Origin of the sequence: Bordetella genomosp. 7 (genome assembly GCF_002261265.1) — a bacterium.
Taxonomy (GTDB): Bacteria; Pseudomonadota; Gammaproteobacteria; order Burkholderiales; family Burkholderiaceae_B; genus Bordetella_A.
Map to the genome: position 1 here is coordinate 503,205 of NZ_NEVK01000003.1, position 55,350 is coordinate 558,554.

General features: G+C 66.1%; 56 protein-coding genes (2 of these 56 running past the window's edge). 43 read left to right on the forward strand and 13 right to left on the reverse strand.

Annotation, left to right across the window (positions count from 1 at the left end; all coding sequences use genetic code 11):
• The 4 genes from CAL19_RS04770 to msrQ form a co-directional block, all read left to right on the forward strand.
• Window positions 1-513: the 3' portion of an RluA family pseudouridine synthase gene (locus CAL19_RS04770; RefSeq protein ID WP_094796148.1), read on the forward strand. 456 nt of this gene lie to the left of the window's left edge; only the last 513 of its 969 coding nucleotides appear in the window; its start codon lies beyond the left edge, outside the window; its stop codon occupies window positions 511-513.
• Window positions 514-515: 2 nt separating this feature from the next.
• On the forward strand, window positions 516-1,172 hold the full coding sequence (locus CAL19_RS04775) for an HAD family hydrolase (protein ID WP_026640355.1): 657 nt from the start codon (window positions 516-518) through the stop codon (window positions 1,170-1,172).
• Window positions 1,173-1,260: 88 nt separating this feature from the next.
• On the forward strand, window positions 1,261-2,226 hold the full coding sequence (gene msrP, locus CAL19_RS04780; RefSeq protein ID WP_094796149.1) for a protein-methionine-sulfoxide reductase catalytic subunit MsrP: 966 nt from the start codon (window positions 1,261-1,263) through the stop codon (window positions 2,224-2,226).
• A gap of 11 nt (window positions 2,227-2,237) precedes the next feature.
• Window positions 2,238-2,876, forward strand: coding sequence for a protein-methionine-sulfoxide reductase heme-binding subunit MsrQ (gene msrQ, locus CAL19_RS04785; protein WP_051423826.1), 639 nt, complete (start codon window positions 2,238-2,240; stop codon window positions 2,874-2,876).
• Between the two features lie 22 nt (window positions 2,877-2,898).
• Here the strand turns inward: msrQ and CAL19_RS04790 are convergent, their stop codons facing one another.
• Genes CAL19_RS04790 through CAL19_RS04800 form a run of 3 tightly spaced genes read right to left on the reverse strand, consistent with a single transcriptional unit; the run spans window position 2,899 to window position 5,029 of the window.
• Window positions 2,899-3,723, reverse strand: a complete 825-nt coding sequence (locus CAL19_RS04790; RefSeq protein WP_249276253.1) for an N-acetylmuramoyl-L-alanine amidase — start codon at window positions 3,721-3,723, stop codon at window positions 2,899-2,901.
• A complete protein-coding gene (locus CAL19_RS04795) occupies window positions 3,720-4,436 on the reverse strand; it encodes an SAM-dependent methyltransferase (protein WP_094796151.1) in 717 nt (238 codons plus the stop codon). Before CAL19_RS04795 ends, CAL19_RS04790 begins: the two co-directional genes overlap by 4 nt.
• The gene (locus CAL19_RS04800; protein WP_094796152.1) at window positions 4,433-5,029 is read right to left on the reverse strand and encodes a Maf family nucleotide pyrophosphatase; all 597 of its coding nucleotides are present in this window, start codon (window positions 5,027-5,029) and stop codon (window positions 4,433-4,435) included. Before CAL19_RS04800 ends, CAL19_RS04795 begins: the two co-directional genes overlap by 4 nt.
• A 270-nt stretch (window positions 5,030-5,299) precedes the next feature.
• On the opposite strand from CAL19_RS04800, the gene CAL19_RS04805 reads away from it, so the two are divergent.
• The 18 genes from CAL19_RS04805 (at window position 5,300) to recO (ending at window position 21,137) form a co-directional block, all read left to right on the forward strand.
• Entirely contained in the window at window positions 5,300-5,899 is a 600-nt protein-coding gene (locus CAL19_RS04805) for a YceD family protein (protein WP_094796153.1), read from the forward strand.
• Window positions 5,900-5,950: 51 nt separating this feature from the next.
• Window positions 5,951-6,133, forward strand: coding sequence for a 50S ribosomal protein L32 (gene rpmF / locus CAL19_RS04810; protein WP_026640362.1), 183 nt, complete (start codon window positions 5,951-5,953; stop codon window positions 6,131-6,133).
• 48 nt (window positions 6,134-6,181) lie between these two features.
• Window positions 6,182-7,246 carry a phosphate acyltransferase PlsX gene (gene plsX, locus CAL19_RS04815; protein WP_094796154.1) on the forward strand — a complete coding sequence of 355 codons (1,065 nt, stop codon included), beginning with the start codon at window positions 6,182-6,184 and terminating at the stop codon, window positions 7,244-7,246.
• On the forward strand, window positions 7,246-8,232 hold the full coding sequence (locus tag CAL19_RS04820) for a beta-ketoacyl-ACP synthase III (protein ID WP_026640364.1): 987 nt from the start codon (window positions 7,246-7,248) through the stop codon (window positions 8,230-8,232). Before plsX ends, CAL19_RS04820 begins: the two co-directional genes overlap by 1 nt.
• Before the next feature lie 72 nt (window positions 8,233-8,304).
• Window positions 8,305-9,240 (forward strand): ACP S-malonyltransferase, encoded by a 936-nt coding sequence (fabD, locus tag CAL19_RS04825; protein WP_094796400.1) that lies wholly within the window; start codon window positions 8,305-8,307, stop codon window positions 9,238-9,240.
• Between the two features lie 39 nt (window positions 9,241-9,279).
• Window positions 9,280-10,038, forward strand: a complete 759-nt coding sequence (gene fabG, locus CAL19_RS04830; protein WP_026640366.1) for a 3-oxoacyl-ACP reductase FabG — start codon at window positions 9,280-9,282, stop codon at window positions 10,036-10,038.
• Between the two features lie 126 nt (window positions 10,039-10,164).
• The gene (gene acpP / locus CAL19_RS04835) at window positions 10,165-10,404 is read left to right on the forward strand and encodes an acyl carrier protein (RefSeq protein ID WP_003813816.1); all 240 of its coding nucleotides are present in this window, start codon (window positions 10,165-10,167) and stop codon (window positions 10,402-10,404) included.
• 178 nt (window positions 10,405-10,582) lie between these two features.
• Window positions 10,583-11,812, forward strand: coding sequence for a beta-ketoacyl-ACP synthase II (fabF, locus tag CAL19_RS04840; RefSeq protein ID WP_026640367.1), 1,230 nt, complete (start codon window positions 10,583-10,585; stop codon window positions 11,810-11,812).
• A gap of 1 nt (window position 11,813) precedes the next feature.
• Window positions 11,814-12,305 carry a hypothetical protein gene (locus CAL19_RS04845; protein ID WP_141214357.1) on the forward strand — a complete coding sequence of 164 codons (492 nt, stop codon included), beginning with the start codon at window positions 11,814-11,816 and terminating at the stop codon, window positions 12,303-12,305.
• A complete protein-coding gene (rpoE, locus tag CAL19_RS04850) occupies window positions 12,302-12,901 on the forward strand; it encodes an RNA polymerase sigma factor RpoE (protein ID WP_026640368.1) in 600 nt (199 codons plus the stop codon). Before CAL19_RS04845 ends, rpoE begins: the two co-directional genes overlap by 4 nt.
• A 12-nt stretch (window positions 12,902-12,913) precedes the next feature.
• Window positions 12,914-13,414: a sigma-E factor negative regulatory protein gene (locus CAL19_RS04855; RefSeq protein WP_026640369.1), complete on the forward strand. Its 501-nt coding sequence runs from the start codon at window positions 12,914-12,916 to the stop codon at window positions 13,412-13,414.
• 50 nt (window positions 13,415-13,464) lie between these two features.
• Window positions 13,465-14,469 carry a MucB/RseB C-terminal domain-containing protein gene (locus tag CAL19_RS04860; protein ID WP_051423828.1) on the forward strand — a complete coding sequence of 335 codons (1,005 nt, stop codon included), beginning with the start codon at window positions 13,465-13,467 and terminating at the stop codon, window positions 14,467-14,469.
• A 42-nt stretch (window positions 14,470-14,511) separates the two neighbouring features.
• Window positions 14,512-15,978: a DegQ family serine endoprotease gene (locus tag CAL19_RS04865; RefSeq protein WP_026640371.1), complete on the forward strand. Its 1,467-nt coding sequence runs from the start codon at window positions 14,512-14,514 to the stop codon at window positions 15,976-15,978.
• A gap of 234 nt (window positions 15,979-16,212) precedes the next feature.
• Window positions 16,213-18,006: a translation elongation factor 4 gene (lepA, locus tag CAL19_RS04870; protein ID WP_026640372.1), complete on the forward strand. Its 1,794-nt coding sequence runs from the start codon at window positions 16,213-16,215 to the stop codon at window positions 18,004-18,006.
• 18 nt (window positions 18,007-18,024) lie between these two features.
• The gene (lepB, locus tag CAL19_RS04875) at window positions 18,025-18,909 is read left to right on the forward strand and encodes a signal peptidase I (protein ID WP_026640373.1); all 885 of its coding nucleotides are present in this window, start codon (window positions 18,025-18,027) and stop codon (window positions 18,907-18,909) included.
• Between the two features lie 2 nt (window positions 18,910-18,911).
• A complete protein-coding gene (gene rnc / locus CAL19_RS04880; RefSeq protein ID WP_026640374.1) occupies window positions 18,912-19,670 on the forward strand; it encodes a ribonuclease III in 759 nt (252 codons plus the stop codon).
• On the forward strand, window positions 19,667-20,557 hold the full coding sequence (gene era, locus CAL19_RS04885; RefSeq protein ID WP_026640375.1) for a GTPase Era: 891 nt from the start codon (window positions 19,667-19,669) through the stop codon (window positions 20,555-20,557). The genes rnc and era overlap by 4 nt, the downstream gene beginning before the upstream one ends.
• Window positions 20,550-21,137 carry a DNA repair protein RecO gene (gene recO, locus CAL19_RS04890; protein WP_026640376.1) on the forward strand — a complete coding sequence of 196 codons (588 nt, stop codon included), beginning with the start codon at window positions 20,550-20,552 and terminating at the stop codon, window positions 21,135-21,137. The genes era and recO overlap by 8 nt, the downstream gene beginning before the upstream one ends.
• Before the next feature lie 39 nt (window positions 21,138-21,176).
• On the opposite strand, the gene CAL19_RS04895 is transcribed toward recO, so the two are convergent.
• The 5 genes from CAL19_RS04895 to CAL19_RS04915 form a co-directional block, all read right to left on the reverse strand.
• Window positions 21,177-21,866: a PliI family lysozyme inhibitor of I-type lysozyme gene (locus tag CAL19_RS04895; RefSeq protein WP_094796156.1), complete on the reverse strand. Its 690-nt coding sequence runs from the start codon at window positions 21,864-21,866 to the stop codon at window positions 21,177-21,179.
• A gap of 224 nt (window positions 21,867-22,090) precedes the next feature.
• Entirely contained in the window at window positions 22,091-22,801 is a 711-nt protein-coding gene (locus CAL19_RS04900; protein WP_026640377.1) for a Bax inhibitor-1/YccA family protein, read from the reverse strand.
• 116 nt (window positions 22,802-22,917) lie between these two features.
• The gene (locus tag CAL19_RS19670; RefSeq protein ID WP_094796157.1) at window positions 22,918-23,307 is read right to left on the reverse strand and encodes a hypothetical protein; all 390 of its coding nucleotides are present in this window, start codon (window positions 23,305-23,307) and stop codon (window positions 22,918-22,920) included.
• 20 nt (window positions 23,308-23,327) lie between these two features.
• Window positions 23,328-23,762 (reverse strand): DNA polymerase III subunit chi, encoded by a 435-nt coding sequence (locus tag CAL19_RS04910; RefSeq protein ID WP_026640379.1) that lies wholly within the window; start codon window positions 23,760-23,762, stop codon window positions 23,328-23,330.
• A gap of 102 nt (window positions 23,763-23,864) precedes the next feature.
• Window positions 23,865-25,361 carry a leucyl aminopeptidase gene (locus CAL19_RS04915; protein WP_094796158.1) on the reverse strand — a complete coding sequence of 499 codons (1,497 nt, stop codon included), beginning with the start codon at window positions 25,359-25,361 and terminating at the stop codon, window positions 23,865-23,867.
• Between the two features lie 54 nt (window positions 25,362-25,415).
• Here CAL19_RS04915 and lptF point away from each other — a divergent pair, with 54 nt between their 5' ends.
• A complete protein-coding gene (lptF, locus tag CAL19_RS04920; protein ID WP_094796159.1) occupies window positions 25,416-26,516 on the forward strand; it encodes an LPS export ABC transporter permease LptF in 1,101 nt (366 codons plus the stop codon).
• A 7-nt stretch (window positions 26,517-26,523) separates the two neighbouring features.
• Here lptF and CAL19_RS04925 read toward each other — a convergent pair whose 3' ends face one another.
• Window positions 26,524-27,444: a LysR family transcriptional regulator gene (locus tag CAL19_RS04925; protein ID WP_026640382.1), complete on the reverse strand. Its 921-nt coding sequence runs from the start codon at window positions 27,442-27,444 to the stop codon at window positions 26,524-26,526.
• Window positions 27,445-27,585: 141 nt separating this feature from the next.
• Here CAL19_RS04925 and CAL19_RS04930 point away from each other — a divergent pair, with 141 nt between their 5' ends.
• The 4 genes from CAL19_RS04930 to CAL19_RS04945 all read left to right on the forward strand — a co-directional run bounded on the left by CAL19_RS04930 (window position 27,586) and on the right by CAL19_RS04945 (window position 32,141).
• Window positions 27,586-28,803: an ABC transporter substrate-binding protein gene (locus tag CAL19_RS04930; RefSeq protein WP_094796160.1), complete on the forward strand. Its 1,218-nt coding sequence runs from the start codon at window positions 27,586-27,588 to the stop codon at window positions 28,801-28,803.
• A gap of 76 nt (window positions 28,804-28,879) precedes the next feature.
• Complete coding sequence (locus CAL19_RS04935) at window positions 28,880-30,373, forward strand: CoA-acylating methylmalonate-semialdehyde dehydrogenase (RefSeq protein WP_026640384.1); 1,494 nt, start codon at window positions 28,880-28,882, stop codon at window positions 30,371-30,373.
• A 324-nt stretch (window positions 30,374-30,697) separates the two neighbouring features.
• Window positions 30,698-31,642: a CysB family HTH-type transcriptional regulator gene (locus tag CAL19_RS04940; RefSeq protein WP_026640385.1), complete on the forward strand. Its 945-nt coding sequence runs from the start codon at window positions 30,698-30,700 to the stop codon at window positions 31,640-31,642.
• A 187-nt stretch (window positions 31,643-31,829) separates the two neighbouring features.
• On the forward strand, window positions 31,830-32,141 hold the full coding sequence (locus CAL19_RS04945; RefSeq protein WP_026640386.1) for a DUF2325 domain-containing protein: 312 nt from the start codon (window positions 31,830-31,832) through the stop codon (window positions 32,139-32,141).
• A 60-nt stretch (window positions 32,142-32,201) separates the two neighbouring features.
• Here CAL19_RS04945 and CAL19_RS04950 read toward each other — a convergent pair whose 3' ends face one another.
• Window positions 32,202-32,831 (reverse strand): C40 family peptidase, encoded by a 630-nt coding sequence (locus CAL19_RS04950; RefSeq protein WP_094796161.1) that lies wholly within the window; start codon window positions 32,829-32,831, stop codon window positions 32,202-32,204.
• A gap of 37 nt (window positions 32,832-32,868) precedes the next feature.
• Between CAL19_RS04950 and CAL19_RS04955 the strand changes: the two genes are divergently transcribed.
• From CAL19_RS04955 to ltaE, 6 genes are all read left to right on the forward strand, one after another.
• Window positions 32,869-34,926, forward strand: coding sequence for a propionate--CoA ligase (locus CAL19_RS04955; RefSeq protein WP_283162334.1), 2,058 nt, complete (start codon window positions 32,869-32,871; stop codon window positions 34,924-34,926).
• A complete protein-coding gene (locus CAL19_RS04960; protein WP_026640389.1) occupies window positions 34,923-35,330 on the forward strand; it encodes a heme-binding protein in 408 nt (135 codons plus the stop codon). The genes CAL19_RS04955 and CAL19_RS04960 overlap by 4 nt, the downstream gene beginning before the upstream one ends.
• The gene (locus CAL19_RS04965; protein WP_094796163.1) at window positions 35,327-36,670 is read left to right on the forward strand and encodes an MFS transporter; all 1,344 of its coding nucleotides are present in this window, start codon (window positions 35,327-35,329) and stop codon (window positions 36,668-36,670) included. Before CAL19_RS04960 ends, CAL19_RS04965 begins: the two co-directional genes overlap by 4 nt.
• A 162-nt stretch (window positions 36,671-36,832) precedes the next feature.
• Window positions 36,833-38,812: an acetate--CoA ligase gene (gene acs / locus CAL19_RS04970; RefSeq protein ID WP_026640391.1), complete on the forward strand. Its 1,980-nt coding sequence runs from the start codon at window positions 36,833-36,835 to the stop codon at window positions 38,810-38,812.
• Between the two features lie 104 nt (window positions 38,813-38,916).
• Window positions 38,917-39,795, forward strand: coding sequence for a DMT family transporter (locus tag CAL19_RS04975; protein WP_283162335.1), 879 nt, complete (start codon window positions 38,917-38,919; stop codon window positions 39,793-39,795).
• Window positions 39,796-39,838: 43 nt separating this feature from the next.
• Window positions 39,839-40,846: a low-specificity L-threonine aldolase gene (ltaE, locus tag CAL19_RS04980; RefSeq protein ID WP_094796164.1), complete on the forward strand. Its 1,008-nt coding sequence runs from the start codon at window positions 39,839-39,841 to the stop codon at window positions 40,844-40,846.
• Window positions 40,847-41,209: 363 nt separating this feature from the next.
• Here the strand turns inward: ltaE and CAL19_RS04985 are convergent, their stop codons facing one another.
• The 3 genes from CAL19_RS04985 to CAL19_RS04995 all read right to left on the reverse strand — a co-directional run bounded on the left by CAL19_RS04985 (window position 41,210) and on the right by CAL19_RS04995 (window position 44,890).
• Window positions 41,210-42,343, reverse strand: a complete 1,134-nt coding sequence (locus CAL19_RS04985) for a cytochrome P450 (protein WP_141214358.1) — start codon at window positions 42,341-42,343, stop codon at window positions 41,210-41,212.
• A 63-nt stretch (window positions 42,344-42,406) separates the two neighbouring features.
• Entirely contained in the window at window positions 42,407-43,237 is an 831-nt protein-coding gene (locus CAL19_RS04990; protein WP_094796166.1) for an NAD-dependent epimerase/dehydratase family protein, read from the reverse strand.
• 6 nt (window positions 43,238-43,243) lie between these two features.
• Window positions 43,244-44,890: an electron transfer flavoprotein-ubiquinone oxidoreductase gene (locus CAL19_RS04995; RefSeq protein WP_038852467.1), complete on the reverse strand. Its 1,647-nt coding sequence runs from the start codon at window positions 44,888-44,890 to the stop codon at window positions 43,244-43,246.
• A gap of 113 nt (window positions 44,891-45,003) precedes the next feature.
• Here CAL19_RS04995 and CAL19_RS05000 point away from each other — a divergent pair, with 113 nt between their 5' ends.
• The 10 genes from CAL19_RS05000 to CAL19_RS05045 form a co-directional block, all read left to right on the forward strand.
• Window positions 45,004-45,462 carry an acyl-CoA thioesterase gene (locus tag CAL19_RS05000; RefSeq protein WP_026640397.1) on the forward strand — a complete coding sequence of 153 codons (459 nt, stop codon included), beginning with the start codon at window positions 45,004-45,006 and terminating at the stop codon, window positions 45,460-45,462.
• An 85-nt stretch (window positions 45,463-45,547) separates the two neighbouring features.
• Window positions 45,548-46,246 (forward strand): CoA transferase subunit A, encoded by a 699-nt coding sequence (locus tag CAL19_RS05005; protein ID WP_026640398.1) that lies wholly within the window; start codon window positions 45,548-45,550, stop codon window positions 46,244-46,246.
• 12 nt (window positions 46,247-46,258) lie between these two features.
• A complete protein-coding gene (locus tag CAL19_RS05010) occupies window positions 46,259-46,912 on the forward strand; it encodes a CoA transferase subunit B (protein WP_026640399.1) in 654 nt (217 codons plus the stop codon).
• Between the two features lie 162 nt (window positions 46,913-47,074).
• A complete protein-coding gene (locus CAL19_RS05015; RefSeq protein ID WP_026640400.1) occupies window positions 47,075-47,956 on the forward strand; it encodes a MurR/RpiR family transcriptional regulator in 882 nt (293 codons plus the stop codon).
• Window positions 47,953-48,933, forward strand: coding sequence for an isoaspartyl peptidase/L-asparaginase family protein (locus tag CAL19_RS05020; protein ID WP_094796167.1), 981 nt, complete (start codon window positions 47,953-47,955; stop codon window positions 48,931-48,933). Before CAL19_RS05015 ends, CAL19_RS05020 begins: the two co-directional genes overlap by 4 nt.
• A 51-nt stretch (window positions 48,934-48,984) precedes the next feature.
• Window positions 48,985-50,859: a dipeptide ABC transporter ATP-binding protein gene (locus CAL19_RS05025; protein WP_094796168.1), complete on the forward strand. Its 1,875-nt coding sequence runs from the start codon at window positions 48,985-48,987 to the stop codon at window positions 50,857-50,859.
• A 36-nt stretch (window positions 50,860-50,895) separates the two neighbouring features.
• Window positions 50,896-52,458 (forward strand): glutathione ABC transporter substrate-binding protein GsiB, encoded by a 1,563-nt coding sequence (gene gsiB, locus CAL19_RS05030; RefSeq protein ID WP_094796169.1) that lies wholly within the window; start codon window positions 50,896-50,898, stop codon window positions 52,456-52,458.
• A gap of 73 nt (window positions 52,459-52,531) precedes the next feature.
• Complete coding sequence (gene gsiC, locus CAL19_RS05035) at window positions 52,532-53,452, forward strand: glutathione ABC transporter permease GsiC (RefSeq protein ID WP_094796170.1); 921 nt, start codon at window positions 52,532-52,534, stop codon at window positions 53,450-53,452.
• A gap of 7 nt (window positions 53,453-53,459) precedes the next feature.
• On the forward strand, window positions 53,460-54,356 hold the full coding sequence (gsiD, locus tag CAL19_RS05040; protein WP_026640405.1) for a glutathione ABC transporter permease GsiD: 897 nt from the start codon (window positions 53,460-53,462) through the stop codon (window positions 54,354-54,356).
• Between the two features lie 9 nt (window positions 54,357-54,365).
• Window positions 54,366-55,350 carry the 5' portion of a P1 family peptidase gene (locus tag CAL19_RS05045; RefSeq protein WP_026640406.1) on the forward strand. The gene runs 95 nt beyond the window's last position, so only the first 985 of its 1,080 coding nucleotides appear in the window; the start codon lies at window positions 54,366-54,368; the stop codon falls past the right edge of the window.

Genomic DNA, 55,350 nt, shown 5'->3' on the forward strand with positions numbered 1-55,350 from the left:
ACTTCCGGGCTGTTGATGGTGGCCAAGAAGCGCAGCGCGCTCCTGGCGCTGCACGCCATGCTGCGCGAAGGCAAGGGCGACAAGCATTACCTGGCCCTGGTAGAAGGCGACTGGGTCAACGACCGGCAGCACATCCGCCTGGCGCTCACCAAATGGACGACACAGTCGGGCGAGCGGCGCGTGCGCCCCGACCCCGGCGGCCAGCCGGCCCATACTATCGTTACACTACAGCGGCGCCTGGGGGAATTCAGCCTGGTCGACGCCGAGTTGCGCACCGGACGCACCCACCAGATCCGGGTGCATCTGGCGGCCAGTGGTTTTCCCATCGTGGGCGACGACAAATACGGGACGGACGAGACGCGCGCCCGGTTCGCACGTCTGGGGTTCAACCGCATGTTCCTGCATGCGCATCAACTGACCCTGCCGCACCCCACTACCGGACAAACCCTGCGGCTGACGGCGGAATTGCCCGCCGCCTGCCGCACCCTGTTGCACAAGCTGGAGAGTCAGTAGACATGTCTTATTCGCTGGTCGTGTTCGACTGGGACGGAACCGTGATGGATTCCACCAACGGCATCGTGGCCGCCATCCAGGGGGCCTGCCGCGACCTGGACTTGCCCGTGCCGTCGACTTCGGCCGCCAGCTGGGTCATCGGACTGTCGCTTGAAAGCGCGCTGCGCCGGGCCGTGCCCGAACTGACGCAAGCCATGGTGCCCCGTTTTCTGGAACGCTACCGCACGCATTACCTGTTGCGCGATCCCGAATTGCGCCTGTTCGAGGGCATCGAGGCGCTGCTGCACGATCTGGCAGGCCGGCAGGTGCAACTGGCCGTGGCCACCGGCAAGAGCCGGGTCGGGCTGGACCGCGTGCTGGCCGCCACCGGCCTGCGCGGCGCTTTCCAGGCCACCCGCACCGCCGACGAAACCTTCAGCAAGCCGCATCCGGCCATGTTGCACGAACTGATGGACGAATTGCAGGTCGAACCAGAACGCGTGCTCATGGTGGGCGATACCTCGCACGACCTGCAAATGGCCTGTAATGCGGGTGTGCACGGCCTGGGCGTTTCCTATGGCGCTCATAGTCCGCAAGAGCTGCAGGGTTGCCAGCCCCAGGCCATCGTCGACAGCGTGGCCGACCTGCGCGAATGGCTGCTGCCGCGCGTGGGTTGCTGAGCCCCGGGCGCGGCGCGGAATAATCCGCGCCCGGCGGTCGTCTTACCCCTGCTGTCCGTGTCGTCCACGCAGCTTTCAGGAGACCGTCATGTTGATCCGCAAGCCCGGCAACGCGCCGCCCTCGTCCGAGATCACCTCCGAAGCCGTCTGGCAGTCGCGCCGCGACTGGATGATGCGCGCCGGGCTCATCGCGGCGGCCGCCGGCCTGCCCGGATGGTCCATGCGCCAGGCCCACGCGCAGGATGCGGCGCCGCTGGCCGGACGCGCCAGTCCGCAGTACTCGGTCATGGACAAGCAGACGTCCTTCCAGGACATCACGTCGTACAACAATTACTACGAGTTCGGGCTCGACAAAGACGACCCGGCCCGCTACGCCGGCAAGCTGCAGACTCGTCCCTGGACGGTGGCCGTCGAAGGCGAGGTGCTGCGTCCGCAGGCCTTCGACATCGACACGCTGCTCAAGCTGGCTCCCATGGAAGACCGCGTGTATCGCCTGCGCTGCGTCGAGGGCTGGTCGATGGTCATTCCCTGGGTGGGGTATTCGCTGGCAAACCTGCTCAAGCAGGTCGAACCCACCGGCAATGCAAAGTATGTCGAGTTCACTACCGTCGTGCAGCGTGAGAACATGCCCGGCGTACGGTCGTCCGTGCTTCAGTGGCCCTATGTCGAGGCCCTGCGCCTGGACGAGGCCATGCATCCGCTGACGATGCTGGTGTTCGGGCTGTACGGCAAAGTCCTGCCCAAGCAGAACGGCGCGCCGCTGCGCCTGGCGGTGCCCTGGAAATACGGTTTCAAGTCGGCCAAGTCGCTGGTGCGCATCCGGCTGGTCGAGCGGCAGCCCGTCAGTTCATGGATGCTGGCGGCTCCCAGCGAATATGGCTTTTACGCCAACGTGAACCCCGACGTGCCGCATCCGCGCTGGAGCCAGGCCACCGAGCGGCGCATCGGCGAAGACGGGTTTTTCGCGCCCAAGCGCCGCACGCTCATGTTCAATGGCTATGCCGAACAGGTTGCTTCCCTGTATCAGGGCATGGATCTCAAGGCCAACTACTAAGGAGCCGCCGCATGCAAGGTACGCCGCCCGCGCGGCGCCGGCAATGGTCCGCTGCCGCCGTGGCGCGCGTCAAGCCGGCGCTTTTCGCCGCCGGACTGCTGCCCCTCGCACGCTGGGTGTGGCTGGGGTTCAATAACGGCCTGACCGCCAACCCGGTGGAATTCCTGACGCGCTCCTCGGGCACCTGGGCGCTTGTCTGCCTGCTGGTCACGTTGTCCATCACGCCGCTGCGGCGCCTGTTGGGCCAGCCGGCCCTGGTGAGGCTGCGGCGGCCCTGCGGGCTGTTCGCGTTCTTTTACGGCAGCCTGCATTTCCTGGCATGGGTATGGTGGGATCGCGGCCTGGACCCGGCCTTTATGCTGCAGGATATCGGCGAACGCCCCTTCATCACCGCGGGGTTCATCGCGTTTGCATGCATGGCGGCGCTGGCGGCCACCTCGACGCAGGCCGCCATGCGCGCCATGGGCCGGCGCTGGCAGACGCTGCATCGCGCGATATACCTGATCGGCATACTGGCCATCGTGCACCTGTGGTGGCACAAGGCTGGCAAGAACGACTTCCAGCAGCCGATCGCCTACGGCGCGGTGCTGCTGGTTCTGCTGGGGTGGCGGCTGGTGGCGGCCTGGCGCGCCCGCGCCACGCGCGCCTGAAGGCCGGCGCGGGCGGCGGACGTCAGTGCCCCGGGCCAGGCTGCAGGGCCATCATGATGGCCGCAGTTTCCGCATCCGGGGCGCCGTCGTAGCGGCCGGGCCGGTAATGCATCTGGAAAGCGGACAGCACGTTGCGGGTGGCGCGATCCAGGCGCCCGTGCTGCGGGCATGCGTAACCCAGTCGGGCCAGTTGCCGCTGGAACCAGGCGACGTCCGGCAAGCCTTTGCGCTGCAGGTCTACCCAGTATGTGGCGGCCTGTGCTTCGTCGTACCAGCGGCCGATGCCAGCGTCGGCCAGCCGTTTCCACGGAAACAGCGGGCCCGGATCGGTTTTGCGTTGCGGCGCGATGTCGCTATGGGCCACGATGTTCTCGGGCGATACGCCGTGGCGCGCGATCAGGTCGCGCAGAAGCAGGATCAGGGCATCGATCTGCGCGTCGGGAAAAGGAGCCCATAGGGGCGCCGGCGGCCCGGCATCCTGCCGTCCCGCATTGACCAGCTCGATGCCGATCGATACCGGGTTGAGCGACACCTGTTCGTACCAGCTGCTGGCGCCGGCATGCCACGCGCTGCGCGACTCATCCACCAGGCGGTAGATGTGCGGGCGGGCGTCGGCCGTGACCAGATAGTGCGAGCTGACGCCGCCCTTGGACAGCAATTCGAGCGAGCGCTCGCTGTTGGCCGACGTGTAGTGCAGCACAATGTAGCGTACGCGGCTGTCGTGGCTGACCGCACGGATCGAATCGTCGATATCCAGGCGCGGCCCGCCGTGCTGTCCGGCGCACCCGCCCAGCATGGCCGTTGCGGCCAGGGCCGCAAGGTGGCTGAGCAGGCGCGTGAGAGTCATGATCGCTGGGCCAGGTACAGAAACAGGGTGGGACGCTTGTCGAGCTCGGGCGCGGGCCGCGTTTTCCACTCGGCCACGGGATAGGTGCGCACCCATTCATCGTCGGTCGTCAGTGCGCGCGCGACGCACAGGCGCGTGTCGCCGCGCAGCGTGGCCAGCAGCGTGGCGAACATGGCCGCGTTGCGGTAGGGCGTCTCGATCAGCAGCTGGGTCTGGTGATGGCGCGCCGAGTGCTGTTCCCAGGCGCGCAGTTGCCGGGCGCGTTCGGCCGGGTCTACGGGGGCGTAGCCATGGAAGGCAAACCGCTGGCCGTCCAGCCCGCTGGCCATCAGCCCCAGCAGGATGGACGAGGGCCCTACCCACGGGCGCACGGCAATGCCCAGGCGGTGCGCCGCCGCAACTACCGTCGCGCCGGGGTCGGCCACGGCCGGGCACCCCGCCTCGGAAACCAGCCCGATGTCGCGTCCGTCGCGCACCGGGGCGAGCCAGCGCTGGATGTCCGCGGCGCCGGTTTTGGCGTCCAGCGTATGGATGGTGATTTCCTGCAGCGGGCGCACCGTGCCGACCTGTTTCAGGAAGGCGCGCGCGGTCTTGGCGTTTTCGGCGATATAGGTATCCAGCCGGCCGGCCAACGCGCGCACGTCGGCGGGCAGCCAACGTTCGGCGGGGGCCGGCCCCAGCGACACTGGAATCAGGTGCAGGGCGCCGCTCATGTCGCGCTTGCCGACAAGGGGTCCAGCCCGAAACTGGCCAGCATGCCGGTAAGGGCGATCAGGGGCAGGCCGATGATGGCGGTGGGGTCGTCGCTGCGGATGTATTCCATCAGCGCGATACCCAGGCTTTCGGCTTTGGCGCTGCCGGCGGTATCGTAAGGCGCTTCGGCGCGCAGGTACGCCTCGATGGCGGCGTCCGGCAGGGCGCGAAAGCGGCACTGGGTCACGATGTCGGCTTTTTCGATGCGCTGGCCATCGGTTACCGCCAACGCGCTGTGAAATTCCACGGTACGTCCGGCAAGTTCGCGCAATTGCTCTCGTGCGCGCGAAAAATCGCCGGGTTTGCCGATGGGCCACCCGTCCGCCGTGGCCACTTGGTCCGACCCGATCACAATGCAGCCGGGACGCTGACGCGCCACCGTCATTGCCTTGGCGACAGACAGCCGCAGCGCCAGTTCGGCGGGCGCTTCGCCCGGAACGGGCGTTTCATCGACGTCGGGAGAAACGGTGTCGAAGGGCAGGCGCAGGCGGCCGAGCAACTCGCGGCGGTAGGGCGAACTCGAAGCCAGTATCAGGACAGGTCGGGATGGCATGCAGAAATTGACGTTAAGGCGTAAGTCGCAGTATTATCTAACGTTTTGCGGGATTTTTGCAGCGGCGGCAGATTGCGGCAACAGATACAGCGGCAGCAGACACAGCAGTAGCTCGCCCGCGCGAGTGGGCGGTCGTGCGGCCGTCGTGGCCCTTGCGCCGATTGTCGCTGGCGGGTTGTCCGACAACGGCTTGGCGCGGCGGTTAAAATCCGCGGGGCAAGCAAACACGCAGGCGGCAAGCCCGGCACCAGGAACACCAGAGGCACACGCATGAGCAATGAGCGGGCAGGAGCGCCCCGGTCGCGCGGTTCCGCGACGGCGGACGCCGTGATCGATGCATTTGCGTTTGCCCGCCAGGGCGGCAGCGCCGATGGCGCCGTGCCGCTGGTGCGGTTCGCCAGGGTTGTCGAAGGCCTGCCCGAGCAGCCCGCCGGCGAGGCCGGCCTGGTGCAATGGTCGGCGCGCGGCGAGATCGGCACGGGCCTGGTTCGTGGCCAGCCCTTGCTGCACTTGCATGTGCGGGCCAACCCGGTGCTGGTGTGCCAGCGTTGCAATGCCCCGTTTGTTTACGAAATTGATTCCCGGACAGTGCTGCAGTTCGTCAAGTCCGAAAGCGAACTTGACGAAGACCTGTCCTCCGAATTGCAAGACCCGGAGCTTGCGGACTCGCTGCCCGAAAAGGTGGTGGGGTCGCATCGCTTCGATCTGTTGGCCCAGGTCGAAGACGAGCTCATCCTGAGCATTCCGTACGTGCCCAAGCATGATGTGTGCCCGGGCACGCAGGCCGACGATGGCGACGCTTCGCAAGAGCCCGCCGCCGTGCGTCCGTCACCGTTCGCGGTGCTCGAACAACTGAAGCGCAAAGATTAGGTCAACATCGGACCGCATGGCGTACAATGCGGCCCGTTTCTAGGAGTCATCATGGCTGTTCAACAAAACAAGAAGTCCCCGTCCAAGCGTGGCATGCATCGCTCGCACGACTTTCTGGTCAACCCGCCCACCGCGATCGAGCCCACCACCGGCGAAACCCATCTGCGCCACCACATCAGCCCCAACGGCTTCTACCGTGGCCGCAAGGTGCTCAAGACCAAGGCCGACGAGTAAGCTGCGGCACCACTCGTTTCGCATGCACGGCAGCGCTGACCCGCTATTGTGATACGCATCGCCATCGACTGCATGGGCGGCGATTTCGGGCTGCCCGTCACGATCCCGGCCGCTATCGAGTTCGCCCGGCAATATCCCGATTGCCGGCTGCTACTGGTCGGCCTGCCCGACGCCATCGAGGCTGCGCTGGCCGGGCACAAAGACGTTCCCCGCGATAGTCTTGAAGTCGTGCCGGCTACCGAGGTCGTCTCCATGGACGATCCGGTCGAGATCGCCCTGCGCCGCAAGAAAGACTCATCCATGCGCCTGGCCGCGCAGGCCGTCAAGGACGGCCGCGCCGACGCCTGCATTTCCGCCGGCAACACCGGCGCCTGGATGGCCATCTCGCGCTATGTGCTCAAGACGCTGGACGGCATCGACCGCCCGGCCATTGCCACGTCCATCCCGAACCAGACCGGGCGAGCCACCACCGTGCTCGATCTGGGCGCCAATGTCGACTGCACGGCCGAACACTTGTTGCAGTTCGCCATCATGGGCGCTGCACTGACGCAGGCGGTCGATCATCGCGACAATCCCTCCGTGGGGCTGCTCAACATCGGCGAAGAAGTCATCAAGGGCAACGAGGTGGTCAAGGAAGCCGCGGAACTGCTGCGACGCAGTCCGCTGAATTTCCAGGGCAATGTCGAAGGCAACGACATCTTCAAGGGCACCGTGGACGTCGTCGTCTGCGATGGCTTCGTCGGCAATGTGGTGCTGAAGTCCATCGAGGGCCTGGCGAAGATGCTGTCGAGCATGATTCGCGAAGAATTCAAGCGCAGCGTCGTGACGCTGCTGGCCGGCGCCATCGCCAAGCCGGTGCTCAACCGGCTGCGCAACCGCGTCGACAACCGCCGGTACAACGGCGCGGCCCTGCTGGGCCTGCGCGGCGTGGTCATCAAGAGCCACGGCTCGGCCGATGCCTACGCTTTCGGCTTTGCGCTGCAGCGCGCGCGTGAAGCCGTAGTAAGTAAACTGCTAGATCGCACTGCCCAGGCCGTCGCGCTGATTACCCAGCGCGTCCAGACCGGCGAGGCCGCCACCGGCGAGCCCGAGACGGCGGGGGATACCGTTTGATGGGTACCGCAATGACATATGCCGTGATCGCCGGCTCGGGCAGTTTCCTGCCTGAACGCGTCGTGTCCAATGACGAGCTGGCCGCAGAACTGGCCACCCGCAACATTTCCACTTCCGACGAGTGGATCGTCGAGCGCACCGGCATCCGGCAGCGCCATCTGGCCGAGCGCGGCGTCACCACCAGCGTCCTGGCCACCGAGGCGGCGCGCCGCGCCCTCCAGGATGCCGGCGTGCAGGCGGGCGATGTCGACCTGATCATCGTGGCCACGTCCACGCCCGATTACGTATTTCCCAGCACCGCGTGCCTGGTGCAGGCCAACCTGGGCGCCAGGGGCGGCGCGGCATTCGATGTGCAGGCCGTCTGCAGCGGCTTCGTCTATGCGCTCAGCACCGCCGACGCCTTCGTGCGCGCGGGCCGTTCGCGCTGTGCGCTGGTCATTGGCGCCGAGGTCTTCTCCAGCATCCTCGACTGGAACGATCGCAGCACCTGTGTGCTGTTCGGCGACGGCGCGGGCGCCGTCGTGCTGAAAGCCTCCGACAAGCCCGGCATCCTGGCCGCGCAACTGCATGCCGATGGCTCGCAGACCAAGATCCTGTGCGCCGCGGGCAATGTGGCCTATGGCGATGTCACCGGCGACCCGTTCCTGCGCATGGACGGCCAGGCCGTCTTCAAGCAGGCAGTCACCGTGCTCGACCGCTCGGCGCGCGATGTCTGCGCCGAAGCCGGGCTCGATGTGGCCCAGCTCGATTGGCTGGTGCCCCACCAGGCCAACGTCCGTATTCTCAATTTCCTGGCGCGCAAATTGCAGGTGCCGGTCGAGAAGGTCGTCATCACGGTCGATTCCCACGCCAATACTTCGGCTGCCAGCGTACCGCTGGCGCTCGATGCCGCTCGCCGCGATGGCCGCATCAAGCCCGGCCAGCTGGTGCTCATGCAGGGCGTGGGCGGCGGCTTCACGTGGGGCTCGGTTCTCGCGCGCATGTAATGGCGACCCCGGGGGGGCGGGGGCTCCCGCCTCGGTATGTTCACCGAATCTGAAATCAGTCGATACCTCAACATGAAAATCGCGTTTGTCTTTCCTGGCCAGGGTTCGCAGTCGGTCGGCATGCTTGATGCCTGGGCCGGCAATGCGGCCGTGGCCGATGTGCTGGCGCGTGCCGGCCAGGCGCTGGGCCAGGACCTCTCCGCACTGATCGCCCAAGGCCCGGCCGACCAGCTCAATCTCACCACCAATACACAACCGGCCATGCTGGCGGCCGGCGTGGCCGTGTTCGCTGCCTGGCGGGCTGCCGGCGGCGCCATGCCCGACCTGGTTGCCGGGCACAGCCTCGGCGAATATGCCGCGCTGACGGCAGCCGGCGCGCTGACGCTCGAAGACGCGGTTCGCCTGGTGCGCGTGCGCGCCGACGCCATGCAGGCCGCCGTGCCGGTGGGCGCGGGCGGCATGGCCGCCGTGCTGGGCCTGGACGACGACGCCGTACGCGCCGCCTGCGCCCAGGCAGCGCAGGGCGAGGTAGTCGAAGCCGTGAATTTCAATGCGCCGGCGCAGGTGGTCATTGCGGGACACAAGGGCGCCGTCGAGCGCGCCTGCGAAGCCGCCAAGGCGGCCGGGGCCAAGCGTGCCCTGATGCTGCCCGTGTCCGCGCCGTTCCATTCCAGCCTGCTGCGTCCGGCGGCCGACGTGCTTGCCGCCGCGCTGGCGCAGGCACGCGTCGCGGCCCCGCAGGTCCCCGTCATCAACAACGTCGACGTGGCGGCGCCGACCGAGCCATCGGCCATCCGCGACGCGCTGGTGCGCCAGGCGTGGCATCCCGTTCGGTGGGTCGAGACACTGCGGGCCATGAAGGCGCAAGGCGTCACGCATGTGGTCGAGTGCGGCCCGGGCAAGGTGCTGGCCGGCCTGACCAAGCGCATCGACAGCGAACTGACCGGCATTTCCATTACCGATCCGGCTTCCCTGGAAGCCGCGCTGGCCGCCCTCGGCCAGCACTGACTCGGCGCGCCCATTCGCACGCGCCATTACAGGACTGACATGGACGACAAACAATCGGCAGAATTGCAAGGCAAGGTGGCGCTGGTAACCGGCGCCACGCGCGGCATCGGCAAAGCCATTGCGCATGAGCTCGCCGCGCGCGGCGCCGTGGTGGTGGGAACCGCCACCAGCCCAGCCGGCGCCCAGGCCATCAACGAGGCGCTGGCGCCTTTCGGCGGGCGCGGCGTGGTGCTCGATGTGACCGATGCGCAAGCATGCGACGCGCTGGTCGACGCCATCAGCAAAGAACCTGCGGGCGGCCCGCACATTCTCGTCAACAATGCCGGCATTACGCGCGACAATCTCGCCATGCGCATGAAAGACGACGACTGGACGGCCGTCATCGACACCAACCTGGCCGCCGTTTTCCGCTTGTCGCGCGCCGTATTGCGCGGCATGATGAAGGCCCGCTGGGGCCGCATCATCAACGTCACGTCGGTGGTGGGCGCCAGCGGCAATGCCGGGCAGGCCAATTACGCGGCCGCCAAGGCCGGCGTGGCAGGCATGTCGCGCGCCCTGGCGCGCGAACTGGGCAGCCGCAACATCACCGTCAATTGCGTGGCGCCGGGTTTTATCGATACCGACATGACCCGTGCCCTGGGCGACAACCAGACTGCTGCGCTGTTGCAGCAGATTCCGTTGGGCCGCCTGGGTTCGCCGGTTGATATCGCGCATGCGGTGGCGTTTTTATCTGGGCCGCAGGCGGGTTACATTACCGGAACCACGCTGCACGTCAACGGCGGCATGTACATGCAATAAGGGCGGCCCGGGCGCGGCAGCGCCCGGCGCACCAGAGGCATATCGTCATTTTTATCACGGCCAGGCGTTTGCATTCCTCAACGCTTGGCTATAATTCGCGGGATTTTTCCCCAATTGGAGATCTGCATGGAAAGCATCGAACAGCGCGTCAAGAAGATCGTCGCTGAACAACTTGGCGTCAACGAAGCCGAGATCAAGAACGAGTCCTCCTTCCTTGACGACCTCGGTGCCGATTCGCTCGACATGGTTGAGCTGGTCATGGCGCTCGAAGACGAATTCGAGACCGAGATCCCCGACGAAGAGGCCGAGAAGATCACGACCGTGCAGCAAGCGATCGATTACATCAATTCGCACGGCAAGCAGTAAAGCTCAGCCTGTATTCGCCGGCCGCCGCCCTTGCGGGTGCGGCCGGAAGCAGGGCGGTTTCAGGAGCGTCGTGCGGTCCGTGCGCGGGGGCGTCATCATGACGTTTTCGCGGCCGGGCAAGCCGCATGAGCGGCGCATCCGAAAACCGCCTTTCTTTTGTCTGTTTTAGGAGTCATCCGTGAAGCGACGAGTCGTCATCACCGGCCTGGGTATCGTATCGCCCGTGGGCAACGACATCACCCTCGCCTGGGACAATATCGTCAACGGACGTTCCGGCATCGGCCGCATCACCCGTTTCGACCCCTCGGCCATCACCACGCACATCGCGGGCGAGGTCAAAGATTTCGACGTCACCCAGTACATGCCCGCCAAGGAAGCGCGCCAGATGGATACCTTCATCCATTACGGCATGGCCGCGGGCATCCAGGCGTGGCAAGACAGCGGGCTCGACGTCACCGAAGCCAATGCCGACCGCATCGGCGTCATCGTGGGCTCGGGCATCGGCGGCTTGCCCCGCATCGAAGAAACGCAGACCGAGCTGCTCGCCAAGGGGCCGCGGCGCATTTCGCCCTTCTTCGTTCCGGGTTCCCTGATCAACCTGATCTCCGGCCAGTTGTCGATCCGCTTCGGCATGAAGGGCCCCAGCTATGCCGTCGTGTCGGCCTGCACCACGGGCCTGCACTGCATCGGCGATGCCGCCCGCCTGATCGAGTACGGCGATGCCGACGTCATGCTGGCCGGCGGGGCCGAGTCCACGGTGTCGCCGCTGGGTATCGGCGGTTTTGCGGCCATGCGGGCGCTGTCCACGCGCAACGACGATCCCGCCACCGCCTCGCGGCCCTGGGACCGCGACCGCGACGGCTTCGTGCTTGGTGAAGGCGCGGGCGTGCTGGTGCTCGAAGAATACGAGCACGCCAAAAAGCGTGGCGCGCGCATCTATGGCGAGTTCGCCGGCTATGGCATGAGCTCCGACGCGCACCACATCACGGCGCCCGACAAGGACGGCCCGCGCCGCGGCGTGCTCAACGCCTTGCGCAATGGCGGCATCAACCTCGACGAGGTCGATTACGTCAACGCTCACGGCACGTCAACGCCGCTGGGCGACAAAAACGAGTCCGACGCCCTCAAGCTGGCCTTCGGCGACCACGCCAGGAAGCTGGTGGTCAACTCCACCAAGTCCATGACTGGCCACTTGCTGGGCGCCGCAGGCGGCATCGAGGCGATTTTCACCACTCTGGCGGTCTACCACCAGAAATCGCCGCCCACCATCAATATCTTCAACCAGGACCCCGAGTGCGACCTGGACTACTGCGCCAACACGGCGCGCGACATGAAGATCAACGTGGCAATTTCCAACTCCTTCGGCTTTGGCGGCACCAACGGCTCGATGGCCGTTCGCCGGATCTGATTTGGACCACCGCCGGGTAACCGGTCACCGGCCGCTATGCGTGCCGGTGCGCCGCCCGCGCCATCTGACGCTGCTGGGCCGTACGGCCGTGGCAGTGGGGGCGGCCTGCGCGGCCTTGGGCGCCTGGTGGCAATACGGGCCGCAAGGTCTCGCTGCGCTGGCGGCGTCTGCCGCCGGCATTGCCGGGGTGCGCCATGTCGGGCGCCGTCGCGCGCCGGCGGTGCGCGTGCGCGCCGTCCGGGCCGTCGCGGGCAGCCGGCGCTGGCAGCTGCGGGTAGGGCGTCAGTGGCGGCCCGCCACGCTGCGCGACAGCCGACGCGGCGCCTGCTGGCTCGAACTGCGTTTGCAACAGACGCCGGCTGCGGGCCACAGAGTTACAAATCACCGGGTCGCCGTGTGGCGGCCCACCGTGTCTGCGGCCTGCTGGCGCCGGCTGTGCCTGCTGGCAGGCGCGGCGCGGCGCCTGGACGCGCCTGATCCGGGGGCGGCATGAGCGAACGCGACATCGACGCCGAGCTGGTCGCCCGGGTGCAGCGCGGCGACAAAAAAGCTTTCGACCTGCTGGTGCTCAAGTACCAGCGCAAGATCCTGCGCCTGCTGGGGCGCATGATCCGCGACCCCGCCGAAGTCGAGGACGTGGCCCAGGAAGCATTCATCAAGGCGTACCGGGCCCTGCCGCAGTTCCGGGGCGAAAGCGCCTTTTACACCTGGCTATACCGTATTGCGGTCAACACCGCCCGTAACTGGCTGGCGTCTGCCGGCCGGCGTCCCAGCGCGCCAAATGCAATCGAAACGGAAGACGGTGAAACTTTTAATGAAACTGACAACCTAACCGATATCAGCACGCCGGAAGCCGTACTGGCCAGCCGCGAAATTGCCCAGACGGTCAACGCGGTGATCGAGGAATTGCCCGAAGAACTCCGGACCGCTATCGTGCTGCGTGAAATCGAAGGTATGAGTTACGAAGACATCGCCCAGAGCATGGATTGCCCGATTGGCACGGTACGTTCGCGCATTTTCCGCGCGCGTGAAGCTATCGCCAGTCGGTTGCGTCCCTTGCTGGACACCGATGCCGAGCGTCGTTGGTAAGGAGCGGCAGTCATGCAATCAACAGCCAAATCTGCGGTAGAAGCCGATATATCCCTCGAGGAATCGGTTTCCGCCTGGATGGACGGCGAAACGTCCGAAGATATTTTTCCCGATCTCGGCACTGCGCAAGGCCGTCGTACCTGGGACACCTACCACCTGATAGGCGATGTGCTGCGCAATGCCGACCTGGCCGTGAGCCCCAGCGCCGGTTTCCAGGCGCGTCTGGCGCGCGCGCTCGATGCCGAACTGCCCATCGTGGCTCCGCAGCGGCGCCGGTCGCCGCTGCGCATGGGCCTGTCGGGGCTGGCCGTGGCCGCCGCCGTGGCCACGGTAGCCTGGGTGGCGCATCCCTACGTCATGGGCGGCGCCAGTCGCCCCGCCGACACCCCCGTACTGGCCGACGCCTCGGGTGGCGAAGCGCCGGTCCTGCGCGACTACCTCGAAGCCCATCGCCAGATGGCTGGCCCCAGTGCGGTGCGGCAGGTCTCGTTTGATGGCGGAGCAGGACGTTGATCGCACAGCTGCAAGCGTTCTGTCGGCCCGCACCTGGCCGCGGCGTGCGGATGCGCAGGCCGCTGCCGGCCGCTGGCTGGGCCCTGGCTGCGATGTTCCTGGTTGCGCTGGGCACTGCCCACCAGGCCGCCCGCGCCGCCGACCAGGCCCCGCAGGCAGGCTCGCTGCAACTGCTCTACGACATCCAGCAGGCCGCGCGCAAGCACGATTACTCGGGCGTATTCCTGTATCAGCAGGGCGAAACGATCCAGTCGTCGCGGCTGGTGCATGTCATCGACGGCACCGGCGAGCGCGAGCGCCTCGAAGTGCTCGACGGCCAGCCGCGCGAGTACCTTCGTCATAACGACGAGATCCAGTGCCTGATTCCCGAGCGCAAAACCGTGCTGATGGAGCCGCGGCGCGGCGACCGCTTCCCGGGGTTGCTGCTGGGCAATCCCACCGACCTGGCCCAGCACTACAACATCCGTGCGCAGGACAAGCTGCATCGCGTGGCCGACCGCCAGTGCCGGGTCATCGCCATCGAGCCGCGCGACAACCTGCGATACGGCTATCGCCTGTGCGCCGACGTGGCCACCAATCTGTTGCTCAAGGCGCAGACGGTCGACGCCGATCGCGGGGTGCTCGAGCAAGTGTCGTTCACGTCCATCCGCCTGGGCGGCGAGGTCGATTCCGCAGAGCTTTCGTCGCGCTGGAACACCCGCGACTGGAAGGTGCTGCAGCCGCGCATCGAACCCGTCGACCTGGCCGCGCAGGGCTGGCGCATTCCCGCGCCCAAGGGGTTTGTCGCCGTCATGCAGGTGACTCGGTCGATGGGCGCCAACAATGTAAGCCAGCTGGTCCTGTCAGACGGCCTGGCCGCAATTTCCGTGTTCATCGAACCTTACGACAACCGGCGCGGCCATCCGTTGTCGTCGGGGGCGGTGCGTCGCGGCGCCATCAATATCTACGGCACGCGAATTGCCGATTACTGGCTCACGGCGTTGGGCGAAGTGCCCGCCCAGACGCTCGAACAACTGGCTACAGCCACCGAATACGTGCCTGTCACGTCGAAATAACAATAAGCCTGCAAAAGGTTGGGGAATTTTCGGAGTTCTCTTATGCAAAAGCTTTCAGTGTCGATGTCTTTTTTCCGGCGCTTCTATTTTGCGCTGCTTGCCAGCCTGATGCTGGCGGCGGCCTATGGGCCCGCGCAAGCCCAGACCTCGGCCGCGCCCACGGTGGCGCTGCCTGACTTCAGCGCCATTGTTTCCAAAGTCGATCCGGGGGTGGTCAATATCCGCACCACCGCGAACATCCCGGTGCGCACGCCCGGGCGCGGCAACGACCCGTACGAACTGTTCCGCTGGTTCTTCGGTCCCGACTTCCAGCCGCCGGGCATGCCGCAGCAGCCGCAGATGCCCCGCCAGGCGCCTGAAGAGCGCAAGGTTCCCCGTGGCCTGGGTTCCGGGTTCTTCATTTCCGAAGACGGCTATATCCTCACCAACAACCACGTGGTGGCAGAAGCCGCCGATATCTACGTCACGCTCACCGACGGCCGCGAATTCAAGGCCAAGGTCATCGGCACCGACGAGCGCACTGACGTCGCGCTGATCAAGATCGACGCCAAGGGCATGACGCCGCTGGCAATCGGCGATCCCAACCTGCTGAAAAAGGGTCAGTGGGTGCTGGCCATCGGGTCGCCGTTCGGGCTCGATTCCACCGCCACGGCCGGTATCGTCAGCGCCATCGGACGCGACACCGGCGAATACCTGCCGTTTATCCAGACCGACGTGGCCGTGAACCCGGGCAACTCCGGCGGCCCCTTGCTCAACCTGAATGGCGAAGTGGTCGGGATCAACTCCCAGATCGTGTCGCGCAGCGGCGGCTTCATGGGCATTTCGCTGGCTATTCCCATCGACGAGGCCATGCGCGTGGCCGACGAGCTGCGTGAAAGCGGCAAGGTGACGCGCGGCCGCATCGGCGTGCAGATCAGCGAAGTGGGCAAGGAAGTCGCCGAGGCGATCGGCCTGCCCAAGGCCGAGGGCGCGCTGGTCAGCAACGTCGAGGCCGACGGGCCCGCCGACGACGCGGGCGTCAAGCCCGGTGATGTCATCACCTCGTTCCATGGCGAAACGATCAAGCGTTGGTCGGACCTGCCCCGTATCGTGGGCGAAACCAAGCCGGGCACCCGTACCGAAATGGAAGTGTGGCGCCGTGGCAAGACCGTGACCCTGTCGGTGCGGGTGGGCGAGCTGAGCGCCAGTTCCGCCACCGCTTCGGCCGAGGCCCCGGTCGAGCGTGAATCCGCCGGCAACGCGCTCGGCCTGCGCGTGGTCGATGTGCCGGCCGACTTGCAGAAGCGCCTGGGCATCAAGGGTGGCGCGCAGGTGCGCAGCGTCGAAGGCACGGCGGAAGCGGCCGGCCTGCAGCCCGGCGACATCGTGCTGGCCGTCAACAATACCGATGTGTCCGACGCGGCCCATTTCAACAAGCTGGCCGACAAGCTGCCCAAGGGCAAGGCGGCTGGCCTGCTGGTGCGTCGCGGCGAGCTCACCCAGTGGGTGGCCGTAGAACCCGCGAAATAGTCGTTGCGGTATTGCGTCAGTCGGCGCCCCAGCCGGGGCGCCGAGCAAAATCGGGCGGCTACGGCGCCTACGCGGCGGCGCGAACCGTATAAAATAGCCAGTTGCCGCAAAAGGGGCGCCCAGCGCCCCTTGTTTTTGGCCGGTTGCCGCGGGCTTGGCCTGCGTTTGCGCCATTTCGGCGTTTTATCCGTGTCGCGTCCCCAGGCACGGCTTTGCTCCTGATAAGCCCACCGTATGCAGCATATTCGCAATTTCTCCATCATCGCCCACATCGATCACGGCAAATCGACCCTGGCCGATCGCCTGATCCAGCGTTGTGGGGGCTTGGCGGCGCGCGAAATGTCTACGCAGGTGCTCGACTCGATGGATATCGAGCGCGAGCGGGGCATCACCATCAAGGCCCAGACAGCCTCGCTGCAATACCAGGCCCAGGACGGCAAGACTTACCACCTGAATCTTATCGATACACCGGGGCACGTCGATTTCTCGTACGAAGTCAGCCGTTCGCTGTCGGCCTGCGAAGGCGCCTTGCTGGTCGTCGATGCATCGCAGGGGGTCGAGGCCCAGACCGTAGCGAACTGCTACACCGCCATCGAGCTGGGCGTCGAAGTGCTGCCCGTGCTTAACAAGATGGACCTGCCGCAGGCCGATCCGGATGCGGCGCGCCAGGAAGTCGAAGACGTGATCGGCATCGACGCCTCCGAGGCGGTGCTGGCCAGCGCCAAGACCGGCATGGGCATCGACGAAATTCTCGAAACCATCGTGGCGCGCGTGCCGCCGCCCAAGGGCGATCCGTCCGCGCCGCTGCAGGCACTGATCATCGATTCCTGGTTCGACAACTATGTGGGCGTGGTCATGCTGGTGCGCATCGTCAACGGCGTGCTGCGTCCCAAAGACAAGATCCTGCTCATGGCTTCCGGGGCCACGCATCTGTGCGAGCAGATCGGCGTGTTCACGCCCAAGTCCCAGCCGCGTACCGAACTGTCGGCGGGCGAAGTGGGTTTTGTCATCGCCGGCATCAAAGAACTGGCCCACGCCAAAGTGGGCGACACGATCACCCTGGCCGGCAAGGCCGCCAGCGCCCCGCTGCCGGGGTTCAAAGAGGTCAAGCCGCAGGTTTTCGCGGGCCTGTATCCGGTAGAAAGCTCCGAATACGACCAACTGCGCGACTCGCTCGAAAAGCTCAAGCTCAACGACGCCGCGCTGATGTTCGAGCCCGAGGTGTCGCAGGCGCTGGGCTTCGGTTTCCGTTGCGGGTTCCTGGGCCTGTTGCACATGGAAATTGTGCAAGAGCGCCTGGAGCGCGAGTTCGACATGGACATCATCACCACCGCGCCGTCGGTCGTGTACGAAGTCGAGCAGCGCGACGGCTCCATCGAAGTCATCGACAGCCCGGCGCGCATGCCTGAAGTGGGCAAGATCAACGATATCCGCGAGCCCATCGTCAAGGTCACCCTGTTCATGCCCCAGGAATACGTGGGGCCCGTGATGACGCTGTGCAACAACAAGCGCGGCGTGCAGATCAACATGAGCTATCACGGCCGCCAGGTGCACCTGACATACGAAATCCCGCTGGCCGAGATCGTGCTCGATTTCTTCGACAGGCTCAAGTCGGTATCGCGCGGCTACGCTTCCATGGACTACGAGTTCCTGGAATACCGCTCGGCCGATGTGGTGAAGGTCGATCTGCTCATCAATGGCGACAGGGTCGACGCCCTGGCCATGATCGTGCACCGGGCCAACGCGCGCTATCGCGCCCGCGACGTGGTTACCCGCATGCGCAGCCTGATTCCCCGCCAGATGTTCGACGTGGCCATCCAGGCGGCCATCGGCGCCGAGGTCATTGCGCGCGAAAACGTCAAGGCGCTGCGCAAGAACGTGCTTGCCAAATGTTATGGCGGCGACATCTCCCGCAAGAAAAAACTGCTCGAAAAACAAAAGGCCGGCAAGAAGCGCATGAAGCAGGTCGGCAGCGTCGAGATCCCGCAAGAAGCCTTCCTGGCCATCCTGCAAGTCGAAGACAAGTAGCAAAAAAGGGCGCCTTAAATGAGCTGGAACTTCGCACTCATACTTTTTGTGCTGCTGGTGGTAACCGGCATTATCTGGGCGCTGGACGTGGCCGTGCTGCGGCGGCGTCGCGCCCAGCGGGCGCAGGCGGCTGCCGCCGGCGTAGACACCGCCTACACCACCGACGCGCAAGAAGCCGAGCGCATGCGCCAGGCCGCCGCCGCCTCGGCGTCGCGCGTGCCATGGTGGGTGGAATACGCCGTCAGCTTTTTTCCGGTGATCCTGTTCGTGTTCGTATTGCGTTCTTTCGTGGTGGAGCCGTTTCGCATCCCGTCGGGGTCGATGCTGCCCACGCTGCAATCGGGCGACCTGATCCTGGTGAACAAATTCACCTACGGCATACGCCTGCCCATCATCGACAAGAAAATCATCCCGGTGGGCGAGCCGCAGCGTGGCGACGTGGCGGTGTTCCGTTATCCGGTCGACCCGGACGTGGACTACATCAAGCGTATCGTCGGGCTGCCCGGCGACGAAGTCGCCTATCTGGACAAAAAGCTCTACGTCAATGGCAAGCTGGTGCCGCACGAGCGCGACGGGCAATACTTCGAGCCCGACCGTGTTTCGTATATTGCGCAATATAAAGAAAAATTAGGCGAAGTTAGCCACCAGATACTGCTTGATGAAGACAAATCGCAGATCTACGGGCCCATCTGGAAGTTTCCGGGGCTGGACCACTGCGCTTACGCCCGTAATGGAGTACGCTGCAAAGTACCCGAAGGGCATTATTTCGCCATGGGCGACAACCGGGACAATAGCGCGGACAGCCGCTACTGGGGGTTCGTCCCTGACGGTAATATCGTCGGGAAGGCATTCTTCATCTGGATGAACTTCAGCGACCTGAGCCGCATCGGCAGCTTTAACTGAACATGTCCCTCGCCACGCTGGAAACCCGCCTGGATTACCGCTTCGGCAGCGCGGCCCTGCTCGAGCAGGCGCTCACGCACCGCAGCCACAGCGCTCGCCACAACGAGCGCCTGGAATTCCTGGGCGATTCCGTGCTGAATTTCGTGGTGGCGGCCATGCTGTACGAACGTTTTCCCAAGCTCGACGAAGGCGACCTGTCGCGCCTGCGCGCCAACTTGGTCAAGCAGGCATCGCTGGCGGATATCGGCCAGCGCCTGGAATTGTCGCAGCACCTGCGCCTGGGCGAAGGCGAACTGAAAAGCGGCGGCTTTCGCCGGCCGTCCATCCTGGCCGATGCCGTCGAGGCGATTTTCGGGGCCGCGTTCCTTGACGGCGGCTTCGAGGCGGCACGCAAGGTCATCGTGCGGCAATACCAGCCGGTGCTGGCCAGCGTCGATCCCCGGACGCTGGGCAAAGACGCCAAGACCCTGCTGCAGGAATTCCTGCAAGGGCGCAAGCTGGCGCTTCCGCAGTACACCGTCGTGGCCACGCATGGCGCTGCGCACAGCCAGCAGTTCGAAGTCGAATGCGCCATTCCGGCGCTCGAGATAAAGGTGGTGGCGCCCGGCGCCAGCCGGCGCGCCGCCGAACAGTCCGCGGCCAAGCTGGCGCTGGAGGCCGCCCAGGCGGCCAGCCCCGCGCGCGCCACGCGCAAGCCCGGCAAGGCCCGCAAAACCGCGCAATTGTCACTGCCCGTGGCAGTGGCCCAAGAGGTCAAATGAGCAATACCCCTTTCCGAGCCGGGTTCATCGCCGTGGTCGGGCGCCCCAACGTGGGCAAATCCACCCTGACCAACGCCCTGATCGGGTCGAAAATTTCCATTGTGTCGCGCAAGGCGCAAACCACGCGGCATCGCATCCACGGCGTGCTGACGCGCGAGCACGAGCAATTCGTGTTCGTCGACACGCCGGGGTTTCAGACCCGCCATGGCGGCGCCATGAATCGCATGATGAACCGGGTCGTGACGCAGGCGCTGGCCGAAGTGGACGTGGTTGTGCATGTGGTCGAGGCCGGCAAGTGGACCGACGGCGACGCCCAGCTGCTGCCGCTGTTGCCGGATGCCCGCCGCACCATCCTGGTGGTCAGCAAGATCGACGCGCTGAAGCGGCGCGACGAGCTGTTTCCCTTTGTGTCCCGGATCGTGGCGCAGCATGCCTACGATGCCGTCGTGCCGGTCAGCGCGCTGAAGGATCAACAGCTGGACCAGCTGCTCGACGAGATCGCACGGCGGCTGCCCGAGGGCGAACCGATGTTCGAAGAGGATACGCTCACCGACCGTCCGGTGCGGTTCATTGCCGCCGAACTGCTGCGTGAAAAGATCTTCCGCCTGGTCGGCGATGAACTGCCGTATGGCTGTACGGTTGTCATCGAGCAATGGGAAGAAAACGACAAGAGCGCGCGCGTGGCGGCCTGTGTGGTGGTCGAGCGCGAAAGCCACCGGCCCATTCTGCTGGGCGCGGGCGGCGGGCACATGAAGCGCATCGCGACCGAAGCGCGCCAGGACATCGCCAAGTTGCTCGACAAGCCCGTGCACCTGGAGGTGTACATCAAAGTGCGCAAGGGTTGGTCGGAGCGCGAAAGCGCCTTGCGCGATCTGGGCTATGAGTAAAAGGGCGCACCGCGTCCTGGATTGCCCCGCCTACATGCTCCACGCCACCGCGTGGCGCGAAACATCGCTGATCGTCCAGAGTTTTTCCCGCGAGTATGGCTGCGTGGCCCTGGTGGCCAAGGGCGCCAAGCGGCCTTATTCGGTGCTGCGTCCGGTGTTGTCGGCATTCCAGCCGCTTACCCTGTCGTGGAGCGGGGCGGGCGAGGTCAAGACCCTTACCCGCGCCGAAGTGGCGGGCCTGCGGCCGCTGGCGGGCACGGCCCTGATGTCGGCCTGGTACATGAACGAACTGTTGCTGCGCCTGCTGCCGCGCGAAGATGCGCATCCCACGCTGTTCGACGCCTACGACACGGCCCTGCACCAGTTGGCGAGCGGCAGCCGCGCGGCGGGCGCCTTGCGGCGCTTTGAATGGACGCTGCTGCGCGAGACAGGCTACGGCATTGACGAGGCGGAACCCGATTTCAACGACCCGGCGATCGAGCCGGCCCTGCGGCGCGACCTGCGCGAACGGCTGGCGGCCAACCTGGCCGGGCGGCCCCTGGCGACTCGCCGCGTGCTGCTGGATCTGCAACGGCTCTAGCGCCATCGCGCGGTAACGTCGGCCTTGCCGCTGCGGGCCTCAGGGCGTTTTCGACAGCTCCGGCATCCACTGCAGCTTTTGCCCATCCAGGATCTTGTAGACGTCCACCGTCAGGTAGTTGCCCGACCCGGCGGTTACCAGCGTAACGGCCAGCTCGGGCTGCCCGTCGCCGTCCATGTCTTTGAATTCCGCTTGCCGCAATTCGCCGTCGCGCGGGCGGATGATGCCATCGGCATAGTCGCCGACAGACAAGTCGCGGTACAGACGCACGCTGTACGTGCCGATCGAGGCAGGCTCGGCGGTTTCCTGGGCGACCACAATCGAGGCAGGCCCTGCTCCCAGCGGCACCACGATGGGTTGCGGCGCGGCCGCGTCGGCGGGGCTGGGGGAGCCGGCCCATTCGACCACACTGGCGCGATGGGTGCGGCGGTCGACCAGGCACAGCAGGGTTTGCGCCGCCCCTTGCATGTGGGGCTGCGGCGCCCGCCCTCGGATCAGCAGCGCGGTCTGGCCGGATTGGTCGTCGAACTGCATGGGCATGCCCACTTGTTCGGTGCTGCCCAGGCCCGAGGCCTGTGCGCACAGGCGCAGCGCCTTGTCTTCTTGCTGCTGCCATGCGGCCGGCGAGCTGGCGTGGGCATCGTGTACAAACAGCGCGGCCGCAAGGGGCGCTGCGGCGAGTGCGGCGGCAAACGGCAACGAGGCCGGGGCGTGGCGGCGTTGGGGCATGCGGGTGCTCGTGTAGCGTAAGGAAGCGCCCATGATGAACCACGGGCGGCAGCGTGTCCATGGGGCTGCGGGCCGACGCCTGATTGCCCGCCGATGGCGGCCGCCGGCCGGCAGCCCGTGACGCATCGCGGCCGCGGCGTGCCCACGCGCAGGGAAAGCGCGGGCGGCAAAGGAAAAGGGCCCGCACATGGCGGGCCCCCAGGATTGCCGGTTGCCGTGGCAGGTTATTCGCGGTCACCGCCGAAGATGCCCAGCAGCATCAGCAGGTTCGAGAATACGTTGTAGACATCCAGGTAGATGGCCAGCGTGGCGGAAACATAGTTGGTTTCGCCGCCGTTGACCACGCGCTGCAGGTCTACCAGCATGAACGCCGAGAAGATCACGATGGCCAGGACCGAGATCGTGAGCATCAGCGCGGGCATTTGCAGGAAGATGTTGGCCAGGGCCGCCACCAGAATGACCACGGCGCCGGTGAACAGCCATTTCTGCATGCTGGACAGGTCGCGCTTGATGGTGGTGGCCAGCGTGGCCATTGTGCCGAACACGACGGCCGTGCCGCCGAACGCGGTCATGACCAGCTGCGCACCGTTGCCCATGCCCAGCACGAAGCCCAGCAGGCGCGACAGCATGACGCCCATGAAGAACGTAAAGGCCAGCAGCAGCACGACGCCGAGCGAGCTGTTCTTGTTTTTCTCGATGGCGAACATCAGGCCGAAGGCGCCGACCAGGAAGATGATGGCGGACAGCCCGGGGCTGGTCATCATGATCTGGTTCACGCCGGTCTGCAGGCCGACGGCCGCGCCCAGCACGGTGGGGATCAGCGACAGCGCCAGCAGCCAGTACGTATTGCGCAACACTTTGTTGCGCACGACCTCGCCAGCCGTGCCGGCGTACGCGCCTGAGCGGTTGAAGGGGGAAGGACGGTATTCGTTCATAAACGGCTCCTGTGGGCGGCTAACGGTTTGCCCTGTGCAATTAGATAGCTAGGATACCTTACAGTTCCCTGAAAAATCCACTCGCATAGCGGACAACGGGGGCGGCAGGCATGGATTCAGCCCGGGCGCACGGCACGGACGGCGCGCTCGATCAAGGCGGGCAGTTCGGCCTCCATGCGGGCCCGCAGTCCGGCCGCCGCGTCGTCGATGGCGTGCTGCAAGGCCTGTTCCAGCTCGGCCTGGAGGGCCGAGCGCAATACTGCATCGGCGCCGGCCGTGGCGGTTCCGGCAGCCGCCGCCGCGCTCCAGGCGGCATGGGCTGCGTCGGCTCCGCCGGCCGCATCCGATGGCAGCGCCGAAGACGGTGTATCGGTGACCTGGGTCAGGATGGGCACCTGGGGCTGGGGGCGGGCCTGCTCTGCCGGCGCGGGCTGCGTGGAGCCCAGCGTGGGCTCGGCCCGCTGCGTCAGCGTAGGAATGCCAGGGTCGGAATAGTGGTGGGGCATGCGGGGCTCCGGATGGCGGCCTAGGACGCGCGGCCGGCCAGGTCGTGGCTGTGGGGCGTATGCCCGGCGGCGACGTAGGCGCGCCACCGCTGGCGTGCCGCCTGCCGATCGGCAGGGTCGTCGGATACGATTTCCAGTACGCGCATGAATGCATCGTACCCAGGCGGGCAGGCGTCGTCCAGATTGAGCAGCCAGCATTCGTCGCGACCGGCCGGGCTGGGTGTGGCGGCGGTCAGCGTGACCGGCGTGTCGGCGGCCAGAGGATCCGTGGCCAGCACATGGGGCACAAAAGAGATGTCGTCGAAGGCCCACAACATGCGGTCGAACGCGGCCAGACGGACGCTGTCCGAGCAATACACCACCAGCTGCTGGCCTGCCTGGTAGCGCTTGCGGGCGGCATGGCAGGCGGCCCGCAGGCGATCCGGGGCGCCGAAGGCAAAGTCGATACGGGTCATGGAACAAGCCGGCGCCGGGCCGGCGCCGCGGCGCGAGCCGCGCCAGCCGCCGGATGGGCGGCCGGGCGGGCTAGCCGCGGCGTGGATACCGGCGCGTTCACGTCAGGCCTGGTCGAGCAGGAACTGCATCAGCAGCGGCACGGGGCGGCCCGTGGCGCCCTTGTCTTTGCCGCCGCGCCAGGCGGTGCCCGCGATGTCGAGGTGAGCCCAGCGATACGCCTTGGCAAAGCGCGACAGGAAGCAGGCCGCCGTGACGGAACCGGCCGGCGGGCCGCCGATATTGGCGATGTCGGCGAAATTCGACTTGAGCTGGTCCTGGTAGGCGTCTTCGAGAGGCATGCGCCAGGCCGGGTCGAGCGCCTGCCGGCCCGCGGCCAGGAGTGCGTCCGCCAGCGCGTCGTCTTGCGTGAACAGGCCCGTGTTGACGTGGCCCAGCGCCACCACGCACGCGCCGGTGAGCGTGGCGATGTCGATCACGGCCGATGGCTTGAAGCGTTCGGCATACGTGAGCGCGTCGCACAGCACCAGCCGGCCTTCGGCGTCGGTGTTGAGGATTTCGATGGTTTGCCCCGACATGCTGGTGACGATGTCGCCCGGCTTGTTGGCCTTGCCGCTGGGCAGGTTCTCGCACGCGGCAATGAGACCCACCACGTCGACCGGCAATTCGAGTTCGGCCAGCGCCCGGAAGGTGCCCAGCACGCTGGCCGCGCCGCACATGTCGTACTTCATTTCGTCCATCGTGGCCGCAGGCTTGAGCGAAATACCCCCGGCGTCGAACGTGATGCCTTTGCCCACCAGCACGACCGGGCCGTTCTTGGACTTCTTGGCGGCCTTGGCGGTGTGGCGCAGCACGATAAAGCGCAGCGGCTCGTCGGAGCCGCGCGCCACCGACAGGAACGAGCCCATGCCCAGGGCTTCGACCTGCTTGCGGTCGAGCACCTCAACTTTCAGCGACTTGAATTCACGGGCCAGCTTCCTGGCGGTTTCGCCCAGGTAAGTGGGGGTGCAGACATTGCCCGGCAGGTTGCCGAGCGTGCGGGTGAGTTCCATGCCGCGCGCAATGGCGCCGCCTTCCCGCAGGCCTTGCTGGGCCTGGGTGGCGTCGCTGCGCTCGACCACTTGCACGATTTTCTTGAGCTTGGGCCGCGCGTCGCGATCGGGTTTGCCCAGGGTGGCATCGTAATGATAGGTGGCCGCGCCGGCGGCGATGGCGGCCGCGCGGGCGCGGGCGCGCACCGGAACGTCGGCGATGGGGTTGGCCGCCAGGGTGGACACCGCTTCGGTGATGCGGGCCGCCACGCAGGCCGACGCGAACCCCTGTTCGGCGGCGGAATGCGCGCGCGCGTTGTAGTCGCTTTGCTTGCCCAGGCCCACCAGCACGATGCGCTGCGCCGACACGCCGGGCAGCGCGCGCAGCACCAGGGTGGCGCCGGCGCGACCGCGGAACTCGTTCTTGACGACCTGGCGCACGACGCTGTTGCTGGCGCGATCGATGACATCGGCGGCCGGGCTGAGTTCGCCGTCGGCATACACGCCGATGCCCAGCGCGGCTGTCTTGATTTGATGCAGGGAAGCTGTGGTCTGTGTGCTAAATTCCATGGAGGATTCCCGTGTGCGTGGTGCAGTGCGGTTGATTATCCCGCATATTCTCACATGTCTCTATTCAAACGGTCTGTCGTCGCCGAGATCACCAGCCACGCGGGCGTGGTGTTCTCGACGCTGGTGGTGGTATGGCTCAGCGTGCTGCTGGTGCGATTGCTGGGCGAGGCGGCAGGGGGCACTATCGGGGCCGACGTCGTGCTTGGCCTGGCGGCCTTTTCCACGATTACCGCATTGCCCACGGTGTTGTCGGTGTCGTTGTTCATTGCGGTGCTTACTACCGTTACGCGCAACTATCGCGAATCCGAAATGGTGGTGTGGTTCGCCAGCGGCCTGTCGCTCGCCGACTGGCTGCGACCCGTGATGCGCGTGGCGCTGCCCACGGCGGCGCTCGTCGCAGTGCTGACGCTCCTGGCGTCGCCATGGGCGTATCGCCAGATCGCCGAATATCGCGAACGCTTCGAGCAGCGTTCGGACCTTTCCAAAGTCACGGCCGGCCAGTTCGCCGAATCGGGCGATGGCCAGCGGGTTTTCTTTGCCGAAGAGCCCACGCGCGAGGGCGACGAACTGGGCGCGGTGTTCGCGCGCGAGACAGGGCCCGAATGGCATAGCGTCATGACCGCCAGCAGCGCGCGCATCGAAACCGAACCCAACGGCGACCGCTTCCTGGTGCTGGGCGCGGGGCACCGCTACGACCTGAAGCCGGGCACGCCCGAGATCCGCCTGGTGGATTTCGACCGCTATGGCATGCGTCTGGAAAGCAAGTCGGGCGACCCGTTGGCCGAAGCCCGCGCGGCCGCAGAGCGGTCCAGCAAGGCCCGCCCCACCATGCAGCTGATTGCCGACGATACCGATAGCGCCTGGGCGCAGATCATGTGGCGGATTTCACTGCCGCTGGCCGCGCTGAACCTGGCATTGCTGGCGATTCCGCTGGGTGCGGTCAATCCGCGCCTGGGGCGGTCGGGCGACCTGCTGATTGCCGGGCTGGTGGGCCTGCTCTACATGAACGTGATCAACCTGTCGCGCGCGTGGATCAGCAGCGGCAAGCTGCCGTTCGGGGTAGGCGTGTGGGCGGTGCACGCGGTGGTGCTGGCGCTGGCGGCCTATTTGCTGATACGCCGCCTGCGCGTGAAAGCGCCGCGCCAGGCAGCCTGAGCCCGCGCTACGGCAGGTAGCGCATGGCGCCGCGGCGGCCGGCCAGCAGGGGGGCATTGCGGGCGATCGAACGCCGCATGAAATCCCATAGCACCGACATGCGCTTGAGCTTGTGCAAGTCCTCGTGGCAGTACATCCAGAAACTGCGGGTGATGATGACGTCGTTCTCCAGCACGGGCAGCAGCCGCGCATCCTGTGCGGCGATAAAGCAGGGCAGGATGGCCAGAGACCGCCCCTGCAGCGCGGCATGGTATTGCGCCACGACACTGGTGCTGCGCAGCACGACGCGGCTGTCCGGCAACAGGTCTTCCAGATAGCGCAGGCGCTCGCTGAACAGCAGTTCGTCCACATAACCGATGAAGGTGTGGCCCGCCAGGTCCGCGCGACTGGCGATGGGGGCGTGGCGGCCCAGGTATTCGGGCGTGCCATACAGGCGCAGGGTGTAGTCGCACAGCTTGGTGCACACATACGGTCCGCGTTGCGGGCGCTCGATGGTGATCGCCAGGTCGGCCTCGCGTTTGGACAGGCTGACAAACCGGGGTACCGGCAGGATATCGAGCGTGATGTGCGGGTAGCGGCGCTGGAAGTCGGCAGCCAGCGGGGTCAGCACATAACTGCCGAACCCTTCGGTCGCGCCAATGCGCAGATGGCCCGACAGGGCCTGGCCGATACCCGACAGGTTTTCGCGCGCGCTCTGCATGGCGCTTTCCATCTGTTCGGCATAGACGAACAGGCGCTGGCCGTCTTCGGTCAGCATGAAGCCGCTGCTGCGCGATTTTTCGAACAGCAGTGTGTCGAGTTCCGCCTCCAGCGCGCGTATGCGGCGCCCCACCGTGGTGTGCTCGACGCCCAGCCGGCGGGCCGCGGCGCTGATGCGCTGGGTGCGGGCCACCTCCAGGAAATACCGTAATCCATCCCAATCCAGCAAAGCGGGCTCCTTTGGGCATTTATGCACAACGAATGTGCAATTTGTGCTGTTGCCTGGGGATTTTTACACATCTACACTAAGTCAGCCCTCGGGCGGCTGCAAAGCCCGGGCGACAACACTAATAATTCACCGGAGACAAACATGACGATGCACGCTCGCGGGCTGGCCGCCGGGTTATGCCTGGGCGCCTTGCTGGCCGGTCCAGCCGTGGCGGCCGACAAGCCGGCCGTGAAAATCGGTGTCCTTACCGACATGTCGGGAACCTATGCCGCAATGGGAGGCCCCGGCTCGGTGGCCGCTGCCCAGCTGGCCATCGACGATTGCCTGGCCGCCGAGTGCAAAGGCATGACGATCGAACTGGTTTCCGCCGACAACCAGAACAAGGCGGACGTGGGCGCAGCCCGGGCGCGCGAATGGTTCGACCGTGACGGCGTGACCGCCATCGCGGACTTGACCAATTCGGCGGTGGCGCTGGCCGTGCAGGGCATTGCCCGCGAGAAAAACAAGGTGGTGCTGTTTTCCGGTCCGGCCACCACGGCGTTGACCAACAAAGAATGCTCGCCGCTCGGCTTTCACTGGATGTTCGACACGTATTCGCAATCGGCCGGCGGCGCCAAGGCCACGGTGCGGGCCGGCGGCAAGACCTGGTACTTCATTACCGTGGACTACGCGTTCGGCCATTCGCTGGAAGCCGATACGTCCAAGGCTGTAAAGGCGCTGGGCGGAGAAGTGGCCGGCTCGGTGCGCCACCCCCTGAACGCGCCAGATTTCGCCTCGTACCTGCTGCAGGCCCAAAGCTCCGGAGCACAGGTCGTGGCGCTGTCCAACGGCGGCCAGGATACGGTCAATGCCGTCAAACAGGCGCGCGAGTTCGGTATCGTGGAAGGCGGGCAGCGGCTGGTGTCGCTGCTGATCTTCCTGTCGGACCTGCGCGCGCTGGGGCTGGAAAACGCGCAGGGCCTGTCGTACGTGGATGGCTTCTACTGGGATTACGACGATGCCACGCGCAACTGGTCGGCGCGCTTTGAAAAGGCGTTCCGCGGCCTGAAGCCGACCATGACGCAGGCGGGCGTGTATTCCAGCGTGCTGCACTATCTGCGCGCCGTGGCCGCCACGGGCAGCACCGACGGCAAGGTGGTCGCCGACAAGATGCGCGAGCTGCCGATCAAAGATCCGATCATGCGCAACGCCAGCATCCGCCCGGATGGGCGGGTGATCCACGACATGTATTTGTACGAAGTGAAAAAGCCCGGTGAATCCAAGGGCGGCTGGGATTATTCCAAGCTGGTTGCCACGATTCCCGCCGAAGAGGCCTTCCAGCCGCTGGCCGACTCCACCTGCCCGCTGCTGAAACCGTAAAGCGGCTGCCGGGGGCAGGCCGGGGGGCCGGCTCCTGGGGCCGGCCGCATCCCGTCTTTTACTAGGAGCAACCCCCATGAGTGCAGTCCCCACCGTACCGCTGTTGATCGGCGGCAAGCTGATCGAATCCAAAACCTCGGAGTGGCGCGACGTGATCGACCCGGCCACCCAGCAAGTAGTGGCCCGGGTGCCATTCGCCACGCGCGAAGAACTGGACCTGGCGGTGTCCAATGCCAAAGAGGCTTTCCAGACCTGGCGCAATACCGGGCAGGGCGCCCGCATGCGCGTGATGCTGAAGCTGCAGCAGCTGCTGCGCGAGAACACCGGCAAGCTGGCCGAAATGATTACGCGCGAACACGGCAAGACGCTGCCCGACGCCGAGGGCGAAGTCGGCCGCGGCCTGGAAGTGGTCGAGCACGCGTGCTCGATTGCCAGCCTGCAGCTCGGCGAATACGCAGAAAATGCCGCGGGCGGCATCGATGTCTACACGCTGGTGCAGCCGCTGGGCGTATGCGCGGGCATCACGGCGTTCAACTTCCCGGTGATGCTGCCTTGCTTCATGTTCCCGATTGCCGTGGCTTGCGGCAACACGTTTGTGCTCAAGCCTTCCGAGCAGGATCCGTCGTCGTCGTTGTTCCTGGCGCAGCTGGCGCTCGAGGCCGGCCTGCCGCCGGGCGTGCTGAACGTGGTGCACGGCGGGCCCGACATCGCCAACGGCCTGTGCGAACATCCGGACATCAAGGCCGTCTCGTTCATCGGCTCCACGCGAGTAGGGTCGGAAATCTACCGTCGCGCGTCCGATGCGGGCAAGCGTTGCCAAGCCATGATGGGCGCCAAGAACCATTGCGTGATCCTGCCCGACGCCGATCCCGAAGTCGCGCTGAACCAGTTGCTGGGTGCCGCCTTTGGCGCGGCGGGGCAGCGCTGCATGGCCGCATCGGTAGCCGTGCTGGTGGGCGAGGCCCGCAACTGGCTGCCGGATTTCGTCGAGCGCGCCAAGCGCCTGAAGGTCAATGCCGGCACTGACCGCGAGGCCGACCTGGGGCCGCTGGTGTCGCCCGGCGCCCGGCAACGCGTCGAAAGCCTGATCCAGAAGGGCGTGGACGAGGGCGCCCGACTGTTGCTGGACGGCCGGAACATCAAGGTGCCGGGCTTCGAGAAAGGCAACTTCGTCGGGCCCACGGTGTTCGATGGCGTGTCCGAAAACATGACGATCTACACCGAAGAGGTGTTCGGTCCGGTATTGAGCGTGGTGGGAGTCGACACGCTGGAAGAAGCGGTGGCGTTCATCAACCGCAACCCCAACGGCAATGGCGTCGCGTTGTTTACGCAGGACGGCGGCGCGGCGCGTTACTTCCAGAACAATATCGACGTGGGGCAGGTGGGCATCAATATTCCCATTCCGGTGCCCGTGGCGTGGTTCAGCTTTACCGGTTCGCGCGGATCCAAGCTGGGCGACCTGGGGCCCAACGGCAAGCAGGCCGTACAGTTCTGGACCCAGACCAAGACGGTGACGGCCCGCTGGTCTGCCCATGGCCGTGCGGTGAACACCACCATCTCGATGCGCTGAACCGCGCGGCGATCCGGCGCCCGCGGGCGTCGGATCGCCGCTGTGCCGGCGGTTCCGGCTGTTCCGGTGTCTGACACCATCGGTGTCAGACACCCCCGCCGCCCGTCGCCGTCCGGGACGTTCCTCGTTGCCAGGTTCCGGTGTCTGACACCGACGGTGTCAGACACCCCCCGCCGCTCGTCACCGTCCGGGGCGTTCCCCGTTGCCCGGTTCCGGTGTCTGACACCGTCGGTGTCAGACACCCCCTCGGTGTATAGTTATTACTATAAATAATATAGAGCTGGTTCTATATTACTTATAATTGGCCCTCTAACAGGGGCCACTATGAACCTGCAGCAATTCCGTTTTGTACGTGAAACCATCCGGCGCGACTTCAACCTGACCGAAGCCGCGCGCATGCTGTATACGTCGCAGCCCGGTGTTTCGAAGGCCATCATCGAGTTCGAAGACGAGCTGGGCATCAAGATCTTCGAACGCCACGGCAAGCGCATCAAGGGCCTGACCAAGCCGGGCCTGGCCGTGTCGCAGGTAATCGACCGCATCATGCGCGAAGTCGACAACCTGAAGAAGGTCAGCGACGAGTTCGCCCGCCGTGACGAAGGCGGCCTGGTCATCGCCTGCACCCATACGCAGGCCCGATACCTGCTGCCGCGCGTCATTCCCGCTTTCCGCAAGCAGTTTCCCAAGGTGCACCTGTCGCTGGCCGAAGGCAGTCCCGCGCAACTTGCCGAGATGGTGCTGCATGAACAGGCCGACCTGGCCGTGGCCACGGAATCCCTGGCGCTGACGCCTGGCCTGGCGACGTTGCCGGTGTACACGTGGGAACATACGGTCGTGGTGCGTCCGGACCACCCCCTGTGCGAGTTGACCAGCAGCGAAGCGCGCAACCTGACACTGGCCCAGCTGGCCGAGCATCCCATCGTGACCTACGACCGCGCCTTTACCGGCCGCACCACCATCGACGAAGTGTTTGCCAGCCAGGGCATCCACCCCGACATCGTGCTTGAAGCGATCGATGCCGACGTCATCAAGACCTATGTCGATGTGGGGCTGGGCATAGGCATCATCGCCGGCGTGGCGTATGACCCGCGCCGTGACGCCAACCTGGTGGGTCTGCCGGTGGGGCACCTGTTCGGCACCCACACCACGCGCGTAGGCGTGAAGGCGGGAGTCTTTCTGCGCGATTACGTCTACACCTTTCTGGAAATGATGGCCCCGGCGCTCACGCGCGATGTGGTCGCCGACGCGGTGCAGGGCCAGGGCGCCTGATTCCGCATTGCGCAGTCTGCCAGCCGGCCCCTTGCGGGCCGGTTTTTTTTTGCCCCTGGCACGGTCGATGCTATGCCCGGGAGCAGGGCGATAAAAATAATTAAATAAGAACCGATCTCATTTAAGTTGACTAAAAAATAGGAATCATTATCATTAACTCCGGTTCAACGAATCCGGGACAGACATCATGACATCAGCACTCAGTGCGGTAGTAGTGGGAGCAGACAGGCTGGGCAATATCCCCGAGCTGCTCAAGGGCCACAATATTGCTATCACGCACCACATCAGCGGTCGTGATCCGTCGCACCAGAAGAAAACGCTGCAGCTGCCTTCGGGCACCCAGCTGGTCATTTTGCTGACCGACTTCCTGGGGCACAACGTAATGAAGACCTTCCGCAACGCCGCGCAGCGCGGCGGCATCCGCGTCGTGGCCTGCCGCCGGTCGGTCTGCAGCATGAAGCAGGCATTGCAGCAATGCGGCCTGTGCACGATGCATTGACCAGAAGGGTGGGGCCGGGCCACACCCGGCCTGCGCGGCCGACGTGGGCCGCAATCCGCGCTAGCGGGCGGGCGCCGCGGCCAGCCGGTCGATGTCCAGGCGGCGCGCCCCGTTATAGCGCTTGGCCCAGTAGGTCAGGGTCATTTTCTCGATGCGCACCACACCGCCCGCGCTGGGCGAGTGCACGAAGCGGTTGTCGCCCAGGTAGATGCCCACGTGCGAATAGCGCCGGCCCAGGGTGTTGAAGAACACCAGGTCGCCGGGCTGCAGCTGTTTTTTTTCTATCGAGGTTCCCATCAGCGCAATGGCCGAGCTGCTGCGCGGCAGCTTCATGCCCAGGGCCTGCTGCGCCGCATACGACACCAGCCCGCTGCAATCGAAGCCCGTGTCGGGAGACGAGCCGCCGTACCGGTAGGGCACGCCCAGCTGGTCCAGGGCGGCGCTGATGAGCGGCTCATGGGCGGCCTGTTGCTGGCGGGTCAGCTTGCGCGTGACGAGCGCGCCGATCGGGTCGGCCGACGCAGACGCCGCGGCCAGATCCTGGGCGTCGAGGATGCCGGGGTCGGCCACGGGCCGCAGTTCAGGCGCGGCGCAACCGCCCAAGGCCAGGCACAGCGCCAGCAGCCACGCCCGCCGGCCGGGCTGGCCGCGGTAGGGTTTATCGTGCGCTGCGGTGAAATACCGTTGCATGCCCGCCTGAGCGAGGCGCCTGGCCCCACGGATCGTGATGGAAGTGGCCGCGATTCTAGCAAATGACCGGCATTGCGGCGCGGCCGCACATGGGGAATTCCCCAATTCGCAAGGCAAGCCTGGTGCAAGCTTTAGCGGCCAAAATACGCCGTTAGAGGCCGAAGACGCCCGCTTACGGAGAGCACGTCCGTCAACGGAGACACGCATGCAGAAAACCCGCGACTTCCATCGCCGCTCTATCGACAATCGCGACGCATTCTGGCGCGCCGAGGCCGAGCGCATCCATTGGGAAATCCCGTTCGAGCAGGTGCTCGATTTTTCGCGCCCGCCGTTCGCCCGCTGGTTCGTCGGCGGCCATACCAACCTTTGCTACAACGCCGTCGATCGGTGGCTGCCCCAGCAGGCCGACCGGCCGGCGCTGATCTGGGTGTCTACCGAGGTCGATCGCGAGCGCGTCTATACGCGCCGCGAGCTGTACGAAGAGGTGAACGCGGTGGCCGCCATGCTGCGCCAGCAGGGGGTGGGGCGCGGCGACCGGGTACTGCTGTACATGCCCATGGTGCCCGAGGCAGTGTTCACCATGCTGGCCTGCGCCCGGCTTGGGGCGGTGCATTCGGTCGTGTTCGGGGGCTTCGCCTCGGTGAATCTGGCGCAACGCATCGACGACGCCACGCCCAAGGTCATCGTGTCGGCAGACGCCGGATCGCGGGCGGGCAAGGTAGTGCCCTATAAGCCCTTGCTCGACAAGGCCCTGGCCTTGTGCGCGCACCCGCCGGGCTCGGTCATCGTGGTGGACCGCGGCCTGGCAGACGCCGAGCGCCAGCCGGGCCGCGACCTGGACTATGGCGAACTGCGCGCGCGTCATCAAGGCGCCCACGTGCCGGTCCAGTGGCTCGAATCGTCCGAGCCGAGCTATATCCTGTATACGTCCGGCACCACGGGCCGACCCAAGGGCGTGCAGCGCGACGTAGGCGGCTATGCAGTGGCGCTGGCGGCGTCGATGGAATATCTGTTCGACGGCAAGCCGGGCGACACGTATTTCTGTACCAGCGACATCGGCTGGGTGGTGGGCCATTCGTACATTGTCTATGGGCCGCTCATAGGCGGCCAGGCCACCATTCTGTACGAAGGCACGCCCGTGCGCCCGGACGGGGCTGTGTTGTGGCAGCTGGTCGAGCGCTACGGCGTCAATACACTGTTTTCCGCGCCCACCGCCGTGCGGGTGCTCAAGCGCCAGGCCCCGGAACTGCTGTCGCGCCACGATCTTTCCAGCCTGCGCGCCGTGTACCTGGCCGGCGAACCCCTGGACGAGCCCACCGCGCAATGGATTTCGCAGGGCCTGGGCAAGCCCATCATCGACAACTACTGGCAGACGGAGTCGGGCTGGCCCATCTTGTCGGCCCAGCCTGGCGTGGAGCGCGTGCCCACGCGCTTCGGCAGCCCGTCGTTTCCGGTTTATGGCTTCGATGTGCGCATCGTCAGCGAAACCACGGGCGAAGATCTTGCACCCAATGAAAAAGGCGTGGTGGCCATCGCGCCGCCGCTGCCGCCGGGCGCCATGTCCACCGTCTGGGGCGATGACGAGCGCTTCGTGCAGACTTATTTCTCGTCCATTCCGGGCCGCCAGCTGTATTCCACGTTCGACTGGGGGCGCGTGGACGACGACGGCTACTGGTTCATTCTGGGGCGCACCGACGATGTGATCAATGTCGCGGGCCACCGGCTGGGCACCCGCGAAATCGAAGAGTCCATCAACAGCCATCAGGCAGTGGCCGAATGTGCCGTGGTTGGGGTGGCCGACACGCTGAAAGGCCAGGCGGCCGTGGCGTTTGCGGTGCTGAAGAATCCGGCTATGGCCGCCACGCCCGACGACGCCCTGGCGCTCGAAGGCGATATCATGCGCGTGGTGCAAGAGCAGCTGGGCGCCGTGGCCCGGCCGGCGCGCATCCGTTTCGTGGCGGCCCTGCCCAAGACCCGTTCCGGCAAGGTGCTGCGCCGGGCCATCGTGGCCGTCTGCGAAGGGCGCGACCCCGGCGATCTCACCACCATCGAAGATCCGTCCTCTCTCGAGCAAATAAAGGAATCGCTGCAATGAACACCAAACCCGCACTGACCGCCGAAGACGTCAAGAAGATCCTGGCCGCCGCCGAGGCGCACGCCGCAAAGAACGGCTGGGCCGTGACCATCGCCGTGGTCGACGATGGCGGACATGCGCTGGGTCTGCTGCGCCTGGATGGCGCCCCGCCGATCTCCGGCCACATCGCGCCGGCCAAGGCGCAAACCGCCGCGCTGGGGCGGCGCGAGTCGCGCGTCTATGAAGAGAACATCAACAACGGCCGGTATTCCTTCCTTTCGGCGCCGCTTCTGCAGGGCATGCTCGAAGGGGGCGTGCCCATCGTGGCCAACGGCACGGTGGTCGGCGCGGTGGGCGTGTCGGGCGTGAAATCTTCCGAAGACGCCGATATCGCGCGCGTCGGCATCGCGGCACTGGGACTGTGACGCGGCCCCTGCCAGCCGAGCCGGCCGGCCTTGCGGCCGGCAGCCCGGCTGCGGGCTGGACGAACCTGCTCAACCCCGGAGTCCGGCGTCGCGAGATCTGGGCCTGGGCGATGTATGACTTCGCCAATTCCGGGTACACCACCGTCATCCTCACGACCGTGTTCAGCACGTATTTCGTGGGCGTGGTGGGCCAGCGCGCCGATTGGGCCACGCTGGCGTGGACGGCGGCATTGTCGTTGTCGTACCTGGCCATCATGCTCACCATGCCGGCGCTGGGGGCGCGGGCCGATGCGCGGGCGGCCAAGCGGCGGTTGCTGTTCGCCAGCACCGTCGGCTGCGTGGCCGCGACCCTGGTGCTGACCCAGGCCGAGCCCGGCGACGTCTGGCTGGCGCTGGCCGCCGTGGCGCTTTCCAACTATTGCTATTGCGTGGGCGAGTCCGTGGTGGCCGCCTTTCTGCCCGAGCTGGCCCGGCCTGCGGCGCTGGGGCGCGTGTCCGGATGGGGCTGGAGCTTCGGCTATTGCGGGGGCATGCTCACGCTGGGGCTGTCGCTGGCGTTCGTGACGTTCGGCGAGGCGCGCGGCATGCAGGCCGCGCAGTATGTGCCGTGGGTCATCGTCATCACCGCAGTGGTGTTCGCGCTGGCCGCGTTGCCGTCTTTTTTCCTGCTGCGCGAGCGGGCGGTGCCGCACGACATGGCGCTGCGGGCGCCCAACATGCTGCGCCGCCTTGCCGCGGCGTGGCGCGACACGGGCGCGCACTACCCCGAATTCCGCCGCCTGCTGATGTGCGGGGCCTGCTACCAGGCCGGCATCGCGGTCGTCATCACGCTGGCGGCGGTATATGCCGAGCAGGTCATGGGGTTCACCCTGCCGCAGATCATGTTGCTGGTGTTCACGGTCAATATCGGCGCGGCTGGCGGGGCCTTCGGCTTCGGCTACCTGCAAGACCGCATCGGCCACAAGCGCGCCCTGGCGGTCACGCTGGCCGGCTGGATCGTCATGGTGCTGGTGGCCTATGCCGCCGTGACGCCTGCCGTGTTCTGGGCCGCGGCCATCCTGGCCGGGTTGTGCATGGGCACCAGCCAGAGCGCGGGCCGCGCCATGGTCGGAGCGCTGGCGCCATCCGCGCGGCTGGCCGAGTTCTACGCCTTGTGGACCTTCGCAGTGCAGCTCGCCGCCGTGGTGGGGCCGCTGACCTACGGCGTGGTCACCTGGCTGACCGGCGGCAACCATCGCCTGGCCATTCTGGTCACCGGCCTGTTCTTCGTGGGCGGGCTGATCCTGCTGTCGCGCGTCGATATCCGGCGCGGCTTGGCCAGGAAAGCGCTGCAGGGCTGAACCTGCCTGGCAGCGGCTGGTATCCTAATAAAGTCGCCGCCGGCCACACGGGCCGCGGCGCCTGTGCCCGCCTGCCGCGTAAGGTGCCCGTAAGAGCGCGGCGATACGGTTGGGCATAGGCAGCTGGTCATAATTTGCCAAATCACGAAACCGGAGACAAGCATGTCCAATACCATCGAATCCGTCCTGGTCGAAAAGCGGGTGTTCCCGCCGTCCCAACGCGCCGCCGAAGGCGCGCGCATCGACAGCATGGATGCCTACCGCGCGCTCTGCCAAGAGGTCGAACAGGACTTCGACGGGTTCTGGACGCGCATGGCGCGCGAACACCTTACCTGGGCCAAGCCCTTCACGCAGGTGCTCGACGAATCGGATGCCCCGTTCTACCGCTGGTTCGGCGACGGCGAGCTCAACGTCTCGGCAAACTGCCTCGATAAGCACATCAGCAACGGCAACGCCGACAAGACCGCCATCATTTTCGAGGCCGACGACGGCACGGTAGAAAAGGTCACTTACCGCGAATTGCTGGCGCGCGTGTGCCGCTTCGCCAATGGCCTGAAATCGCTGGGCTACAAAAAGGGCGACCGCGCCATCATCTACATGCCGATGTCGATCCAGGCGGTCGTGTCCATGCAGGCGTGCGCGCGGCTGGGCATCACGCACTCGGTGGTGTTCGGCGGCTTTTCGGCCAAGAGCCTGCAGGAACGCATCGTCGACGTGGGCGCGTCGCTGGTCATCACGGCCGACGAGCAGATCCGCGGCGGCCGCCACATCGCGCTGAAGCCTGCGGTCGAAGATGCCATTGCCATGGGCGGATGCGACGCCGTGACCAAAATCGTCGTCTACAAGCGCACCGGCGGCAATATTCCCTGGAAAGAGGGCCGCGACCTCTGGATGCACGATGTCGAAGCGGGCCAGCCCGACACCTGCGAGCCGGTGCCGGTCAATGCCGAGCATCCGCTGTTCATCCTGTATACGTCCGGTTCCACTGGCAAGCCCAAGGGCGTGCAACACGCGTCGGGCGGATATCTGCTCTGGGCGCTGATGACGGTGAAATGGACCTTCGACGCCCGCCCCGACGATGTCTACTGGTGCACGGCCGACGTGGGCTGGGTCACGGGCCACACCTACATCACCTACGGCCCGCTGGCCGCCGGCCTGACCCAGATCGTCTTCGAGGGCGTGCCCACCTATCCCGATGCCGGCCGGTTCTGGGACATGATCGCCCGGCACAAGGTCACGACGTTCTACACGGCGCCCACTGCCATCCGCTCGCTGATCAAGGCGTCCGAGGCCACGCCTTCCACGCATCCGCGCAACTACAACCTCGACAGCCTGCGCATCATCGGCACGGTAGGCGAGCCCATCAACCCCGAGGCCTGGATGTGGTACCACAAGAACGTGGGCCAGGAACGCTGCCCCATTGTCGATACCTGGTGGCAGACCGAAACCGGGGGCCACATGATCAACCCGTTGCCGGGGGCCACACCCACCAAGCCGGGCTCGTGCACGCTGCCGTTGCCGGGTATCGCCGCCACCGTGGTCGACGAAACGGGAGCCGAGGTCGAACCCGGCAAGGGCGGCTTCCTTGCCATCAAGCGCCCGTGGCCGTCCATGATCCGCGCAGTCTGGGGCGACCCCGAACGCTTCAAGAAAAGCTATTTCCCGCCTGAACTGCGCGGCTATTACCTCGCCGGCGACGGCGCGCAGCGCGATGCCGACGGCTATTTCTGGATCATGGGCCGCATCGACGACGTGCTCAATGTGTCCGGCCACCGCCTGGGCACCATGGAAGTCGAATCCGCGCTGGTCTCGCACGAGCTGGTGGCCGAGGCCGCCGTGGTGGGGCGTCCCGACGACACCACCGGCGAAGCCGTGGTGGCGTTCGTGGTGCTCAAGCGCGCGCGTCCCGAGGGCGACGAGGCGCAAGCCATCGCCCGGCAGCTGCGCGACTGGGTCGGCAAGGAAATCGGCCCCATTGCCAAGCCCAAGGACATCCGCTTCGGCGACAACCTGCCCAAGACCCGCTCGGGCAAGATCATGCGTCGCCTGCTGCGCTCCGTGGCCAAGGGGGAAGAAGTCACCCAGGACGTGTCCACGCTGGAAAACCCCGCGATCCTCGACCAGCTGGCCAAGCAGGTCTGATGTGCCGCCACGCAACCCGGCCGTGGCCGCCGGGGGCGGCCGGGTTGGCGCCTGACCTGGCGCTATGAAGCGCCGCGCGTGGGGGTAGCAGGCGGGCGTGCGCCGTGAGCAGCAGCTACGACCGCAGGGGCCTGGCCCTGATGTTTGCCACCATCGTGGTGTGGGCCGGCAGTTGGGTCGCCATGAAATGGGTGGTTCCGTATATCGGTCCGTTCGATTTCGTGGCGGTTCGCTACCTGAGCGGCAGCGCGGTGTTGTTCGCGTTGCTGGCGATGCTGCGCCGCCCCTTGTCGATGCCGTCGTGGGGGCTGACCCTTTGCACTGGGCTGACCCAGACGGCCGCGTTCCAGTTCTGCGTACAGACCGCGCTGGTCACCGGCGCAGTAGGCACGGTGTCATTGCTGGCGTACACCATGCCGTTCTGGGTCGTGGTTTTTGCCTGGGCCTTGCTGGGCGATAAGCCGGGGCCGCGCCACTTTGCCGGATTTTTTCTTGCTGGGGCGGGGCTGGTGTGTTTCATTGCGCCCTGGGGCGGCATGGGAGACATCGCGGCCGTGCTGTTGGCTGCCGGCGGCGGCCTGTGCTGGGGCCTGGGCACTGTGCTGTCCAAACGCATGTTCAACCGCCATGCTCCCGACCTGATGACATTCACCGCCTGGCAGATGCTGATGGGCGGGGCCGCCTCCGTGCCGGTGGCCCTGTGGGCGCCGCAGGCGCCGGTGCAGTGGACGTGGCAGCTGGGCGCTGGCATGCTCTACATTGTGCTGATCGCCACCGCCGCGGGCTGGCTGCTATGGTTGTCGGTGGTGCGGCGCGTCCCTGCGTCCATCGCCGGCCTGTCCAGCCTGGGCGTGCCCGTGATGGCCACGTTGCTGGCCTGGCTGATGCTTGGCGAGCGGCCCGCCGCGGCCGAGATCGGCGGCATGGCGCTGATCCTGGCCGGACTGTGGGTGGTGAGCGGCGTGGGCCGCAAGCCGGCCTGATGCCCGCGTGGGCAGGACGTTACTTACTGGTACTGGAGTTCTTATGATCGATTTGCGCAGCGACACCGTCACGCGGCCCACGGCCGGAATGTTGCAGGCCATGGCCACTGCTCCGCTGGGCGACGATGTCATGGGCGACGATCCTACGGTGCAGCGTCTGCAGGCGGCGCTGGCAGAGCGCACCGGTAAAGAGGTGGGCCTGTTCTTCCCGTCGGGCACGCAAAGCAACCTGGCGGCGCTGATGGCGCATTGCGGCCGTGGCGACGAATATCTGGTCGGGCAGCAGGCGCACACGTACAAGTACGAAGGCGGCGGAGCGGCGGTGCTGGGCAGCATCCAGCCCCAGCCGGTCGAGCACGCGCCCGATGGCACCTTGCCGCTGGACCGGCTGGCCGCCTCGCTCAAGCCCCACGACGACGCGCATTTTGCGCGTACGCGCCTGCTTGCCCTGGAAAACACTTTCCAGGGCAAGGTGATCCCGCCGGGCTACATCGACCAGGCGTCTGCCTTTGCCCGCGAGCATGGCCTGGGCCTGCATCTGGATGGCGCGCGCGTGTTCAATGCCGCAGTGGCCTCGCAGCGCCCGGTGCACGAGGTCTGCGCGCCCTTCGATAGCGTGTCTATTTGCTTTTCCAAGGGCTTGGGTGCGCCGGTCGGGTCGGTGCTGGTGGGCAGCCGCGCGCTGATCGATTCGGCGCGACGCTGGCGCAAGGTGCTGGGCGGCGGCATGCGCCAGGCCGGCGTGCTGGCCGCCGCCTGCCTGTATGCGCTGGAGCACCATGTCGAGCGCCTTGCGCAAGACCACGACAACGCGCGCCTGCTGGCCGAAGGCCTGGCCGGCATCGATGGCGTGAAGGTGCTGGCGCAGGATACGAACATGGTGTTCGCCGAGTTCACGCGCGACGCCGAAGCCTTGTCGCGCGCGTTGCACGAGCAGGGCATTCTAGTGCGCGCGGTGTACGGCGGGCCCACCCGGCTGGTCACGCACCTGGATGTCAGCGCCGACGACATCCGCAAAACGGCGCGGGCGGTGCGAGACTTTTATGCTTGAGCGCTTGATGAGCGGTGTCTGACACCCTACGGGAGTCAGACACCAACGTTGCAGCGGTGGCCGGCGCATGGGGTATTGCTTGATGGTTCCGGTGTCTGACTCCCGAAGGGTGTCAGACACCAACGTCGGTCAGCCCTTGCTGCCGTTGCCGGCGAATGGGGCACCTGTTCCGGTGTCTGACACCCTACGGGAGTCAGACACCAACGTCGGTCAGCCTTTGCTGCCGTTGTCGGCGAATGGGGCATCTGTTCCGGTGTCTGACACCCTTCGGGAGTCAGACACCAACGTCGGTCAGCCTTTGCTGCCGTTGTCGGCGAATGGGGCACCTGTTCCGGTGTCTGACTCCCGAAGGGTGTCAGACACCTACGACGCCCCAGAGTGTCCGGCACCCCCTGCGAACCCCGCCTTTCCCGCAAAGCGCGGCACACGGGCGTTTGGCAAATTCCAGTAAGCCAGGCCAGGCAACAGACCTGCGGGCTTCAGGCCGGCGTCCAGCAGGTGGCCTGCGGCGCCTGCCGCGCACGATACCGCAGGGTCGTGGCCGGGGCAGGCGTGCCGTCCGGCCCCGAAGGTCCATGGCACGTCGCCTTGGGGCGCCAGCGTGCCGGCGGCGGCCAGTACCACCAGTATGGTGGCCCCCGCCGGCACAACGTGGCCATCCACCGAAATGTCGTCAGCCACATAGCGTCGCGTATTGTGTATGGGCGGATCGTCTTGCGCGGTGCGCGCCACGATCTGCTTGCAATACTGCATGTTGCGGCGGGCGGCGACAGCCTGGCCGGGGTTGCGCGCCAGCGCGACCAGCGTATTGCCGATCAGTCCCGCTCCTGCTTCGCACGACTGGAACAACAGCCCGACCAGGTTGGCGGCGATGATGGCGGGTTCAACCAGCGCGCTGGACGCGTCGTCCAGCAACTGGCGCAGGGGCGTGCCGCGCGCCGGATTTTGCAGGTGCCGCAGCATCGCCGACTGCAGCCAGTCTGCCGCGGCGCTGCCCTCGGCCACCTGCGCGGCGTCGGCCGCGGCGCCCAGCGCCCGACGAAACCGCCGCACGGCCGCGCCATACGCCGGCAAGTCCGCGGCCGCTATTCCCAGCCGCTGCGCCAGCGCGTACACGGGGGCGTCGAACAGGAAGTCGTCCAGGGCCGCGCTTGTCGTCGGCATGTCGGGCCAGCAGGGCGACAGCACATCGGGCAGGGCGCGTAGATATTGCGACAGCAGCGCCTTGACGACGGTGCGTCCGGCATCGTCGCGCATGCGCACGAAGCGGCCGAACATCAGGCCTGCCGTCTCGCCGGCGAGCGCCGGCGGCACGGGTTGCTCGGCGGGCCGCACGCGCGCCGCGCCATGTTCCAGCACCGCGCGAACCGTGGCGGGGGCGCCGGCTATCCACAGGCCGAGCCCGGCGTCGTAATGTAGCGCCCGTTCCGCCAGGCGCCGGTAATAGGGGTACGGGTCGCTGTGAGTCACAGCTTCGATGGGGTTGGCGGGTTGCATGGCCCCAGTATGGATGCAGGCCGGGCAAGATGTTTCGACGCAGGCCGAAATGACGGCCATTGGTCAGGCGAGCAGCGCCGCGTAGCCCTTGCGCGAATCGGGCCATTGCAACGCCAGGCCGCTGGCGCGCAGGCGCGCGTTGCTGAGCCTCTTGCTTCCTACGTTGGCGGGCGCGGGGCCGTCGCCGGGCTCGGGCGCGCCCGCCATGCTGGCCAGGCACGCGTACAGCTCATGCAGCGGCAAAGGGGTGTCGTCGCAGCCGATGTAGGTGGGCTGCACTTGCGGCAATGCCAACAGGTGGTCGGCCGCGGCGGCGGCGTCATCGATGTGGATGCGGTTGGCCCAGTGCGGCGGATGGCGCGGGGCGCGCGCCGTGCCGGCGCGCAGCCGTTCGATCAGTTGCAGCCTGCCCGGCCCGTAAAGGCCTGCCAGGCGCAGGCTGACAGACGGCACAGAGTGGGCGGCCAGCCATTGTTCGGTATCGAGCAGGATGCGGCCATTGAAGCCCAACGGGGCGGGCGGGGTGGTCTCGTCCACCCATTCGCCATGATGCTCGCCGTACACGGCCGTGGATGACACGAACAGGACACGCGTGAGCGCGCCGGCGTCCAGTGCGCCCAGCAGCGCGGGCAGCCCGTCGCGGAATAGCGCCCGATAGACTGCCGGGTCGCGCGTGCCGGGCGCGGGCAGGTAGGCCACCTGTGTGATGCCGGCCGGCAGGCCGGCCAAGGTGGCCGGCTGCGCAAGGTCGGCCTGCAGCCACCGGATGCCATCGGCGGCATCGCGCGGCGGATGACGCCGCAGCGCCCAGACCTCGGCCCCGCGCGCCAGCAGGCGGCGCGCCAGGCGCAGGCCCAGGTCGCCGCAACCCGCCAGAAGGACGCGCTCGGCCATGACGGCCTACATGCCGCTATAGACGGGGCCTTCTCCGCCCTGCGGGGCTACCCACACGATGTTCTGGGTGGGGTCCTTGATGTCGCAGGTTTTGCAGTGCACGCAGTTCTGCGCGTTGATCTGCAGGCGGTCTTCGCCGTGGTCGTCCTTGATGAACTCATACACGCCGGCCGGGCAATAGCGCGACTCGGGGCCGCCATACTTGGCCAGGTTGACCGCCACCGGCACGGTGGGGTCTTTCAGCGTCAGGTGGATGGGTTCGTTTTCATCGTGGTTGGTGTTGGAGATGAACACCGAACTGAGCTTGTCGAACGTCAGCTTGCCATCGGGCTTGGGATAATCGATGCGCGCGCATTCGGACGCCGGCTGCAGGCAGGCGTGGTCTGGCTTGGTGCGATGGATGGTCCAGGGGATATTGCCCTTGAGCACCAACTGTTCGATGCCCGTCATGATGGTGGCAACGGTGCGGCCCTTCTTGAACCATTGCTTGAAGTTGCGCGCCTTGTTCAGTTCGGTATGCAGCCACGACGACTCGAACGCGGCGGGGTAGGCTGCCAGTTCGTCCTGGCGGCGATCGGCCACCACGGCCTCGAATGCCGCTTCGGCGGCCATCTTGCCGCTTTTGATGGCCGCGTGGCTGCCCTTGATGCGCGACGCGTTCAGGAAGCCGGCTTCGCAGCCCACCAGTACCCCGCCCGGAAATGCCAGCTTGGGCAGCGACAGCAGGCCGCCCGCCGTGATGGCGCGTGCGCCATAGGCGATGCGCTTGCCGCCTTCGAAGGTGCCGCGGATGGACGGGTGCGTCTTGTATCGCTGGAATTCATCGAACGGCGACAGCCAGGGGTTGGCGTAGTCCAGGCCCACCACCATTCCCACCGCCACCTGGTTGTTGTCCAGGTGGTACAGGAACGAGCCGCCGTAGGTGTCGGCATCGAGAGGCCAGCCGGCGGTGTGCACCACCAGGCCGGGCTTGGACTGGGCCGGGTCGATTTCCCAGAGTTCTTTCAGGCCGATGCCATACGCCTGGGGATCGCGGCCGTCGTCGAGCTTGAAGCGCTCGATGAGCTGGCGGCCCAACTGGCCGCGCGAGCCCTCGGCAAATATGGTGTAGCGGGCCAGCAGTTCCATGCCGGGCTGGTAGTGATCGGTGTGCGAGCCGTCGCGCGCCACGCCCATGTCGCCCGTGGCCACGCCGCGCACGGCGCCGTTTTCGTCATAGAGCACTTCGGCGGCGGCGAAGCCGGGGAAGATCTCCACGCCGGCGGCCTCGGCCTGTTCGCCCAGCCACTTGACCACGTCGCCCAGGCGCACAATGTAGTTGCCGTGGTTCTGGAAACAGGGCGGCAGCATCCAGCTGGGGGTGCTGCGCGCGCCGGTGCGGGTCAGGAACAGGAACTGGTCTTGCGTGACGGGCACGTTCAGCGGCGCGCCTTTTTCTTTCCAGTCGGGGATGAGCTCGGTCAGGGCCAGGGGGTCCATGACGGCGCCCGACAGAATGTGCGCACCGATCTCGGCGCCTTTTTCGAGCACGCAGACGCTAAGTTCGCGATTCTGCTCGGTGGCCAGTTGCTTCAATCGCAACGCGGCGGCCAGGCCGGCCGGCCCGCCGCCGACCACCACCACGTCATATTCCATCGATTCGCGTTCGGACATTACAGCGATCCCCTCTATGGTGCTTTCTATTGATGCAAGGAAGTAATATCGTCGATTGTATTGCAGCCGGCCGCCTCCCGCCCCGGGGCGCCGCCCACTGACAGGAGCCTCCCTTGACCCGGGATCACAAACCCGCCCGCATTCTCGAAGTCGGCGATATCCACCAGGCCGACGTGCCCATGCGCTGGGGCGACGCCGATGCCTTCAATCACATGAACAACACGGTGTACTTCCGCATGATGGAAGAGGCCCGTATCCAGATGCTGCGCGGCGGCGACTGGGAGCCTGCGCCGGGGCACGGGTTCATACTGGCCCATGCGTCGTGCGACTTCCTGAAGCCCTTTACCTACCCCAGTACGGTGCGCGTCACTCATCGTGTCACGCGTATCGGCCGTTCCAGCCTCGAAACCGAAGTGGTGCTTGAAAAAGCGGACGACGATGGCGGCCCCTATGCCCGCGGCCGCACGGTGCTGGTCTGGATGGACTACGAAGCCAATCGCTCGCAGCCCTGGTCGCCCGGCGTGCTGGAGCAGTTGGGCGCGCGCTGCGCCCCGGCGCGCGCAAGCCGTTAAAATCGGGCCAAACAAAAAGACAAGCTGGCGCGCCACCCCTCGCAGCCGCGCCTTCCAAGAATCCCTATTTCCAGGAGCTGGACAGATGGACAAAGTATATGCAAGCGCTGACGAGGCGCTGGCGGGGGTCGTCGAAGACGGCCAGATGATCGCCGTGGGCGGCTTCGGCCTGTGCGGCATTCCAGAGGCCCTGATCGCCGCGCTGCGTGATTCCGGCGTCAAGAACCTTACCTGCATCAGCAATAACGCCGGGGTGGACGGTTTCGGCTTGGGCCAGTTGCTCACCACGCGGCAGATCCGCAAGATGATCGCCTCGTATGTGGGCGAAAACAAAGAGTTCGAACGCCAGTACCTGGCCGGCGAACTCGAACTGGAATTCACGCCGCAGGGCACGCTGGCCGAAAAGCTGCGCGCCGGCGGCGCAGGCATTCCCGCATTTTTCACCCGTACCGGCGTGGGCACGATCGTGGCCGACGGCAAAGAACAGCGCGAATTCGACGGCCAGCAGTACGTCATGGAACGTTCGCTGGTGCCTGATGTGTCGCTGGTCAAGGCCTACATCGCCGACCGCAGCGGCAATCTGGTGTTTCGCAAGACCGCGCGCAACTTCAACCCCAACGTGGCCATGGCGGGCAAAGTCACGGTGGTCGAGGTCGAGAAGATCGTCGACACCGGCGCGCTCGATCCCGACCAGGTCCACCTGCCCGGTATCTATGTGCACCGCATCGTGCTCAACGAGCAACCGGAAAAGCGCATCGAACAACGCACCACTCGCCCGGCCTAAGGAGAACACGACATGGCATGGTCCCGCGATGAAATGGCCGCGCGCGCCGCGCGCGAGCTGCACGACGGTTTTTACGTAAACCTGGGCATAGGCTTGCCCACCCTTGTGGCCAACCACGTGCCTGCCGGCATCGAAGTCTGGCTGCAGTCCGAAAACGGCCTGCTGGGCATCGGCCCGTTTCCCACCGACGACCAGGTCGACGCCGACCTGATCAACGCCGGCAAGCAGACGGTTACCACCTTGCCGGGCTCTTCCATTTTCTCGTCGGCCGACTCGTTCGCGATGATACGTGGCGGCAAGATCAACCTGGCGATCCTGGGGGCCATGCAGGTGTCCGAAAAGGGCGACCTGGCCAACTGGATGATTCCCGGCAAGATGGTCAAGGGCATGGGCGGCGCCATGGACCTGGTGGCCGGTGTCGGCCGCGTCGTGGTGTTGATGGAGCACGTGGCCAAGAAAAAAGACGGCACCGAAGACATCAAGCTGCTGCCCGAATGCACGCTGCCCCTGACCGGCGTGGGCGTGGTCAATCTCATCATTACCGACCTGGGCGTGATGGAAGTGGGCGACAACGGCCTGAAGCTGATCGAACTGGCCCCCGGGGTCACCGTCGAAGAAATCCAGGCCAAGACCAAGGCCCGGCTCGACGTATCCGCTGTCGCCTGAAACCGGGCGTCTGCGGTGTTCCCGAACCCTGCTGCGGCAGGGTTTTTTCATGGGCGCTCGTGGCGCGCGCGGATGGCAGGGTATTCCCGCAGTATGAAAGCATATTTTCTTAATTAAAATTGCCATGAAAACAAATTTACATTGATGCCCTACCGCACTTTCATGGCCCAACCCAGCCCATCCGTCGCGGCCCGGATCGCCCGCGCCCAGCCTGATCTGAGCCGCGCCCAGCATCGCATGGCCGAATACGTGCTGGCGCACCAGTTCCGAGTGGCCACGATGACAATCGACGAATTCGCGGCGGCGGTGGGCGTGTCGGTGGCGTCGGCGAACCGGTTCGCGCGTGCGCTGGGGCTGCCCGGCTATCCGCAATTCCGCGCCGAACTGGCGCGGGGCTTTGAAGCCGCTCTGGAGCCGGTGGAAAAGCTGCGCGTGGAACTGGCGCATTCGGCGACTGCCGTGCAGGTCATGGCGGCCACGCTGGAAGAAGACATCCGCAATGCGCAGCGCACCCTGCAGGCGCTGGATGCCGAAGCCTGTGAACGGGCCGTAGACATCGTGCTGGCGGCCGAACGGGTTTTCATCATCGGTTTCGGCTCCAGCGGCTTCCTGGCGGGCCTGCTGCAGCGCAACCTGTGCATGCACCTGTACTCGTGCGAATCGCTGGCCGGGCCCGGCGGCGTTTCGCACGCCGCGCGACAACTGGCCCGCATGACCGAACGCGACCTGGTCATCGCCATCGCCTTTCCGCGCTACCTGGCCGACACGGTCACGCTGGGGCGGGCCGCGCAAGACGCCGGCGTGCCGGTGCTGGTGCTGACCGACAAACCCACCTCGCCGCTGGCGCCGCTGGCCACGGTAGCGCTGTATGCGCATACCTCGCGCCAACTGTCGTCCAACTCTGAAACAGCCGCCCTGGGCCTGGTCGAAGGTCTGTCCGCGGCGGTGGCCCACCGGGCCAAGAACCCAATTCAGGCCGCAGCCGGCGTGACCCAGTCCGTCATGCCGTGGCTTTTCCATGGTGCAGGAGCAGGAAAAAGATGATTCAACCGGTTATCGCGATCCACGGTGGCGCGGGCGCCATGTCGCGCGCCGCCATGTCGCCCGAGAAAGAACAGGAATACCTGTCGGCCCTGCGCGAAATCCTCCAGGCGGGACAGGCGGTGCTGGCCGCCGGCGGCACCGCGCTGGATGCGGTCACCGAGGCGGTGCGCCGTCTGGAAGACTGCCCGCTGTTCAATGCCGGCCATGGCGCGGTATTCACGAGCGCGGGCACGCATGAGCTGGACGCGTCCATCATGGATGGCGCCACGCTGCGCTGCGGCGCCATCGCGAACGTTTCGCGGGTGCGCAATCCCGTACTTGCCGCCCGTGCCGTCATGGAACACAGCAAGCACGTGTTCTTTGTGGGCGCCGGGGCGGAAGACTATGCGCGCGCCCAGGGGCTGCAGATGGTGGATCCGTCTTATTTTTCGACGCAGGCGCGGCACGAACAGTTGTTGCGCGTACAGCGCGAAGCGCCCGGTGCGGCCGTGCTCGACCACGACGGCCACGCCATGGTGGCCGGCTGCCAGCCCGCGCCGGCCGACCCGCTGGATGCCGACAAGAAATTCGGCACGGTAGGGGCCGTGGCGGTAGATGCCCACGGCAATGTCGCGGCCGCGACCTCTACCGGCGGCATCACCAATAAGCAGGTGGGGCGGGTGGGCGACGCACCCTTGATCGGCGCGGGTTGCTACGCCAGCAACCGCAGCTGCGCCGTCTCCACAACCGGCACCGGCGAAATGTTCATCCGGGCAGTGGCTGCCTACGACGTGGCCGCACAGATGGAATATGCCGGCGCCACCCTGCGCGACGCCGCCGACCGCGTGGTGTTCGACAAGCTGCCCGCCATCCAGGGCAAGGGCGGGCTGATCGCCGTCGACGCGCAGGGCAACGTGGTCCTGCCCTTCAACACCGAAGGCATGTATCGCGGCTATGCCCGCGTGGGCGAAGACCCGGTTGCCGCCATCTACCAATGACTGCCGCACAACGCCGCCGCCCGCCGGGCGGCCAGTATGGGAACAAGCAATATGGTTGACCGTGCAAGCAGCCTTGCGCTGCCTGACAATCGTGTCGTACAGGTCGACGGCCTGAGCGTGCGTTTTTCCACGTCCGAGCGCACGGTCGAAGCCGTGCGCAATCTGTCGTTTCAAGTCAGCCGGGGCGAAACGCTCGCCATCGTGGGCGAGTCCGGGTCCGGCAAGTCGGTGACGTCGCTGGCGCTGATGCGACTGGTCGAACATGGGGGCGGCAATATCACCGGAGGCAGTATGCTGCTGCGCCGGCGCAATGGCTCGGTGGTCGATCTGGCGCGCGCCTCTGGCTCCACCATGCGCAGCATACGCGGCGCGGATGTGGCCATGATCTTCCAGGAGCCCATGACCTCGCTGAACCCCGTGTTCACGGCGGGCGACCAGATTGCCGAATCGATCCGCGTGCACCAGGGCATGGACGCCGCCGGCGCGCGCGCGGAAGCCTTGCGCATGCTGGAGCGCGTGCGCATTCCCGAAGCAAGCCAGGTCATGGGCCGCTATCCGCACCAGTTGTCGGGCGGCATGCGCCAGCGCGTCATGATCGCCATGGCGCTGTCGTGCAAGCCCCAGCTGCTGATCGCCGACGAACCGACCACGGCGCTGGACGTCACCATCCAGGCGCAGATCCTGCAACTGATCCGGCAGCTGCAGCAAGAAATGAACATGGGCGTGATCTTCATCACGCACGATATGGGCGTGGTGGCCGAAGTGGCCGACCGCGTGCTTGTCATGTACCGGGGCGACAAGGTCGAAGAGGGTGATTCCCGGCAGGTGTTCGAGCGCCCCGCCCACGCATACACGCGCGCGCTGCTGTCGGCGGTGCCGCGTCTGGGAGCGATGTCGGGCACCGATCTGCCCGCCAAGTTCCCCTTGCTGCGCGTGGACGCACCCGATCTGCCCGCGCCGGTCGAGCCGCACGATACGGTGCGCGGCGACGTACAGCCCATTCTGCGCGTCAAAGACCTGGTCACCCGTTTCGACGTGCCCAGCGGCCTGTTCGGCCGCGTCAGGCGGCGGGTGCACGCGGTCGAGCGCGTCAGCTTCGATCTGTACCCTGGCGAGACCCTGGCGCTCGTGGGCGAATCCGGTTGCGGCAAGTCGACCACCGGGCGGTCGTTGCTGCGCCTGGTGGAAAGCCAGAGCGGGGCCATCGAGTTCGGCGGCCAGAACATCCGCGACATGCCCGCCAGCGAATTGCAGCATCTGCGCCGCAATATCCAGTTCATCTTCCAGGACCCGTTCGCGTCGCTCGACCCGCGCGTGACGGTGGGCTTTTCCATCATGGAGCCGCTGCTCGTGCACGGCATCGCCAAGGGCGCGCAGGCCCGCGAGCGGGTGGCCTGGCTGCTCGAAAAAGTGGGCTTGCCGCCGGAGCATGCCAGCCGCTATCCCCACGAGTTTTCCGGTGGCCAGCGCCAGCGCATTGCCATCGCTCGCGCGCTGGCCCTGAATCCCAAGGTGGTGGTGGCCGACGAGGCCGTCTCGGCATTGGATGTTTCCATCCAGGCGCAGATCGTCAACCTGATGCTGGACCTGCAGCGCGAACTGGGCGTGGCGTTCCTGTTCATTTCGCACGACATGGCCGTGGTGGAGCGCGTCAGCCACCGCGTGGCGGTGATGTACCTGGGCCAGATCGTCGAGATCGGCCCGCGGCGGGCCATCTTCGAGAACCCGCAGCATCCATACACGCGCAAGCTGATGGACGCGGTGCCCATCGCGGATCCCTCGCGCCGGCATCTGGCGCGCGAGCTGCTGTCCGATGAGATCCCCAGCCCGATACGGGCCGTCGGCGACGAACCGGTGGTCCAGCCGCTGGTGCAAGTGGCACCGCGGCATTTTGTCGCCCGGCATCGCATTGCCGGCGCCTATTGATAAGCAAGCCGTCTGTAGACCCCAAGGAGCCTGTTCATGAGTAATCGAGTCAAACCGCTGTTGCGGCGCAAAACCCTGGCGGCCAGCCTGCTGGCGCTGTCCGCGCTGACCTTCGGCGGCGCCGCCTACGCGGCCAAGGACGTGGTGCTGGCGCTGAGTTCGCAGGCCGAGACACTCGACCCGTACAACACCAACACCACGCTCACCACTGCGGTGACCAAGTCGTTCTACGAAGGTCTCTTCGAATTCGACAAAGACCTGAAGATCAGGCCAGTGCTCGCCGAAAGCTACGAAGTGGCTCCCGATGGCCTGGTGTACACGTTCAAGTTGCGCCAGGGCGTGAAGTTCCACGATGGTACGGACTTCAACGCGGCGGCCGTGAAGACCAATCTCGAACGCGTCCTCAATCGCGACAACCGCCTGGCGCGCTACAACCAGTTCAACCGCATCGACAAAGTCGAGGCTGTCGACGACCACACGGTGCGCATCACGCTGAAAGAGCCGTTCGCGCCGTTCATCAACTCGCTGGCCCACGCCTCGGCCGCCATGATCTCGCCGGCCGCGCTGGAAAAATACGGCAAGGAAATTGCGTTCAACCCGGTAGGCACCGGCCCGTTCGTGTTCGACGGCTGGAAGCAGACCGACTACGTGCGCGGCAAGAAGTTCGACGGTTACTGGAAGAAGGGCTACCCCAAAGTCGACAGCGTTACCTGGAAGCCCGTGCTCGAGAACAGCACGCGGGCGGCCATGCTGCAGACCGGCGAAGCCGATTTCGCGTATACGCTGCCGTACGAGCAGGCCGCGCAATTGGACAAGAGCGACAAGCTCGACGTCATCACCGGCGACTCCATCGTCACGCGCTACGTCAGCTTCAACGTCCAGCACAAGCCTTTCGACAACGTGAAAGTGCGCCAGGCCATCAATTACGCCATCAATCGCGAGGCCCTGGCCAAGGTGGCGTTCTCCGGCTACGCCTTCCCCGCCCAGGGCATCGTGCCGCAGGGCGTGGCCTATGCGCACAAGATCGAGCCGTGGCCCTACGATCCCAAGAAGGCCAAGGAACTGTTGGCCGAGGCCGGCTATCCCGACGGCTTCGAATCGGTGCTGTGGGGCGGCTACGCCAACTCCACGACGCAGAAGGTTCTGCAGTTCCTGCAGCAGCAACTGCGCCAGGTGGGCATCAAGGTGCAGGTGCAGGCCCTGGAAGTGGGGCAGCGCACGGAATGGGTGCAGCAGGCGCCCGAACCTGCCAAGGCGCCCGTGCGCATGTACTACGCCGGCTGGTCCGCTTCCACCGGCGAGGCCGACTGGGCGCTGCGTCCGTTGCTGGCATCCGAAGCGTTTCCGCCCCGGTTGAACAACACCGCCTACTACAAGAACGATGTGGTGGACGCCAATATCGCCAAGGCCCTGCGTTCGGTCGATGACCAGGAAAAGGCGCAGCTGTACAAAGAGGCGCAAGAGCAGATCTGGAAAGACGCGCCGTGGGCCGCGCTGGTCACCGAGCGCACGCTGTACGCCCGCAGCAAGAAGCTCGACGGTGTGTACGTGATGCCCGACGGCAACATCAACACCGGCGAAATCACGCTTTCCGAGTAAGCGGCCGCCAGGCTGCAACACGGACGATGCGCGGGGCGCCCCGCGTCCCGCGCATCGCCGACCAGGTTGAAAAATGCTGAATTACTTCCTCAAGCGGCTGGTTGGGCTGGTGCCCACGCTATTGATCGTGGCGGTGCTGGTGTTCCTGTTCGTGCACATGCTGCCGGGCGACCCCGCGCGCCTGGCGGCAGGGCAGGACGCCGATCTGGAAACCGTTGAACTGGTGCGCGCGGAACTGGGGCTGGACAAGCCGCTGCCCGAACAATTCATGCGCTTTTTCACCAATATCGTCCAGGGCGACCTGGGCACATCGATGCGCACGCGGCGTCCGGTATCCACCGAGATCGCCGAGCGCTTCATGCCTACGCTGCTGTTGACGCTGGTCAGCATGGCCTGGTCGGTGCTGTTCGGCATGACCATCGGCATTTTTTCCGCGGTGTTCCGCAACCGGTGGCCCGATCGCCTGGGCATGACGCTGGCCGTGTCGGGAATTTCGTTCCCGGCGTTCGCGCTGGGCATGCTGCTGATGCAGGTGTTCTCGGTGAACCTGGGCTGGCTGCCCACGGTGGGGGCCGACAGCTGGAAACACTACATCCTGCCGTCGCTCACGCTGGGCGCCGCGGTGGCCGCCGTGATGGCGCGCTTCACGCGCGCATCATTTGTCGAAGTCATCCAGGAAGATTTCGTGCGCACGGCCCGCGCCAAGGGGTTGCGCGAGCGTGTCGTCATCGTCAAGCATACGCTGCGCAACGCGCTCATTCCCGTGGTCACCATGATGGGGCTGCAGTTCGGTTTCCTGCTGGGCGGCTCCATTGTTGTCGAGGCGGTCTTCAACTGGCCCGGGCTGGGCCGGCTGCTGGTCGATTCGGTCAACATGCGCGACTATCCCGTCATCCAGGCGCTGGTCCTGTTGTTCTCGCTCGAGTTCATCCTGATCAACCTGGTCGTGGACATGCTCTATGGTTTCATCAACCCCACCATACGCTACAAATGAGGCGGCCATGACACAGACGACCGCCGTGAATGCCGGCATCAATACTGCCACCAACGTGCGAACCCCCTGGGGCGAATTCTGGCGCAAGTTCCGCAAGCAGCATGTGGGCGTAGCCGCCCTGGTGTTCGTGCTGCTGCTGGTGCTGGTCGCCGTGCTGGCGCCCTGGATCACGCCGTACGACGCCGAGAATTACTTCGACTACGACATGATCAACACCGGGCCGTCCGCGGCCCACTGGTTCGGCGTAGACCCGCTGGGCCGCGATATCTTCAGCCGCATCCTGGCCGGCGCGCGCATTTCGCTGGCGGCCGGCTTCCTGTCGGTGCTGCTGGGCGGCCTGGTGGGCACTGCCCTGGGGCTGCTGGCCGGCTACTACGAAGGCTGGTGGGACCGCATCACCATGCGGATCTCGGACGTGCTGTTCGCCTTTCCGGGCATCCTACTGGCCCTGGGCGTGGTCGCCATTCTGGGCAGCAGCATGGTCAACGTCGTGGTGGCGGTGTCGGTGTTCAGCGTGCCGGCCTTTGCCCGCCTGGTGCGCGGCAATACGCTTGCCCTCAAGCACCTGACCTACATCGAGGCCACCAAGAGCATCGGCGCTTCCGACTGGACCATCCTGATGCGCCACATCCTGCCGGGCACCATTTCGTCCATCGTGGTGTACTTCACCATGCGCGTGGGCACATCCATCATTACGGCGGCCAGCCTGTCGTTCCTGGGCATGGGCGCGCAGCCGCCCACGCCCGAATGGGGCGCCATGCTCAATGAGGCTCGCGCCGACATGGTAAACGCCCCCCACGTGGCCCTGTTCCCCAGCCTGGCCATCTTCTTCACCGTGCTGGCGTTCAACCTGCTGGGCGACGCCTTGCGCGATGCCCTCGATCCCAAGATCGACCGCCTGTAGTCCGGCCCGATGAATACGCAATCGATCATTCCGCGCGTCGGCATGTTGCCGGCGGGCCCCCTGGACGCCATTAGCGACGTGCGCGGCGTAACCGTCGGCCACTGCACGCTGGCCGATGCAGCCCTGCAGACCGGCGTCACCGTGGTGCGTCCGCACCAGGGCGACGTCTACCGCGACAAGGTGCCGGCCGCCGCCGCGGTGCTCAATGGCTTCGGCAAGAGCGTGGGGCTGGTGCAGGTGCGAGAGCTCGGCGTGCTCGAAACGCCGCTGGCGCTGACCAACACTTTTGGCGTGGGCACGGTCGCCAATGCGCAGATCCGCGCGGCCCTGGCGGCCAACCCGTCCATCGGCCGCGATTGGCCCACCGTCAATCCGCTGGTGTTCGAGTGCAATGACGGGTATCTCAACGACATCCAGGCGCTGGCGGTGCAAGAAACGCACTATGCCCAGGCGCTGGGCGCGGCCGATGCCCATTTTGCGCAGGGCTCGGTGGGGGCGGGGCGCGGCATGTCGTCATTCTCGCTGAAGGGCGGCATCGGATCGGCGTCGCGCGTGGCAGAGATCCAGCCCGGCCTGCGTTACACCGTTGGAGCGCTGGTGCTGGCCAACTTCGGCAGGCTGCCCGCCCTGACGATCGCGGGCCGCCCATTCGGCCGCGAGCTGGCGCTGCGGCAGGATCGGGCCGTGGCCGCCGATGCGGCGCGCCCGGAGCAGGGCTCTATCATTCTGCTGCTGGCCACCGACGCGCCTCTGGATGCGCGGCAGTTGCGGCGCGTGGCGTTGCGCGCCGGGGCCGGGCTGGCCCGCACCGGGTCGGTGTTCGGCCATGGAAGCGGAGACATCGCCCTGGCGTTTTCCACCGCCTACACCGTTCCGCACCTGGCCGAACGCGGCATGCCGGCCGTGTCCATGCTGCACGAAACCCGCATCGACCCCTTGTTCGAGGCGGCCGCCGAATCCTGCGAACAGGCCATCGTGGCGGCCCTGTGGCACG

What these genes read in the sequence shown, in the direction of transcription:
- CAL19_RS04775 (WP_026640355.1), top strand. Translation starts at nt 516, where the DNA reads ATGTCTTATTCGCTGGTCGTGTTCGACTGGGACGGAACCGTGATGGAT.
- msrP (WP_094796149.1), top strand. Translation starts at nt 1,261, where the DNA reads ATGTTGATCCGCAAGCCCGGCAACGCGCCGCCCTCGTCCGAGATCACC.
- msrQ (WP_051423826.1), top strand. Translation starts at nt 2,238, where the DNA reads ATGCAAGGTACGCCGCCCGCGCGGCGCCGGCAATGGTCCGCTGCCGCC.
- CAL19_RS04790 (WP_249276253.1), bottom strand. Translation starts at nt 3,723, where the DNA reads ATGACTCTCACGCGCCTGCTCAGCCACCTTGCGGCCCTGGCCGCAACG.
- CAL19_RS04795 (WP_094796151.1), bottom strand. Translation starts at nt 4,436, where the DNA reads ATGAGCGGCGCCCTGCACCTGATTCCAGTGTCGCTGGGGCCGGCCCCC.
- CAL19_RS04800 (WP_094796152.1), bottom strand. Translation starts at nt 5,029, where the DNA reads ATGCCATCCCGACCTGTCCTGATACTGGCTTCGAGTTCGCCCTACCGC.
- CAL19_RS04805 (WP_094796153.1), top strand. Translation starts at nt 5,300, where the DNA reads ATGAGCAATGAGCGGGCAGGAGCGCCCCGGTCGCGCGGTTCCGCGACG.
- rpmF (WP_026640362.1), top strand. Translation starts at nt 5,951, where the DNA reads ATGGCTGTTCAACAAAACAAGAAGTCCCCGTCCAAGCGTGGCATGCAT.
- CAL19_RS04820 (WP_026640364.1), top strand. Translation starts at nt 7,246, where the DNA reads ATGGGTACCGCAATGACATATGCCGTGATCGCCGGCTCGGGCAGTTTC.
- fabD (WP_094796400.1), top strand. Translation starts at nt 8,305, where the DNA reads ATGAAAATCGCGTTTGTCTTTCCTGGCCAGGGTTCGCAGTCGGTCGGC.
- fabG (WP_026640366.1), top strand. Translation starts at nt 9,280, where the DNA reads ATGGACGACAAACAATCGGCAGAATTGCAAGGCAAGGTGGCGCTGGTA.
- acpP (WP_003813816.1), top strand. Translation starts at nt 10,165, where the DNA reads ATGGAAAGCATCGAACAGCGCGTCAAGAAGATCGTCGCTGAACAACTT.
- rpoE (WP_026640368.1), top strand. Translation starts at nt 12,302, where the DNA reads ATGAGCGAACGCGACATCGACGCCGAGCTGGTCGCCCGGGTGCAGCGC.
- CAL19_RS04855 (WP_026640369.1), top strand. Translation starts at nt 12,914, where the DNA reads ATGCAATCAACAGCCAAATCTGCGGTAGAAGCCGATATATCCCTCGAG.
- CAL19_RS04860 (WP_051423828.1), top strand. Translation starts at nt 13,465, where the DNA reads ATGCGCAGGCCGCTGCCGGCCGCTGGCTGGGCCCTGGCTGCGATGTTC.
- CAL19_RS04865 (WP_026640371.1), top strand. Translation starts at nt 14,512, where the DNA reads ATGCAAAAGCTTTCAGTGTCGATGTCTTTTTTCCGGCGCTTCTATTTT.
- lepA (WP_026640372.1), top strand. Translation starts at nt 16,213, where the DNA reads ATGCAGCATATTCGCAATTTCTCCATCATCGCCCACATCGATCACGGC.
- lepB (WP_026640373.1), top strand. Translation starts at nt 18,025, where the DNA reads ATGAGCTGGAACTTCGCACTCATACTTTTTGTGCTGCTGGTGGTAACC.
- rnc (WP_026640374.1), top strand. Translation starts at nt 18,912, where the DNA reads ATGTCCCTCGCCACGCTGGAAACCCGCCTGGATTACCGCTTCGGCAGC.
- era (WP_026640375.1), top strand. Translation starts at nt 19,667, where the DNA reads ATGAGCAATACCCCTTTCCGAGCCGGGTTCATCGCCGTGGTCGGGCGC.
- recO (WP_026640376.1), top strand. Translation starts at nt 20,550, where the DNA reads ATGAGTAAAAGGGCGCACCGCGTCCTGGATTGCCCCGCCTACATGCTC.
- CAL19_RS04895 (WP_094796156.1), bottom strand. Translation starts at nt 21,866, where the DNA reads ATGCCCCAACGCCGCCACGCCCCGGCCTCGTTGCCGTTTGCCGCCGCA.
- CAL19_RS04900 (WP_026640377.1), bottom strand. Translation starts at nt 22,801, where the DNA reads ATGAACGAATACCGTCCTTCCCCCTTCAACCGCTCAGGCGCGTACGCC.
- CAL19_RS19670 (WP_094796157.1), bottom strand. Translation starts at nt 23,307, where the DNA reads ATGCCCCACCACTATTCCGACCCTGGCATTCCTACGCTGACGCAGCGG.
- CAL19_RS04910 (WP_026640379.1), bottom strand. Translation starts at nt 23,762, where the DNA reads ATGACCCGTATCGACTTTGCCTTCGGCGCCCCGGATCGCCTGCGGGCC.
- CAL19_RS04915 (WP_094796158.1), bottom strand. Translation starts at nt 25,361, where the DNA reads ATGGAATTTAGCACACAGACCACAGCTTCCCTGCATCAAATCAAGACA.
- lptF (WP_094796159.1), top strand. Translation starts at nt 25,416, where the DNA reads ATGTCTCTATTCAAACGGTCTGTCGTCGCCGAGATCACCAGCCACGCG.
- CAL19_RS04930 (WP_094796160.1), top strand. Translation starts at nt 27,586, where the DNA reads ATGACGATGCACGCTCGCGGGCTGGCCGCCGGGTTATGCCTGGGCGCC.
- CAL19_RS04935 (WP_026640384.1), top strand. Translation starts at nt 28,880, where the DNA reads ATGAGTGCAGTCCCCACCGTACCGCTGTTGATCGGCGGCAAGCTGATC.
- CAL19_RS04940 (WP_026640385.1), top strand. Translation starts at nt 30,698, where the DNA reads ATGAACCTGCAGCAATTCCGTTTTGTACGTGAAACCATCCGGCGCGAC.
- CAL19_RS04945 (WP_026640386.1), top strand. Translation starts at nt 31,830, where the DNA reads ATGACATCAGCACTCAGTGCGGTAGTAGTGGGAGCAGACAGGCTGGGC.
- CAL19_RS04950 (WP_094796161.1), bottom strand. Translation starts at nt 32,831, where the DNA reads ATGCAACGGTATTTCACCGCAGCGCACGATAAACCCTACCGCGGCCAG.
- CAL19_RS04955 (WP_283162334.1), top strand. Translation starts at nt 32,869, where the DNA reads ATGGAAGTGGCCGCGATTCTAGCAAATGACCGGCATTGCGGCGCGGCC.
- CAL19_RS04960 (WP_026640389.1), top strand. Translation starts at nt 34,923, where the DNA reads ATGAACACCAAACCCGCACTGACCGCCGAAGACGTCAAGAAGATCCTG.
- acs (WP_026640391.1), top strand. Translation starts at nt 36,833, where the DNA reads ATGTCCAATACCATCGAATCCGTCCTGGTCGAAAAGCGGGTGTTCCCG.
- ltaE (WP_094796164.1), top strand. Translation starts at nt 39,839, where the DNA reads ATGATCGATTTGCGCAGCGACACCGTCACGCGGCCCACGGCCGGAATG.
- CAL19_RS04985 (WP_141214358.1), bottom strand. Translation starts at nt 42,343, where the DNA reads ATGCAACCCGCCAACCCCATCGAAGCTGTGACTCACAGCGACCCGTAC.
- CAL19_RS04990 (WP_094796166.1), bottom strand. Translation starts at nt 43,237, where the DNA reads ATGGCCGAGCGCGTCCTTCTGGCGGGTTGCGGCGACCTGGGCCTGCGC.
- CAL19_RS04995 (WP_038852467.1), bottom strand. Translation starts at nt 44,890, where the DNA reads ATGTCCGAACGCGAATCGATGGAATATGACGTGGTGGTGGTCGGCGGC.
- CAL19_RS05005 (WP_026640398.1), top strand. Translation starts at nt 45,548, where the DNA reads ATGGACAAAGTATATGCAAGCGCTGACGAGGCGCTGGCGGGGGTCGTC.
- CAL19_RS05010 (WP_026640399.1), top strand. Translation starts at nt 46,259, where the DNA reads ATGGCATGGTCCCGCGATGAAATGGCCGCGCGCGCCGCGCGCGAGCTG.
- CAL19_RS05015 (WP_026640400.1), top strand. Translation starts at nt 47,075, where the DNA reads ATGGCCCAACCCAGCCCATCCGTCGCGGCCCGGATCGCCCGCGCCCAG.
- CAL19_RS05020 (WP_094796167.1), top strand. Translation starts at nt 47,953, where the DNA reads ATGATTCAACCGGTTATCGCGATCCACGGTGGCGCGGGCGCCATGTCG.
- CAL19_RS05025 (WP_094796168.1), top strand. Translation starts at nt 48,985, where the DNA reads ATGGTTGACCGTGCAAGCAGCCTTGCGCTGCCTGACAATCGTGTCGTA.
- gsiB (WP_094796169.1), top strand. Translation starts at nt 50,896, where the DNA reads ATGAGTAATCGAGTCAAACCGCTGTTGCGGCGCAAAACCCTGGCGGCC.
- gsiC (WP_094796170.1), top strand. Translation starts at nt 52,532, where the DNA reads ATGCTGAATTACTTCCTCAAGCGGCTGGTTGGGCTGGTGCCCACGCTA.
- gsiD (WP_026640405.1), top strand. Translation starts at nt 53,460, where the DNA reads ATGACACAGACGACCGCCGTGAATGCCGGCATCAATACTGCCACCAAC.